At 53.6% G+C, this 57,401-nt stretch carries 56 protein-coding genes (1 of these 56 running past the window's edge); 30 read left to right on the top strand and 26 right to left on the bottom strand.

Annotated elements, in window-relative coordinates:
• The 5 genes from ubiU to KORM41_RS15660 form a co-directional block, all read right to left on the bottom strand.
• On the bottom strand, positions 1–378 hold the 5' end (the start) of the coding sequence (gene ubiU / locus KORM41_RS15680; protein WP_197421199.1) for a ubiquinone anaerobic biosynthesis protein UbiU. The gene continues 597 nt to the left of window position 1, outside the view; the window shows 378 of its 975 coding nt (coding positions 1–378); the start codon lies at positions 376–378; the stop codon falls past the left edge of the window.
• On the bottom strand, positions 375–902 hold the full coding sequence (ubiT, locus tag KORM41_RS15675) for a ubiquinone anaerobic biosynthesis accessory factor UbiT (protein ID WP_068150269.1): 528 nt from the start codon (positions 900–902) through the stop codon (positions 375–377). Before ubiT ends, ubiU begins: the two co-directional genes overlap by 4 nt.
• Before the next feature lie 101 nt (positions 903–1,003).
• Positions 1,004–1,888 (bottom strand): helix-turn-helix transcriptional regulator, encoded by an 885-nt coding sequence (locus tag KORM41_RS15670; protein ID WP_068150267.1) that lies wholly within the window; start codon positions 1,886–1,888, stop codon positions 1,004–1,006.
• A gap of 164 nt (positions 1,889–2,052) precedes the next feature.
• A complete protein-coding gene (locus tag KORM41_RS15665; RefSeq protein ID WP_231727301.1) occupies positions 2,053–3,939 on the bottom strand; it encodes a methyl-accepting chemotaxis protein in 1,887 nt (628 codons plus the stop codon).
• 19 nt (positions 3,940–3,958) lie between these two features.
• The gene (locus tag KORM41_RS15660; protein WP_068150265.1) at positions 3,959–5,236 is read right to left on the bottom strand and encodes a PAS domain-containing sensor histidine kinase; all 1,278 of its coding nucleotides are present in this window, start codon (positions 5,234–5,236) and stop codon (positions 3,959–3,961) included.
• A 141-nt stretch (positions 5,237–5,377) separates the two neighbouring features.
• Here KORM41_RS15660 and KORM41_RS15655 point away from each other — a divergent pair, with 141 nt between their 5' ends.
• Positions 5,378–6,082 (top strand): hypothetical protein, encoded by a 705-nt coding sequence (locus tag KORM41_RS15655; RefSeq protein WP_156432015.1) that lies wholly within the window; start codon positions 5,378–5,380, stop codon positions 6,080–6,082.
• Between the two features lie 484 nt (positions 6,083–6,566).
• Entirely contained in the window at positions 6,567–7,070 is a 504-nt protein-coding gene (locus KORM41_RS15650; RefSeq protein ID WP_068150259.1) for an AAA family ATPase, read from the top strand.
• 48 nt (positions 7,071–7,118) lie between these two features.
• Here KORM41_RS15650 and KORM41_RS15645 read toward each other — a convergent pair whose 3' ends face one another.
• The 3 genes from KORM41_RS15645 to KORM41_RS15635 all read right to left on the bottom strand — a co-directional run bounded on the left by KORM41_RS15645 (position 7,119) and on the right by KORM41_RS15635 (position 8,697).
• Complete coding sequence (locus KORM41_RS15645) at positions 7,119–7,472, bottom strand: response regulator (RefSeq protein ID WP_156432014.1); 354 nt, start codon at positions 7,470–7,472, stop codon at positions 7,119–7,121.
• 113 nt (positions 7,473–7,585) lie between these two features.
• Positions 7,586–8,131: a PAS domain-containing protein gene (locus KORM41_RS15640; protein ID WP_197421197.1), complete on the bottom strand. Its 546-nt coding sequence runs from the start codon at positions 8,129–8,131 to the stop codon at positions 7,586–7,588.
• 140 nt (positions 8,132–8,271) lie between these two features.
• Entirely contained in the window at positions 8,272–8,697 is a 426-nt protein-coding gene (locus KORM41_RS15635; protein WP_068150250.1) for a response regulator, read from the bottom strand.
• A 247-nt stretch (positions 8,698–8,944) separates the two neighbouring features.
• Here KORM41_RS15635 and KORM41_RS15630 point away from each other — a divergent pair, with 247 nt between their 5' ends.
• The 6 genes from KORM41_RS15630 (at position 8,945) to KORM41_RS15605 (ending at position 12,916) form a co-directional block, all read left to right on the top strand.
• The gene (locus tag KORM41_RS15630; protein ID WP_068150248.1) at positions 8,945–9,547 is read left to right on the top strand and encodes a PAS domain-containing protein; all 603 of its coding nucleotides are present in this window, start codon (positions 8,945–8,947) and stop codon (positions 9,545–9,547) included.
• 402 nt (positions 9,548–9,949) lie between these two features.
• Positions 9,950–10,486: a ubiquinol-cytochrome c reductase iron-sulfur subunit gene (gene petA / locus KORM41_RS15625; protein ID WP_068150243.1), complete on the top strand. Its 537-nt coding sequence runs from the start codon at positions 9,950–9,952 to the stop codon at positions 10,484–10,486.
• Positions 10,487–10,515: 29 nt separating this feature from the next.
• Positions 10,516–10,839, top strand: a complete 324-nt coding sequence (locus KORM41_RS15620) for a P-II family nitrogen regulator (RefSeq protein ID WP_068150241.1) — start codon at positions 10,516–10,518, stop codon at positions 10,837–10,839.
• A gap of 48 nt (positions 10,840–10,887) precedes the next feature.
• Positions 10,888–11,526, top strand: coding sequence for a CBS domain-containing protein (locus KORM41_RS15615; RefSeq protein ID WP_068150239.1), 639 nt, complete (start codon positions 10,888–10,890; stop codon positions 11,524–11,526).
• Between the two features lie 66 nt (positions 11,527–11,592).
• A complete protein-coding gene (locus KORM41_RS15610; protein WP_068150236.1) occupies positions 11,593–12,090 on the top strand; it encodes a c-type cytochrome in 498 nt (165 codons plus the stop codon).
• Positions 12,091–12,097: 7 nt separating this feature from the next.
• On the top strand, positions 12,098–12,916 hold the full coding sequence (locus KORM41_RS15605) for a formyltransferase family protein (RefSeq protein ID WP_197421195.1): 819 nt from the start codon (positions 12,098–12,100) through the stop codon (positions 12,914–12,916).
• 98 nt (positions 12,917–13,014) lie between these two features.
• Here the strand turns inward: KORM41_RS15605 and KORM41_RS15600 are convergent, their stop codons facing one another.
• Entirely contained in the window at positions 13,015–13,416 is a 402-nt protein-coding gene (locus tag KORM41_RS15600) for a MerR family transcriptional regulator (RefSeq protein ID WP_068150230.1), read from the bottom strand.
• A 186-nt stretch (positions 13,417–13,602) separates the two neighbouring features.
• Here KORM41_RS15600 and KORM41_RS15595 point away from each other — a divergent pair, with 186 nt between their 5' ends.
• From KORM41_RS15595 to KORM41_RS15570, 6 genes are all read left to right on the top strand, one after another.
• Complete coding sequence (locus tag KORM41_RS15595) at positions 13,603–13,974, top strand: hypothetical protein (protein WP_156432013.1); 372 nt, start codon at positions 13,603–13,605, stop codon at positions 13,972–13,974.
• Between the two features lie 117 nt (positions 13,975–14,091).
• Positions 14,092–15,000 carry a carbohydrate porin gene (locus tag KORM41_RS15590; RefSeq protein WP_068150222.1) on the top strand — a complete coding sequence of 303 codons (909 nt, stop codon included), beginning with the start codon at positions 14,092–14,094 and terminating at the stop codon, positions 14,998–15,000.
• A 3-nt stretch (positions 15,001–15,003) separates the two neighbouring features.
• The gene (locus tag KORM41_RS15585) at positions 15,004–15,426 is read left to right on the top strand and encodes a hypothetical protein (RefSeq protein WP_068150220.1); all 423 of its coding nucleotides are present in this window, start codon (positions 15,004–15,006) and stop codon (positions 15,424–15,426) included.
• Between the two features lie 17 nt (positions 15,427–15,443).
• Positions 15,444–15,737 carry a hypothetical protein gene (locus KORM41_RS15580; RefSeq protein ID WP_068150216.1) on the top strand — a complete coding sequence of 98 codons (294 nt, stop codon included), beginning with the start codon at positions 15,444–15,446 and terminating at the stop codon, positions 15,735–15,737.
• A 10-nt stretch (positions 15,738–15,747) separates the two neighbouring features.
• Positions 15,748–16,092: a c-type cytochrome gene (locus tag KORM41_RS15575; RefSeq protein ID WP_068150211.1), complete on the top strand. Its 345-nt coding sequence runs from the start codon at positions 15,748–15,750 to the stop codon at positions 16,090–16,092.
• A 109-nt stretch (positions 16,093–16,201) separates the two neighbouring features.
• Positions 16,202–18,487 (top strand): TonB-dependent receptor family protein, encoded by a 2,286-nt coding sequence (locus KORM41_RS15570; protein WP_082719987.1) that lies wholly within the window; start codon positions 16,202–16,204, stop codon positions 18,485–18,487.
• A 53-nt stretch (positions 18,488–18,540) separates the two neighbouring features.
• On the opposite strand, the gene KORM41_RS15565 is transcribed toward KORM41_RS15570, so the two are convergent.
• From KORM41_RS15565 to KORM41_RS21930, 7 genes are all read right to left on the bottom strand, one after another.
• Positions 18,541–20,646, bottom strand: coding sequence for a TonB-dependent receptor (locus KORM41_RS15565; RefSeq protein WP_068150204.1), 2,106 nt, complete (start codon positions 20,644–20,646; stop codon positions 18,541–18,543).
• Positions 20,647–21,324: 678 nt separating this feature from the next.
• A complete protein-coding gene (locus KORM41_RS15560; protein WP_068150201.1) occupies positions 21,325–21,681 on the bottom strand; it encodes a copper-binding protein in 357 nt (118 codons plus the stop codon).
• A gap of 33 nt (positions 21,682–21,714) precedes the next feature.
• Positions 21,715–22,701, bottom strand: coding sequence for a DUF2231 domain-containing protein (locus KORM41_RS15555; protein ID WP_068150198.1), 987 nt, complete (start codon positions 22,699–22,701; stop codon positions 21,715–21,717).
• Positions 22,694–25,870 (bottom strand): efflux RND transporter permease subunit, encoded by a 3,177-nt coding sequence (locus KORM41_RS15550; RefSeq protein ID WP_068150194.1) that lies wholly within the window; start codon positions 25,868–25,870, stop codon positions 22,694–22,696. The genes KORM41_RS15555 and KORM41_RS15550 overlap by 8 nt, the downstream gene beginning before the upstream one ends.
• Positions 25,871–25,888: 18 nt before the next feature.
• Complete coding sequence (locus KORM41_RS15545) at positions 25,889–27,388, bottom strand: efflux RND transporter periplasmic adaptor subunit (protein WP_082719986.1); 1,500 nt, start codon at positions 27,386–27,388, stop codon at positions 25,889–25,891.
• Positions 27,381–28,547 (bottom strand): TolC family protein, encoded by a 1,167-nt coding sequence (locus tag KORM41_RS15540; protein ID WP_231727300.1) that lies wholly within the window; start codon positions 28,545–28,547, stop codon positions 27,381–27,383. Before KORM41_RS15540 ends, KORM41_RS15545 begins: the two co-directional genes overlap by 8 nt.
• A gap of 237 nt (positions 28,548–28,784) precedes the next feature.
• Complete coding sequence (locus tag KORM41_RS21930) at positions 28,785–29,072, bottom strand: hypothetical protein (RefSeq protein WP_156432012.1); 288 nt, start codon at positions 29,070–29,072, stop codon at positions 28,785–28,787.
• A gap of 296 nt (positions 29,073–29,368) precedes the next feature.
• On the opposite strand from KORM41_RS21930, the gene KORM41_RS15530 reads away from it, so the two are divergent.
• The 9 genes from KORM41_RS15530 to KORM41_RS15490 are packed head-to-tail and all read left to right on the top strand — an operon-like array spanning position 29,369 to position 41,719.
• Entirely contained in the window at positions 29,369–30,457 is a 1,089-nt protein-coding gene (locus KORM41_RS15530) for an acetate/propionate family kinase (RefSeq protein ID WP_197421193.1), read from the top strand.
• A gap of 34 nt (positions 30,458–30,491) precedes the next feature.
• Entirely contained in the window at positions 30,492–32,960 is a 2,469-nt protein-coding gene (locus KORM41_RS15525) for a phosphoketolase family protein (RefSeq protein WP_068150181.1), read from the top strand.
• Positions 32,960–34,318: an MBL fold metallo-hydrolase RNA specificity domain-containing protein gene (locus tag KORM41_RS15520; protein ID WP_068150346.1), complete on the top strand. Its 1,359-nt coding sequence runs from the start codon at positions 32,960–32,962 to the stop codon at positions 34,316–34,318. Before KORM41_RS15525 ends, KORM41_RS15520 begins: the two co-directional genes overlap by 1 nt.
• Positions 34,315–35,841, top strand: coding sequence for a thymidine phosphorylase family protein (locus tag KORM41_RS15515; RefSeq protein ID WP_068150179.1), 1,527 nt, complete (start codon positions 34,315–34,317; stop codon positions 35,839–35,841). The genes KORM41_RS15520 and KORM41_RS15515 overlap by 4 nt, the downstream gene beginning before the upstream one ends.
• Positions 35,841–36,746, top strand: a complete 906-nt coding sequence (locus KORM41_RS15510; RefSeq protein ID WP_068150176.1) for a ribose-phosphate pyrophosphokinase — start codon at positions 35,841–35,843, stop codon at positions 36,744–36,746. Before KORM41_RS15515 ends, KORM41_RS15510 begins: the two co-directional genes overlap by 1 nt.
• Entirely contained in the window at positions 36,743–37,783 is a 1,041-nt protein-coding gene (locus tag KORM41_RS15505) for an efflux RND transporter periplasmic adaptor subunit (protein ID WP_068150174.1), read from the top strand. Before KORM41_RS15510 ends, KORM41_RS15505 begins: the two co-directional genes overlap by 4 nt.
• A complete protein-coding gene (locus KORM41_RS15500) occupies positions 37,767–39,482 on the top strand; it encodes an ATP-binding cassette domain-containing protein (RefSeq protein ID WP_156432011.1) in 1,716 nt (571 codons plus the stop codon). Before KORM41_RS15505 ends, KORM41_RS15500 begins: the two co-directional genes overlap by 17 nt.
• Positions 39,479–40,600 (top strand): ABC transporter permease, encoded by a 1,122-nt coding sequence (locus KORM41_RS15495; protein ID WP_068150168.1) that lies wholly within the window; start codon positions 39,479–39,481, stop codon positions 40,598–40,600. Before KORM41_RS15500 ends, KORM41_RS15495 begins: the two co-directional genes overlap by 4 nt.
• A 6-nt stretch (positions 40,601–40,606) precedes the next feature.
• A complete protein-coding gene (locus KORM41_RS15490) occupies positions 40,607–41,719 on the top strand; it encodes an ABC transporter permease (protein ID WP_068150166.1) in 1,113 nt (370 codons plus the stop codon).
• A 54-nt stretch (positions 41,720–41,773) separates the two neighbouring features.
• On the opposite strand, the gene KORM41_RS15485 is transcribed toward KORM41_RS15490, so the two are convergent.
• The 3 genes from KORM41_RS15485 to KORM41_RS22515 form a co-directional block, all read right to left on the bottom strand.
• The gene (locus KORM41_RS15485) at positions 41,774–42,136 is read right to left on the bottom strand and encodes a hypothetical protein (protein ID WP_068150163.1); all 363 of its coding nucleotides are present in this window, start codon (positions 42,134–42,136) and stop codon (positions 41,774–41,776) included.
• A gap of 69 nt (positions 42,137–42,205) precedes the next feature.
• Complete coding sequence (locus KORM41_RS15480) at positions 42,206–42,841, bottom strand: methyltransferase family protein (protein WP_068150160.1); 636 nt, start codon at positions 42,839–42,841, stop codon at positions 42,206–42,208.
• Between the two features lie 6 nt (positions 42,842–42,847).
• The gene (locus tag KORM41_RS22515) at positions 42,848–43,060 is read right to left on the bottom strand and encodes a DUF2933 domain-containing protein (protein WP_068150157.1); all 213 of its coding nucleotides are present in this window, start codon (positions 43,058–43,060) and stop codon (positions 42,848–42,850) included.
• Between the two features lie 182 nt (positions 43,061–43,242).
• On the opposite strand from KORM41_RS22515, the gene KORM41_RS15465 reads away from it, so the two are divergent.
• The 6 genes from KORM41_RS15465 (at position 43,243) to KORM41_RS15440 (ending at position 50,041) form a co-directional block, all read left to right on the top strand.
• The gene (locus tag KORM41_RS15465; RefSeq protein ID WP_082719983.1) at positions 43,243–45,720 is read left to right on the top strand and encodes a heavy metal translocating P-type ATPase; all 2,478 of its coding nucleotides are present in this window, start codon (positions 43,243–43,245) and stop codon (positions 45,718–45,720) included.
• A gap of 12 nt (positions 45,721–45,732) precedes the next feature.
• Entirely contained in the window at positions 45,733–46,137 is a 405-nt protein-coding gene (locus tag KORM41_RS15460) for a MerR family DNA-binding protein (RefSeq protein ID WP_068150151.1), read from the top strand.
• Between the two features lie 47 nt (positions 46,138–46,184).
• Complete coding sequence (locus KORM41_RS15455) at positions 46,185–46,919, top strand: PepSY domain-containing protein (RefSeq protein ID WP_068150147.1); 735 nt, start codon at positions 46,185–46,187, stop codon at positions 46,917–46,919.
• A gap of 36 nt (positions 46,920–46,955) precedes the next feature.
• Entirely contained in the window at positions 46,956–47,351 is a 396-nt protein-coding gene (locus KORM41_RS15450; protein ID WP_197421191.1) for a MerR family transcriptional regulator, read from the top strand.
• A 9-nt stretch (positions 47,352–47,360) separates the two neighbouring features.
• Positions 47,361–48,689, top strand: a complete 1,329-nt coding sequence (locus KORM41_RS15445; protein ID WP_068150142.1) for an APC family permease — start codon at positions 47,361–47,363, stop codon at positions 48,687–48,689.
• Positions 48,690–48,802: 113 nt separating this feature from the next.
• Positions 48,803–50,041, top strand: a complete 1,239-nt coding sequence (locus tag KORM41_RS15440) for an APC family permease (RefSeq protein ID WP_231727298.1) — start codon at positions 48,803–48,805, stop codon at positions 50,039–50,041.
• Here the strand turns inward: KORM41_RS15440 and KORM41_RS15435 are convergent.
• The 3 genes from KORM41_RS15435 to KORM41_RS21600 form a co-directional block, all read right to left on the bottom strand.
• A complete protein-coding gene (locus tag KORM41_RS15435) occupies positions 50,038–50,736 on the bottom strand; it encodes a lycopene cyclase domain-containing protein (RefSeq protein ID WP_068150138.1) in 699 nt (232 codons plus the stop codon). The two genes, KORM41_RS15440 and KORM41_RS15435, sit on opposite strands and share 4 nt — an antisense overlap.
• Before the next feature lie 112 nt (positions 50,737–50,848).
• Positions 50,849–51,940 (bottom strand): phospholipase D-like domain-containing protein, encoded by a 1,092-nt coding sequence (locus tag KORM41_RS15430; RefSeq protein WP_231727297.1) that lies wholly within the window; start codon positions 51,938–51,940, stop codon positions 50,849–50,851.
• Positions 51,941–52,119: 179 nt separating this feature from the next.
• Positions 52,120–52,896, bottom strand: a complete 777-nt coding sequence (locus KORM41_RS21600; protein WP_269448986.1) for an alpha/beta fold hydrolase — start codon at positions 52,894–52,896, stop codon at positions 52,120–52,122.
• Positions 52,897–53,244: 348 nt separating this feature from the next.
• Between KORM41_RS21600 and ftsH the strand changes: the two genes are divergently transcribed.
• Positions 53,245–55,056: an ATP-dependent zinc metalloprotease FtsH gene (gene ftsH / locus KORM41_RS15420; protein WP_068150131.1), complete on the top strand. Its 1,812-nt coding sequence runs from the start codon at positions 53,245–53,247 to the stop codon at positions 55,054–55,056.
• 160 nt (positions 55,057–55,216) lie between these two features.
• Here ftsH and KORM41_RS15415 read toward each other — a convergent pair whose 3' ends face one another.
• The 4 genes from KORM41_RS15415 to KORM41_RS15400 all read right to left on the bottom strand — a co-directional run.
• Positions 55,217–56,362: an NAD(P)/FAD-dependent oxidoreductase gene (locus tag KORM41_RS15415; protein ID WP_068150125.1), complete on the bottom strand. Its 1,146-nt coding sequence runs from the start codon at positions 56,360–56,362 to the stop codon at positions 55,217–55,219.
• 99 nt (positions 56,363–56,461) lie between these two features.
• The gene (locus KORM41_RS15410) at positions 56,462–56,812 is read right to left on the bottom strand and encodes a hypothetical protein (protein WP_068150123.1); all 351 of its coding nucleotides are present in this window, start codon (positions 56,810–56,812) and stop codon (positions 56,462–56,464) included.
• A 12-nt stretch (positions 56,813–56,824) separates the two neighbouring features.
• Positions 56,825–57,016 (bottom strand): hypothetical protein, encoded by a 192-nt coding sequence (locus KORM41_RS15405; protein ID WP_068147957.1) that lies wholly within the window; start codon positions 57,014–57,016, stop codon positions 56,825–56,827.
• A 34-nt stretch (positions 57,017–57,050) separates the two neighbouring features.
• Positions 57,051–57,401, bottom strand: a 351-nt coding sequence (locus tag KORM41_RS15400; RefSeq protein WP_068150120.1) for an MbcA/ParS/Xre antitoxin family protein, incomplete at its 5' end; no start/stop codon positions are given.

Genomic DNA, 57,401 nt, shown 5'->3' with positions numbered 1-57,401 from the left:
CGGGTCTGATGCAGATGCTTGAACCGAAAGATGCAGGCGGAGGTTAGGGAAGGTGTGCCTAGCATAGTCCAATAGGCCTATATCTGCCAGGATCAGGGCATCCACGCCCAGTTCTGCTGCGGAATTGATTGCTTCATGCCAAGGTGTCGGGTTTCCCGCCTTCGCATATGTGTTAACGGCGAGGAAAACCTGAGCGCCACGTGCGTGTGCATAGGTAAGCGCTTCAGAAAGCTCTTTCCGCGAAAAGTTCAGGCCGGGAAAATTCCTTGCATTGGTTTCATCGCGGAAACCCATATAAACGGCGTCGGCGCCGGCATCAACTGCCGTTCTTAGCGCCGCAGGTGTGCCCGCAGGGCATACAAGTTCAAGCTTGGTCAAGGTCTGCCTCCCGATTTCAGAGCGCCTGGGTGGGCAGGAGCCAGTGCCTCAAAGATACGCTGTGCAGCTGGAATGATCGGACCTGAGATATTCAGAAGCTCGCGTTTCAGGCTGAAGTCCTCACTGTCCAGAGCGTTCCTTAGTGTTAAAAGGGCTTCTGTATCACCGTCCACTTGCAGGTCGCGGGAAAAGAAAAGGGAATCACCGTCCAGATCACCTTCAAGTAAGGCGAAAAGAACAGACAAAGTTCCTTCAATACCGACATCGCAGGGGGGCGCTTGCCGCACGACTTTCACAGCCACAGCATGGCTGTGTACTGTCAGCAGGAGCGCCACCCCAAGGTCGGTGATCTGGATCGAGAATAGCCTGCCTGCAATTGGCTGCAGCCGCTCAAGTATGTTCGCATGCCTGCGTGACATGCGCTTGACCAGTAAAGACAAAGCCAGGTTGGCCGGGGGAAGGGGCAGGATGCGGATCGACCTTGCGGCAATCGGTGCGGCCTTGCGAAAGAAATCTATATGCATGTCTGATTCCACTGTTGTACTGCAGGCACACTAGTGGGATGTGCTGTGTACGCCTTGACGCAAATCAAACTGACCAGAATTGGACCGCTAAGGCAGTATGATCATAGCTCATGCCCCAAATCAATCGCGACAAACTTGGCAACTAGCTCCTCGCTGGTCCGGCAATGTAGTTTCTTCCGTGCGTTGGCCAAGTGAAATTTTACTGTCTCGTAGCTGATATCTTCCAGATAGCAGATTTCCTTTAGCGTGAAGCCTTCAGTCAAAAGGCGGACGATTTCTCGTTCGCGAATAGTCAGTCTCTTTGATGGGGGGCGGAGCTTCAGTCGCTGTGGAAAGCTCTTTTTCTCCCATGTGAAGGACAGGTCTGTGACACCGCCACCTTCCTGGGGAAAGCTGTCGGAGACAATTTCAGACTTCAGATCTCGAAAGCCCATGAACTCCAGCACCCCCACAATAAAACCCCGATAGTAGTCCGTACTTTTTTCTGTATGGCGGAAACCCTCGAGGTAATTGAGTCTCAGGTCACCTCTTTCTTTGCCAAGGAAGGTGATCTTTGGCTTCTTGTTTTTGGCAAAGCGGGCATTGACGCGTGCAATGTTTCTAAGAATAAGGGATGCACGGGCAAGATTGAGCAGACGCAGTTCGATTATGTTGCGTTTCTTCAACGAAAAGCCGGCCACCCGGCGGCCAACCTCAAAAAGATCTGGTTCGATACTGCAGAGGTTTTCGTAAAACTTCAGGCACAGGTGATTTGGGAACCAGTTTCCTTCTTGCACAAAGAAGGGATAGCCTACCGGGCTGTCATTCATGTGGAATTTTGAACTATTGCCAAGTCCCTCAGGCAAAATGTCCCTAAAAAGCATCTGTAGGCCTTCGGGGCCCCGGGCTTCCAATGCATATTGTGCCCAAAGGGAACTAACAACAGTACTGACATGTTGGTTATAGGCTAGCGCCAGATTTTCAGATGTCTTGGCCTGATCTAGCATTCAGTATCGGTCCATTTTGGCGCCCCCAAGCGTACGACATTATTATCCAGACCTATCGTTTAGAAAGCGTAAACTCATCGGTTGACAAGAAGGAGCCCTCTCTGTCGAACCACCTAGATGGTTGACAGAGAGGGCAGCACACCCTGGGAAGGAGCGCGCAAAGGCTATTCCAGGCGTCGGTACAGGTCGATGCCTTCGTTTGCGAGGTTGTTTGCAGAGTTAATGTTGTGGGACAGATCATTCAGGTTTTCGTTTATCTCCGCAACGGCACCAGCGGCTGTTTGCATGTTTGATGAGATCTCCTGCGTCACAACGCTCTGTTCCTCAATCGCGCCAGCAATACCCGTGACGCTTCCCTGAAGATCGCCCACGGCACCGTTGATCCCAACAAGGCGCTCAACCACTTCGCTTGATACATCCTGCATGCGAGCAATCTCATCTGAGATTTGGCCAGTAGCGGTTGCTACTTGTGTTGCCAGATTTTTAACCTCGCTGGCAACAACCGCGAAACCTCGGCCGGCTTCACCTGCTCGGGCCGATTCAATAGTCGCATTGAGGGCGAGGAGGTTGATTTGGGAGGCAATATCCTCAATCAGAACAACAATCTTGTTCATGGCTTCGGCAGCCTCGCTAAGGGTCTTGGTAGATTTGTCTGCAGCTCGGGTTTCGCCAGACGTTTTGTCGACCGCATTCCGTGCCAGTGCCACGCTTTCGGCAATCTCGCGGAAAGAGGCATTGAGTTCTTCCGCCGCGGACGCGACGGTCTGTACCATTGCTTCGGTTTCAGTTGAGGCAGAGGCCGCCAATCCCGCGCGTTCGTTGGCGGTCCCTACGCTGGAGACGATCTCTTCCAAATTTTTATCAACCTGGGCGCCTACGCGTTCTCTTTCCTTTCGCGCCAACACCATAGAGGTGATATCACTCGCGAATTTTACGACCTTGAAAGGCTTGCCTGAGGGATCGAAGATCGGGTTGTAGGTGGCCTGCAGCCAAATCTCTTTGCCACCATTTCCGACCCGTTGATATTCCCCGGATCGAAACTCGCCGCTTCCAAGTGCAATCCAGAAATTTTTGTATTCGGTTGATCCCTTGTAGGTACCATCCACGAACATTGAATGATGCTTGCCAACAATCTCTTCCAACTCATACCCAACCGCTTCGAGGAAATTTTGGTTCGCAGCAATGATGGTGCCATCCAGTTCGAACTCGATCACCGCCTGAGCCTTGTTCAAGGCTTCAATCTTGCCCTCATAGTCGGCATTTTTCAGCTTCTGGGCGGTTATGTCTGTGGCGAATTTGACGACTTTTATAGGTTTGCCGTCAGCATCCAATATTGGCGTGTAACTGGCCTGCAGCCAGATTTCCTTGCCAGCTTTGCCAACGCGTCGGTATTCGGAGGTTAGGTGCTCACCCGCTCTGAGCTTATCCCAAAACTCTGCATATTTTGGGGATTTGCTATAGGCAGGGTCCACAAAGATGCTGTGATGCTTCCCCTGAATCTCACTAAGCTCGTAGCCCACGGTGGAAAGGAAGTTTTCGTTGGCTGTGATAATAGTGCCGTCCAGCTCGAACTCAATCACCGCCTGGGATTGGTCCATGGCGGCCACTTTCCCGAGAGCATCGATGTTGCGGTCTTGGGTTTCGCTATAATCGGTCGCGAATTTGACAACGCGTTCAAGTTTGCCGTCTGAACCCATTTGAGGCAGATAGACGGCCTGCAGCCATACGACATCACCTGATTTTGTATGGCGCTTGAAGATGCCTGACTGATAGACGCCATGATTGAGCTCATCCCAAAACTCGCGATACTTTGGGCTTGCTGCAAATTTCTTGTCCACAAACTTGCTGTGGTGGGTTCCGACGATCTCTTCAAGGCCATAGCCCATTAGCGAGAGAAATGTAGGGTTAGCATCCACGACAACCCCATTTGGGTCAAAGGAAATCATGGCTTGTGATGCACACATCGTTCCTATGAGGCTTGAGGCATTCAGGCCAGCCGGAAGCTTTGTGGATTGTGAAGATGGAGGTTTTTTCCGAATAATATCAAACATGTTGGTCCTTCCCAGGGATTTAGATATAGAAGATTGTCCGGTTCTTTTTGTCGGCCGGATTGCTGTCGTGCTCGGTTTTTTGGCGGGTTAACGGGTCGATGTCAGGAAGTGAAATGGATACGGTGGTGCCGCGAGCTGGCTTGCTTCTGATGCGTAGCCGACCACCGTGCATCGCGACGATTGTCTTAGCCGTGGCAAGGCCTAGCCCTATCCCGTTCGAAACACCGTGTGGGCTATCTGCAGACAATTCGAAAGGTTTGGTGATCGCTACTAGCCGGTCGCGTGCAATACCTTGACCTGTGTCTTCAATGTTGATGACAGGAATTCCCTTGGCAGTTTTTTCTAGGCTCAAGGTTACGTTGCCGCCGGCGGCTGTGTAGCGGATAGCATTGTCGATGACGTTCGATAGGGCTCTCCACATTCTTGGATAGTCAATGAAACTGTCAGCTCCATCGATGACCTCTAGCCTCAGGTTGATCTTGGCCTCTTCGGCTTTGGGGCCAAATGCTGTTGCAACGGATTCTAGTAGATCCTCAAGAGCAAACGATTGCAGATTGGGGTCCGCATAATCGCTGTTGAGTTCGCTGAATTCCAGTATTTGATTGACCACATGCAGTAATGTCTCACCGCTACCAAGGATGTATTGCCCGTAGTCTCGGGCCATCTCTTCGGAAGGAGGCCCTTGCCAGTTCGCAAGAAGTTGGCTGAAGCCGAGAATAGCGTTTAGCGGCGTCCGAAGCTCATGGCTCGCTTTGGACAGGAAATGCGACCGCGCCGAGATGGCCAACTGGGCTTTCTGCAAGGCAAGGCTGAGTGCCCGTTCCTTTCTTTCAAGCTTGGCTAGCAGCTCGTCGCGTTCGGTCTGATCCCTCAAAACGACGCCGAAGAAGCGTTTCCCGTCTTGGGTCATCGTTGTCAGTGCCCCGGATGTCTTGACAATAGCCCCGTCCTTTGTCTGGCAGGAAATCTGGCGTTGCCGGTTCATGCTTCGGGAAATGCCCTCGACAGCCGCGAATGATACCATCTGCTCTCGGTGACTGGATCTTAGAGTTTCCGGCAGCAATAGGTCGACCGGCTGTCCAAGAAGCTCACTTGAGGAAAAACCGGTCAAGTTGGTTGCTGCAGAATTGATGTAGCAGAAACGGAAGGTGTCATCGCAGATGAAGACTGCGTCTGAGGAAAAATCGAGGAGATTGTCCTTGAGTAATTTCAGGAGGGGAGCAGAGGGTTTGTCGGTTGTGGACGTTGCAAAGGCCTCGTTAGAAGAAGTATCCAGCTCGCGATCAAATAATTTCATACTTACATTGTGACATCGTTAGAAAGTTTTTCTTCCTACCCATTTGGGGAGTATGGAGTTGTTCCTGTGGGTAGGGCTTTTAGGGATTGCTCAACCATTTTGAGCCATAGTTCTGCGATGCGACACCGGACTTTCATATGGATGGCAGTAGCCATGTTGCTGTATGGAGAATTGGTGCCCCGTGATGGGGCCGTCAACGCGGAGCCGACTTGGGACAATGGCGCTTGCCTCAAAATTGCCAGCTATTCAGATGACGGCCTGAACCGATCACTCGACCCAATGTTGAAGGCGCTATATGACCAAGCTGGGCTTTGTCTGCGAATTGTTGATGTGTCACTGTCACGGGCGCACGAATTGATGCAGCGTGATCTTTTGGATGGCCAGGCTGCGAGGACGACCCTTTGGGTCAAGGCGTATGGTACAAAGCTGAATAGCCACAATATCTATCTCGGGAAAATATCGTTGATCGCCGTATGGCTAAAATCCGAAGGTGCAGATGGGTCAGGCTCCTTCGAGGGCAAGGTCGTCGGATTCCGCTCTGGTGCAAAGTGGGCGGAGGCGATGTTGCACCAGTGGCAAGCAACACCACTACCCCTCCCCGGCTTCAAAACCATGCACGATCTGCTGGCAAAGGAACGGGCGGACTTCATTATTCTAGATGCCGGAATGTGGCCGGAAGTGAAGCAATATATGACAGCAAACCTTAAGGCGTCTCCATTGAAGGAGATCAAGGTTTATCATGTTTTGGCACAGCAATTTGGTGTAGAGGCTAAAGCTCTCGAGGCTGCCGTCAAGAGGCTGGGTGGGCAGGCATTTCTTGATCAATATCTGGCCCCGCTGCCATGACGCCTTTCTTGCCAGTTTGTAGAGGGCAAGTCGCTTCTGTGGCTCTATGTCAGATTCTCTCGAGCTTTGACCAATTGCGCGGTATTTTGCATCCTGAACATGTAAATTTTTGTCTTATCAAACTGAAGCGATCGGCAATCCTTAAGCGAAAGATGTGTCCACATCGACGGCACCTATATCTGCGACGCTGAACGCGGCGCATCAAGATGCCTCCTGTTGACAAAAGCAAGAGTATAAGCAGAGCTAGTTCGGAGGAGAATTCTTTCACGGATTCATGCTTTACGTCGAGGTTCCGGTAGGGGAATTAGCCATATGCAGTTTTTCTGCAGCGCTCAAGAGAATTTGTGATTGGATATCGTGCATAGTTGACGGTGTAAATAGAACACGGCACAATATTAACATACTGTTATTGTTAATAATTTTTTGGCGGTCGCAAGAAAGCCGAGCCGTGACGTGCAGATGGCACTAAACTAGGAAGTATACCATGTCCACTCTGGTGATTTTTTCGGGTTTGCCTGGGGTCGGGAAGTCGACGTTAGCAAAAGCTATTTGCCGAGAAACCGGTGCAGCCTATATCCAGATCGATACAATTCAAACAACACTTGGTGAATTGGGAAGTGCGGCAGACCTAAGCGGCGTCTATCAATTCGTTTATCGACTAGCTGAAGATAACCTGGCGTTAGGGCACAATGTCGTGGTTGATTGTTGCAATCCCGTGCAGGCCACCCGAGATGAATGGACACGTTTGGCTGAGGAGCAGGGTGCCAAGCTTCAGAATGTCGAAGTAGTTTGCTCGGACGTAGATGTCCATCGTTCCCGCGTTGAAGGCCAGGCAGACTATGCAGTGGGCGAAGGCGCCCTAACTTGGGAACAGATTCAGGAACAGCAATTCGATGACTGGAATAGGCCTCCTATTCGTGTCGATACCGCTCAGAAAAAGATTCCTGCGAGCGTGTTCGAACTTATGTCAAAGATTGATTGGTCATAGCCGTTCCATGGTACGACGCTTGATCGCTCTAGTAAGGGTCACGCACTGCTATTGCGGATTGAAATCAACGATGCGCCCCGCGAGGGCACTGAGGCTGAAAGGTTCAGCAAAGCATCCTGCGACCCTAAGGCCATATGTTTGCGCTTGCTTTTCAAAAGCGTCACATGAGAAACCTTCTGCAGAAAAGACAAAGAGTGCAGCGTCTGATTGGGTCGCAAATATCTTACCAAGAACTTGCTGAGGATCTGGTTCCAGATGGCCTAAGCGCAAAAAGATCATATCAAGCTTGCCTCCCGAAAGAGCGCTGAAAGCTTTCTGTTCGTTGGTAGCTTCAGTGACTGTTGTGTTGCCCAAGAGAGAGAGGATGTTTGTGAGGAGCGCACGTTCTTCGTCATCGGACACGCATACTAGAACTGAAACGTCAGAAAATGTGTGCCGAGAAGCCATCGTGGGTCACCGCAAGTTGGATTTTGACGTGGGAAGCTAGCGCAAAAGACTTAATCGGAAGTGAATTGTCAATCGTCCATTGATATGAAGGTTACATTTTCAATGCACCGGTCAGAAGGGCCATTTCTCATTAGGTCCTGGAAGTCCTCTTCTATACCTTCATAGGTGAAGTAACCAACTGAAGCTGTTGTCTCTCCCGTGTTAGCTCTAAGGGGCAGGAGAAGTCCGCTACAACGAAGTGTCGTACCGCTGGCCGTTGTTACAACCTCCTCGGTTACGCAGCCCAGCCTGTAATTTTTGAGCGAGATAAAGAGGTCTTTGTATTTCTGTCGAGCCTCGCCAGAGAGGTGGTCGAGAAAATTGTCGGCGATAATGTTTCGGCTCCACATCTGGTCGTGCGCACTGCCAATCAAGAGGATCGAGACAGTATCTTCATCGATCATGTCGAGGATGGTCAAGTAGGGTATCAGAGATGCTATTTGATCTGGTCGCAACGATGTTCGCAGCGGGATATCATTACGGGCCTCCCTATAAAGGGTACGCCAGTACTGCCACAGCAGGCTGTGATGCCCCGCCGGTTGAAATTCAGACTTCTTGATAAACTTGATTTCCATACATGCCCCGGCCACCTTTTGGAGTTTAGGTTGAGCTGTGTCAAGCTTGGAAGCCAAACAGGAAGAGGGGAATGTCCTCATGAAAGCTCACCTGTCCTAACATGTATTTAGCTTGGTACTAACGTTGGGGGCCTTCCAAATTATCTGCGGAAGAATCTGGCTAACCTATCTCGCATGATTGCGGCATCAATGGGCTTGACGATGTAGCCTTTTGCGCCAACCTCCTTCGCCCCTTTGATATGCTCTTGTTCGGTGCTGCCTGTCAGAAACACGACGGGCGTGGACGCTTTGCTGGAATCATATCTGACAGGCGCTGATTTTCTTAATGTCCTGACAAATTCAATGCCATTCATAGGCTTCATGAGAATATCGCAAAGAATTAGGTCGAAGCGCGATTTGTCGAGCTTCCGGAGAGCCTCTGATCCATCAGCCGCACATTCGACGTGCTCAAACCCCAGGTCTTTAAGCAGCCGGTTCAGTAATTCACGAATGATCGGCTCATCATCGATTGCCAAGATTGAATGTCCTGCAAACACATCGCGCTGATGTTTGACGTAACTTTCCATTAAATGATCACCTCTATAGTAGAGCAATGCGATGCTTGGGCATTGGTATCAAAGCTGTCGCAGATGAGTATTTCAATAACAATAGGGCAAGTTCATGAATTTTGTATTGCGATGAGTTGACCGCTCATCACATCGACCTGAGTAGGTGTAGGATTGAAAACAAGAGCGAGCAATAAATGACCGCAATTAAAGCAGAATGTTGCCAGTCGGCCAGTGTCTTGGGGCAGGCAGGAATTGGTGTCAGAATATGAGCAGACGTCAGGCGCGATCAGCTTATTTTCTGTTTCAAGAATTTTTGAGATACTATAAGGCCTTGATGTATAAAGGGGAGAGGCCAGAAAAGGCACGTGTTGACCCTAAGGAGATGGTCAAATTCCTGCCTTGGTTGTCTATTTGGGCATACTCCTCACACGAATTTTTGACGCCAGCTCTAATGGGGACCGCACAAGATGATCTTTTCGGTAGGTCGTTAACGGGCACGGATATTTTGCCGCTTCTTAGTACACAGGCTCGAGAAGACTTGGATTCACTATGTGGGGAACTCACCGCTTCCAAAAGCAATGTGCTTCGATTGCGCCTTCAACTGACAAACCCAGCAGGTGAGAAGACCGATATATGCGGCTTTTATGGCCTCCTAAAACAGGCCGATCCAAGCGTTCAGTTGTTTTTGGGCTGTGCTTCGGCGTGTAGCAAAAACGTTTGTGTGTCATGCGGCTATCTTGAAGAGTGTGCCAATAGTTCAGCTGCCTCAACCAACGAGGCTAAACTGTTTTATCAACCTGAAGACAAACGCCTGGTGGGACCCGTTGAGGCGGTGATGTTTGACTTGGGTCGCCTCGTGGCAGATTGAATATCGCACCGTTAGTGAGTCTATAGTCAGAGGCATTTGTCACTATTGTACCTATAATTAATTGGGTCAGAAAGTGCACTCAGTTGATGGGAGTAGAATAACTGTTTCCTGATCAAAAAGGAGACAGGTCATGAAACCCCTCTTTCAACACGAAAACTCCCATAAGCCCTGACGGGGAACATCTTCCTTGCGAACGGCAGCCGGTCTATACATGGGGTCAGCTTGAGCCATCCATCGAGTGTTTCGGTACGTCTCAAATTCGCCTAAAGTGGCCCTTAGGATCTGCAGGCCTCGGTACAGCCTCTATTCACTCACAGATTTGTGTATCGGAAAATTGAAACAGGGTTTGACCCTCCGGTTGCTGGAAGCCTCATGCTGAAGGAACGATGAAAGGAGGCACAAATGCCAGCGCATGCCGATACACAAGCGTTACCCAGGCGAGACTTTCTTCATGTCGCGTCAGGTGCTCTCATCGCGACGGGTGGCATTGTGGCGACCTGGCCCTTTATCGATAGCATGAATCCGGCGGCCGATACTCTTGCCTTGGCGTCTGTGGATGTCGATCTGTCCGTGATCGCGGTCGGTGAGCGGGTCACGATCAAATGGCGCGGCAAGCCTGTTTTTATTGTCCGACGAACTAAAACGGAGATTGCGGCCGCCCGCCATGACGATGAGGCGGCCCTTGTCGACCGAGAGACGGATGCGAGCCGGATTATCAACCAGCCTTGGCTGGTTGTTATCGGCATTTGTACGCACCTTGGGTGTGTCCCCCTTGGCCAGAAAGAGACCGACTCTCGCGGTGACTATGGCGGCTGGTTCTGCCCGTGCCATGGCTCGCACTATGATACGTCGGGGCGGATCAGGAAAGGGCCGGCACCCAGGAACCTGGACCTCCCGCCCTACCAATTTGTTGCCGCGGACGTTTTGCGGATCGGATGAAGATTTCAACCTCAAGAGAGGAGGAGAAAATGGGTTTTGTTGCTATTACAGCCACCATTCATAAACTGAAATTTGATGACGTGGAGAAGCGGTTGCAGGAGTTGGGGGTGCCGGGGCTGAGTGTTTCAGAAACCAAGGGTTATGGTGCCTACAAGAATTTCTACCAGCACGACTGGATGGGGCCATATGCCCGCTTGCAGCTTTATGTACCGGAAGCGGATGGCGAAAGGATTGCCTGTGCAATCCTCGAAGCGGCCCATACGGGGCTCGACAGCGATGGTATACTTGCCATTACACCCGTCAGCAGACTGTATCGGATTTCTGACAGGGAAGAAGTCTCTGCGGATGAATAACGAGCAGTCGTGGGGACAGATGAGCCCCGTCAAGATACGAGGAAAGCCATGACATTTACGGTCTATTCCCTGGACGGTTTCGAGATTGTTCCGCCCAGCAATCTGTTCAAAAAGCAGGGTGTCGAGAAAGCCGGAGCGATTGCGAAAGTGCAGCCGGTTCGGCGCAAAAAGCCCAAGGCGGAGCGCCGCCCACCAATTGGTAGAGGATCTCCGCTCGACATTTATGCCGCGCGCACCAATCCAGCGGTTCAGTCGGTAGCGATCATGGCGGACCAGGTGATGTCCGGGCCGGTTGTGACAGTGACGCCAGAGGCGACCGTCGCTGAGGCGTTGCAGTTGTTGCAGGAAAATGGATTTAGGCACGTTCCCGTGGTCTCGTCAGCGGGTGGACCACTGGTGGGCATTCTTTCTGAGCGGGACATCTTGCGTTATCTGGCCGACTTGCCTGAAACCGACCAGCCTGAAGGGGCCATGGCTCGGTTGGGCGCGCCGGTCGACCAAGTTATGACGCCCCACATTCTGACGGCCGAGTGCAGCACTGATCTACGATTTATCACGCGGCTTTTTGTTGAAAGGCGCATCGGCGCCATGCCCATTGTCGACGGCCATATCCCTAAAGGCATCATCACCCGCAGCGATATCCTGTCCGCGGTTGTCAGGCACTATGTGTTGGAATTGTGGGCGTGAGCCCAATCAGCGGCCTGCATAAACTTTTCAGGCCAAGCAAATATTCGGATCAAGGGTAGCAGCTATATGGCAGATAAAAATATGAAAGCCTGGATTTTTGGGGGCGCGATGGTCGCCTTACTGGTCATTGGCTGGGCAGTCGTGATGCAAGAGGGCAGCGAGAAGCAGCTCCTTGATATCCAACTATTACCAAACGACCATGAGGTGGTTGCCTTGGGTCGGAAGGTCTATCAGGCCCAGTGTGCGGCATGCCATGGCGTAAACCTGGAGGGGCAGCCAAATTGGCGCGAGCGCAAGCCTAATGGCCGCTTGCCCGCGCCGCCGCATGATGAAACCGGTCATACCTGGCACCATCCAGATGCAGTGCTGTTTGCACTAACCAAATATGGCCCCGCCACAGTAGTTGGGGATGAAAGTTATCAGAGTGATATGCCTGCATATGAAGGCATACTGACGGACAGGGAAATATTGGCGACCCTTTCGTACATCAAAAGCCGTTGGCCGGATCATGTTCGTCAAAGGCACGATTTGATGCAGCCGGATGGTGTTAGGCCTCCGGGATAGCTCCGCCATGAAGCTCGCCTACTTCGGTAATGACATGTTTTCCTCCTGCTTCGATGTTTTTGTCGAACGTGGACATCAAATATGTGCGGTTTATGTCAATCCCATTGAGGGTATTGCGGCGAACATGCTGGCGAAAGCGACGCGTCTGGGTTTGACAGTTCGGACAGGGTTGCCTTTACCTGAAGAGATGAAGGCTTTGGTCGATGAAGGAGTGACCTTATTTTTTAGCGCCGAGTACCAACATAAAATCCCGACACCTTCCGGGCTGAGGTACGGAGTCAACTTGCATACCTCCTTGTTGCCGGAAGGAAGGGGGGCGACGCCTCTTCCGTATTTCACTCACGGTCAGCACCAGCATTCCGGACTAACACTTCACAAACTAACACCCCAATTTGATTGCGGCGATATCATCATAAATACGGCTGTTGGGGTGGAAGAACATGACACTCTCAATAGCTTAATGGTCAAAATGCATCTGCAGGCGCCGGAGCTAGTAGAACAGTTTCTGCGTGATATCGATTTCTATTATACAAATGCGCAACCTCAGATGGGAGGCAGCTATTGGCCTGTGCCCGACATAACCGAGCGATTGCTTGACCCGGATCTGACGACGGTCGAATTGCAGCAGCGTATCAAGCGTTTCGGGCATTTTGGACTGTTTTTGAAATTTGAGGATCGATTTTGGCGCGTCATTCACGCCGAAGCTGTTCCATACGATGCCGAGAAAAGCCCTGGTGAATTGCTTTTCGAGCATAGTGAAATGTTGGCCATATCGAACCGGGATGGGTTCATCTGTATCCCAAAATATTGCCTGGTCGAGCTGTAGCGGAGGGGGGGGTGAATCTGAACCGCAGTGGACGTGGAAGGAGGCTAGCGGAATCCCTGAGCACTCCCGCTAGCCTAACTACTCGGTACTACGTTTTGCTAATGCGGGTCAGCGAGGAAATCCAGAATGGCGCAGTCGGGCTTGTGGTTGCCTTGGCAACGGTTCGTGAGATGCTGCAGCTTCGCTTCCAGATTTTTCAGTCGATCGATTTTCTTTCGGGTTTCCAGCAGTTGCTTTGTTGCAAGCGCCTTAACTTCCGCACTACTCCGCGCGTCGTTGTTAAACAGGTCCAGGAGAGCGCGACTATCATCTATCGAAAAACCGAGTTGTCTGGCGCCTTTAACAATTCTAAGAAGCTGAAGGTCGGACTGCCGATACTGGCGAAACCCATTTTCAGCGCGAAGCGGGTTCACAAGACCAATATCTTCATAGTAGCGGATGGTTTTTTCAGGCAGGCCAATATTTTTTGCGGCCTCACCGATTTTGACAAGGGTACTCATCGCAATACCTCTCTAAAAGTATTGAGTACCTTGAACCCTTTCGCATACAATACATTTGCATCCAGTGAATGAGAAGGATTTTTTTGTCCGTTTGATTTTGGTCAAGGCTGCTATACAGTTTTCACGCTTTTCTCCCTAGTTAGAAAGGTTCGTCTTTTGAGATATTTGGTTTACATGCTCCGACTTATGCTTGTTGCGTCATTGGTTGCGCTGCCTGCATCTGCGCGGATGCTGCCAAATAAGAGCGGTGAAACCAGTTATGACGCCTGTGTTAGTCAATGGGACGGCACATGGTCATTTGAAGCGCTTGATGCTGCTGGAATAGCTGATGAAGTCGAAACAAGTGAAGATGTTTTTTGCGGCCATTTCATGAGCGCAGAAGATTTGCCGACAGATGTCTCTAACCACGATATTGCGCCGACTCCACTTCTGGTATTGGCGCAACCGGCACGGTTGGCAGTGCCTGCACCAAAGGCTTACAAGGTCCAGATTCCCTCAGAGCACATTCCTCATTCGCTTCATCCTGAAGTTGCCCCACATCCCCCGAAAGCTTGCTGATAGCAGCTAGTCGCCTCGGCCCTATCAACCAAACCTTGAACCCGTGTGTCTCGGGTCGAGGAGGCTGGCTAACCATCTAACAGAATCAAGTTTTATCTTAGTTTTCGGAGAGTTGCCATGAGAGCAATTTCTTACTGGGGCATTGCCGCCAGCATGGCCTGTGCTGTGTCCGCGGTCAACCTGGGCACACCTGCTTATGCCCAGCAGGCCGATCAAACCCAACTTATTGAGCGGCTGAGCGCGCTTGAGGCAGAGTTGAGACTTTTAAAGCAACAGCTTGCAGAAACAAAGACGCAAGCCGATCAATCCAAGAAGATTGCAGAGCGAGCTGACAACCGTGCACAAAAAGCCGAGAAAGCAGCCGACCCTGTCCGTCCAAATGCTTGGCACCTGGCAGGTTATGCCGACGTTGGCATTGAATTCACAGACGGTGAGGAGTCTGACACTTTTACGAGTGGTAAGTTTAACCCAGCGTTTCACTTCCAATATAAGGATTTGGTCCTATTCGAATCCGAATTTGAGGTTTCAACCAGTAATACTGGCGAAACGGACATTGAGGTTGAATATAGTCAGCTCGACTTCTTACTGCACGACAATGCGGTTTTGGTCGCTGGCAAATTCCTGAGCCCAGTTGGCCAATTTCAGGAAAGGTTGCACCCCAGTTGGATCAACCGGTCGGTAAATGCACCAGCCGGTTTTGGTCATGGCGGTATCCAGCCAATCAGTGAAGTGGGGCTGATGCTGCGGGGCGGTATCCCCGTGGGCGAGCGCTTGTTCACCTATTCTGTTGCCGTCGGGAACGGCCCACGGGCTGGGCACGGTGGTGTCGAAGTTGAGGGCTTTGGCCGAGATGATAATGGCAACAAAGCCGTTAGTGGACGACTTGCTTTCTTGCCGTTTGACGACTTGGAAATAGGTGGCTCTTTCCTTACGGCTAAGGTTGCACCTGAAGTGGAAGAAGATGGTGATGGTCACGGTGAAGAGCCGATTGTCGATGATCATGATGAGCCAGTGGAAGTTTTCTAGGACTTGAGACAGGGTAGCTATGATCTGTGGGGCTTCGATACAGCCTATACAGGCGGCAACTGGGATATCCGTGCCGAATACCTGAAAGCGGACCTCAAGAATTTCGGCGAAGCTGATGATGATCACGGCGAACCAGAGGCATTGTCCTGGAAAGCATGGTATGCACAGGCGGCTTATCGTTTGTCTGATATCTCAGATTCTCCCTTTATTCAAAGACTTGAGCCTGTAGTTCGCTATGGCGAATTCAAAGTTGCCGGGGACCATGAACTGGAAGAGGAGACCAATGAGAAACGCTTCAACGTGGGTCTCAACTATTGGTTCTCTCCTTCGGTCGTTGTCAAAGGCGGTCTCGAATTTCGCAATTATATCGCAGAAGAACGTGAAGATGATACCCGTCTTCAGTTCCAGTTGTCATACGGCTTCTAGGCATCAGGAGATAAACAATGCTTAAGAAAAGTGATTTCGTTGTCCTTGCTTTCGCGGGCGCCGCTCTGTCCATGGTGGGCTTAGGCGTAGCCTCCGCAGACACACAAAAACCCAAACCCGATCCGATGCAATTTGCTCGCGGGGCCAAGGCATGGGCGAAAACCTGTGCGCGGTGCCACAACATGAAAAGTGCCCAGGACAATTCTGATGAAGAGTGGCATGTGGATGTGACGCACATGCGCGTGAGGGCAAATATTCCTGGCGATGTGGCCCGTGACATCAAAGCCTTTCTTCAGGCCAGCAACAAGTAAGGACCTAATGATGAAAAAACAAACCGCAATATCGTTGATTGTCATTTCGGCCTTCTCTGTTGCTGCGCAAGCCGCACCACGTGACTTGGCCAACGGTAAAGAGAAATATGAAGAGACCTGTATCGCGTGTCATGGTGAGAATGGAAAGCCAACCATTCCCGGGTTGCCGGATTTCACATCGCGAACTGGGCCCCTAAAAAAGGGTAACAGTGCGCTTGTGAAAAGTGTGATGGAAGGTGTTGATCGTCCAGGCGCGGACATGGCAATGCCTCCTCTCGGAGGCAACCCGGACCTGACCGAGGATGATGTTCGCGATATTCTTTCCTACATCCGCAAAACATTCAAAGGCAAATGACGAATATTAGAATTTGAGCCACCCGCCAGCGGCGGGCGGCTCCATCAACAAGAGCGCTGTTTGATCCTTTGATAAGGAAATCTGCCAGCGCTTCTTTTTAGCAAAATTAATGCGAATAACACGCAAAAGCATTCGCAAATTAGCGAAAATGGAACAAAAGATGAAAAGCAAAACTATAAACACAGCACTGCTCGGCTCTGTTTCGACTGCAGCCCTCATTGCTATTTCCGTAAACGCATATGGGGTGGATGAACCCACGATTGAGTTTCTGGATGTAGAGCGTATCCAAGTGATTGGGGAAAGGACAGACCGGTCAAAGGTCCCAGGTTCGGCAACCCGGCTCAGCCAAGAAGATCTCGATACATTCAAATATCAGGATATATTGCGTACGCTGCGTATGGTGCCCGGCGTCAATATTCAGGAAGAAGACGGTTATGGGCTGCGCCCGAATATCGGGCTACGGGGATCAGGTGTTGAACGATCTTCCAAAATTACATTGATGGAAGATGGCGTTTTGATTGCGCCGGCCCCCTATGCTGCACCGGCAGCTTACTATTTCCCTACTGCGGGCCGCATGCAGGCCGTAGAGGTGCGAAAGGGTTCTGCAGCTGTGAAGTTTGGCCCACGTTCTGTCGGTGGCGCGATCAATCTTGTCAGCCGACGCATCCCCGATGAATTCGGCGGCTTTCTTGAGCAGCAACTAGGCAGTGACGCCCTGGCCACTACACACGGCGTAATTGGCGGGTCAGGCAAAAATATCAGCGGAATGGTGGAATTTTTCAGCTCGGGCAATGAAGGCTTTAAAGAACTGCCAGACGGCAGGGACACAGGCTTTGACGTGAAGGATTATTTGGCCAAGTTCAGGGTCAAGACCGGTGCCGATGCCAAGGTTCCTCAATCCATCGAGATTAAGGTGTCGAGAACAGATGGTTCGTCAAACGAGACTTACCTGGGTCTCTCAGACGCTGACTTTACAGCTAATCCCTACATGCGGTATGCCGCGAGCGCACTGGATAATATCGACACGAAACATGAACAAATCCAGCTCACGCATCAGGCTCAGTTTGGGGATGTGGAAGTGGTCACAACCGCCTATCGGAACACATTTGAGCGCGACTGGTTCAAACTTCATGACCTCAAGAACACTACGGATGCATGCGGGAGCAGCAGCGGTTCTTATATTATTGCAAACCCTGACCGGTGTAGCGTTGAGATCAGTTGGTTAAGAGGGGGGGCAGATAGTGCAGACGGTGCTATGCGTATCCGGCACAATGACCGAACATACACGGCTCAGGGTATCCAGTCTCTGTTTGCGATCCCTTTCTCTACGGGTAAGGCAGAGCATGATCTGGAGATCTCACTGCGATATCACGAGGACAATGAAGACAGGCTTCAATACAATGAGCGCTATTCGATGATCGATGGTGGATTGGTCTTTTCTTCAGCTGATAACCTGGGTGATGCAGGAAATCGATTGGTAGAGGCGAAAGCCTGGGCTTTCTTCGCACAGGACACAATCTCGATTGGTGACTGGACAATTGTACCGGGGATGCGCTTTGAAGCGATTACGCTTGATCGGACGGACTGGACCGGAGATGCCGAGCGACAGACTGCGGGCACAAGCAAGCCGCAAGTCAAAATCAGTACATTCGTACCAGGAATCGGCGTGAGCTACAGATACTCTGACAACTTGAATATCGTCGGTGGTTTGTTTCGCGGCTTCAACCCGCCCGGTGCTGGCAACCCGAGCGCACGAGAGGAAAGCAGCCTCAATGTAGAAGGTGGGCTAGTATACGACAGGGGCGGATTTTACGCTGAAGGCATTTTGTTTTATTCTGACTATAGCAATATTCTTGGTGACTGTACGGCGGCGTCCGGTCAAGCGGGGCAATGCGATATTGGCGACCAATTCAACGGCGGTGCTGCCCGCGTATATGGTCTTGAGCTGGTAGGAGGTTACGATATCGATCTTTCAGGCACTTGGACCATGCCTTTGTCCTTCAACTATACCTTTACGGACTCAGAATTTCGGACCAGTTTCTCTGATAGTTTCTGGGGCGAAGTCGAGAAGGGTGATCACTTTCCTTACCTGGCCCGGCATCAGTTGACCTTGGGGATGGGGCTAGCCTCTGATGCGTTCAGCACCACGCTGCAGGCAAACTATGTTTCGGCCACCAGAACGGAGCCTAGTTCTGGCGTTATTGAAGATGAGGAGAAAGTGAAAGGGCGTATGGTTGTCGATTTTGCGTTAAGCTATCAATTGAACGATAGTATTGGCCTGTTTGTGAATGTCGATAACCTGCTGGACCACGTTTATGCTGTTTCCCGGAGGCCTATGGGCCTTTTGCCGGGCAAGCCGCGCACCGTAATCGGTGGCGTGAAGTATAGCTTTTAATCGGGTGAAATGTGGCGGGGATTTCCCCGCCACTCATGTTTCGGAGCCGAGCCTTAGAAGTTCCGCTTCAGCTGGATGCCATATTGGCGAGGTTCGCCAAAAACGGTAACGGGCAGGCTACTGTCGGCGGCCCCTGCGACGTTGCGTCCTGTTGTGATATATGTGGCATAACGGTTATTGGTCAGATTCTGGCCGTATAGCGATACTTCCCACAGTTCGTCTGCCGTGGTGTAGGCAATGCGCGCGTTCAGAAGCGAATAGGTATCCGCCCGGTACTGCGGTAGGTTGTTCCGCTTGAAATCGACATTGTCACGCCAAGCAAAGTCTCCGCGCAAGGTTATATAGCCCTTGTCGCCAATATCGTACGTATATTGGGCACCGAACGAATACGCCCACTTCGGCGAGTTGGAGATGCGATTGCCAGAGAAGTCCTCCCCGCCTTCGAAGAAGACATCATATTTGGCGTCCAGGTAGGCAATGGTTGCATTGACATCGAAGTCATCGGCAACGCGCGCCACAAACTCGCCCTCAATGCCTTTGATGGTGGCCTGACCGGCATTGGATGTGGTGGCTACGCCGCCAATATATTCAACCACCTGAAGGTTGGTGTAATCATACTGGAATACACCGACATTTGCTCGCATGCGTTTGTTGAACAGAGTGGATTTCACGCCCGCTTCATAACTCCAGAGATATTCAGGATCGAATGAACTGGCGTCCCCAAGCTGGAAACCGCCGGATTTGAAACCACGAGTTGCCGAAATATATGCCATCACGTCGTCATTGATGTCGTAATCAATGGCAAAGCGTGGTGTCCAAGCCTTCCAATCGTCGGTAGGCGAGCCGCTATCTACTTCCGTGCCGTTCACTGCCGTGGAATAGTTGTAGCTTTTTTTCTCGTAGCTGTAACGCAGGCCCACGGTGGCGCGCAGTCGGTCTGTCACGCTGTAGGTGCTCTGGCCGAACAGGGCATAGGCATTGGTGACGTTACGTTCTGGAATATTGATCTTCGGGTCCTCGAACAGGATATCAATGCCGCCGTCACCGTCTTCATTCAGGAAAAAGGCACCCACGATCCATTCAAGGCGCTCAGGGTTGTTGTTGGAAAGCTGGAGTTCCTGCGTGAAGGAGCGCGAGTTTTCCTGGAAGCCGATATCGAAGATGGTCAGGTCTGTTGCGTCGGCGTCAATAACCTGATCTATCTCACTTTCCCGGTAGGACGTGATCGACTTGAAGCTATAGTCTTCGCCGCTCCAGATGGCAGTAGCCGACACTCCCCAGATGTCGGCATTGCTTACCGGCTTGGTGTCGAACGCTACTTCATCCCTGTTGGTGGGGATCGTGGCTCCAGCGTCTGCGAATTCGTCTGGATAGAAGGTGCGGACGGCAGGGTAGCCCGTTTCCCTTTCCTTGCTGAAGTCACCGCGCAGGATCATCTCGAAATTTTCAGTAAAATCAATGGCCACCGTAGCACGGCCCGCGAACGTGTCCTGATCCTGATATTTGTCACCGGAATTAATGTCGGTGTAGATGCCATCCCTGTCATTCTTCAGCAAAGTTAGGCGTGCGCGAATATTGTCGCTCAGCGGACCTGAAACGGTACCGCTGAATGTGCGCTTGTTGTAATTTCCCAATGTAACTCCGAAGGTACCCTCGAAGGTCTCGCTTGGAGCTTTCGAGATCACATTGAGCGTACCGCCCGCGGAGTTGCGACCGAACAGCACCCCTTGCGGACCGCGCAGCAGTTCCAGCCGTTCTACGTCGAACATATCCTGATAGCCGGTGGTTGGGCGTGGCTGGTAGATGCCGTCGAAATGTACGGTTGAGCTTGGGTCTGTCGCGACCCCAAATGCTGATGTGCCGATGCCGCGGATATTCACGATCGCCATGGAATCGTTGGTGACCGTGACGCCAGGGACGAAGAACTGGAAGTCTTCAATGGTGCGTATACCGATTTTCTCAAGCATCTCTCCCGTCATTGCTGTCATCGCGATAGGAGTATCCTGAAGACTGGACTCCCGCTTTTGTGCGGTAACGATTACTTCTTCAAGAAACATCTCATTCTTGTCGCTGTCATCGGAAATGGCAGCGCTAGAAAGCAGGGCGACGGCACATGTCGTGCACGTCAGAGTGTATTTTGATTTTGATTGATACGTCATAATTTCCTCCACGGGGCAAAAGTGCCCGTTGACCAATTCACACAGCCCCCTCGGGCGTGTGGTTTTGAATTTCGAACTTTGGGAAAAGTCGCGTCAGCTTGTGCATGCGGCGCTATATAGGCAGCATGCGGCTGGTCCGCGCCTTACACTTTGGGAGGATGGTAAAGTGGGGGAGTTTCAATACCCGAAAGGTTGGACACCGTATGGGCACAGTGCGTTAGTTGACCGATATAATAATGGGCGTGCATTGTGCTGAAGGTGAGGCCTGCGTCACAGACAAGGCCGCCGGCCGCGCAGCAACCGTCAAGAGTGCCATGGATATGAGTCCAATCATCCGGCGCAGTTTCAGCAATATGAAGCCCAATGAACATATCAAGCTCTGCCGTGTTGGTATTCCTTAGTGTTTCGGAATCCACATCTTCAAGAGCTAGGAATATGCTATGGCCCTGAACAAGGTCTGCAAGGCTTCCGCCCTTATGAAGGGGCTCTCCTGAGGAAAGCGCAAGAGCAGGTGCGCTGATCCACACGAGAATGTTGACCAGAAGGAAAATGTGACTGAACGTTTTCGCTATCAGCTTAATCTCCCCTATTCAATTGTTCCTAAGGTAGCATCACAACCAGATGGGTCAAGAATAGAGGCCCCAGGCACTGAGAGGAAACTGCCCGGGGCCTCCCGCCCTAGTGACCGTGGACCATCACCTTTGTGATCATGTAGATACTATCTTCTCCACGGCCGAGGGAAACCATGACTTCCTGACCTGTCTCTAGAATATCTAAGTCAACGTCGTTGGCGACTTTCATATCCATAGTCATCGCGGGCCAGTTGAGCTCTTTGATGGCACCATGGGTGACGTTGATTGTACGCTTGTCAGCGTCGATTCTATTCACCTTGGCATGCACCATTACCTGCTTTTCGGCGGCGTGCTTGCGTTGATGGCTTTTGTGTTCATGACTATCACCACCCGCATGGACCGAGAGTGAGCTCAGTCCGATAATTGTGAGGGCGGTCAGGGGGGCTTTCAAAATTTTTCTCATGACTTTTCCTTTATTTGAATTGCCAAATTGTCACTATTTTTTTATGGGACGGGAGGACCAATGGGCGTGTGATACCTTCCATTCTCCGTCCACCTTCACAAGGCCAAGAGTTTCGACGCTGTAAAAATCGTAGCGCTTATCGTTGTTCATGAATGAAAGTGTCGCTGACGTGGTGACGACTGCTAGATTGGCTTTCTCTTGAACATCTTGTTTGAGGAGCTTGCGTTGTGCTGCCTCAAGCATGGGCATCTCTGGCTTCAAGTGATGTTCCAGGTAGTTTTCGAGTGACGCTTCCCGCACGCCGTTCTCGAAGATGACTGCGTCTGCGGCAAAACTTGCGGCCACACTCTCGAAATTGCCGCTGTATAGGGCTTCTTGAAAGTGCTGGGCATAGTCCTGCGCCGACATGCCTGAATGTGAATGACCATCTATAACCGCGGGCGCTGTTGGTTCATGTCGGTCGCTCTCAACTCCCGCAGCAGCGTGATCGTGGTCCTCGTCGTGACCAGCGGCTTCCTCTTGGTGATCGCTGTCATGGCTGTGTGATGCATCGCCGCCATGGTCGTGGCCTTCGCCGCTGGCGTCAGGCAGGCGCATGACGCCAAGGCCATGGCGGTATACAAGCTCTGCGCCCAAATAACCGGTCACGCCCACAAGGCCTGTAAGCGCCAGACTGGCCGCGATGACAGCGGCCGAGATGGTCTTCGACTTGTAGACCCAAACCGCAACCAAAATGATTGTGGCCGCCGTCCCGAGCGCCCAGGCCCGATGAACCTTCATCACCTTGTGGGCAATATCGTCGTGCGCGACGCTGTTGAAAGCCTGAATGCCTGCCAGCACAGTCAAAACGGTGATAGCCGCGCCGAGCCACAGGGTCCATTTCCCGGCAGTTTCAAATATTGTGACATGCTTCTTCTGTACGACTTTTGACAATATAAGAAACAGTGTCGAGCTCACGGTCAAACCCACCGTGAAATGGACCAGCAACGGGTGCCAGTTGGGAATGATTAGATCAGTCATTTTCGTCTCCCGATACAGGGTTGATATGGTTGGATGCCTGGATGGTTAGCTGTTTCACTTCACGCCCTTTCCACAGCAGATACATGGCTGGGATCACCAGGAGCGTGAGGATGGTGGCGCTGACCATGCCGCCCACCATTGGGGCCGCAATCCGGCGCATAACCTCAGACCCCGTGCCAGAGCCAAGCATGATCGGTAGAAGGCCAGCGATGATAACGGCGACCGTCATCATGATTGGCCGAACCCGCATCAATGCTCCCTGGACAACAGCATTTGTGAGATCGGCAGTGACCACAGGGCGGCCCTCAGTTTCAGCCTCGGATTTGACCTTCTCCCAAGCCTGATTGAGATAGACTATCATCAAGACGCCAATCTCAACGGCGACGCCTGCAAGGGCGATGAAGCCCACACCAACGGCCACGGAGAGGTTGTATCCAAGTAGGTACAGCAGCCAGATGCCACCAACGAGCGACAGCGGTAGTGTCCCCATGATGATCAGCACCGACGTGAGGTTCTGGAAGTTGATAAACAGCAGAAGCAGGATGATAATCAGCGTGACAGGAACGACGACGCTCAGTTTCGCCTTTGCCCGTTCCATATATTCATACTGACCGGACCAGGCGATCGAATAGCCCGCAGGCAAGTCAACCTGTTCCCGAACCACCCTTTGCGCTTCCTTGACGTAGGACCCGATATCAACGCCGGATATGTCGACATAGATCCAGCCGTTAAGCCGCGCGTTTTCGGACCTGATCACGCCGGGGCCGCCTGAGACATTGATGTCGGCCACCTGCCCAAGCGGGATGTGTTCGCCCTTGGGTGTAACGATGGGCAGAGACCGAAGTCGGTCAAGTGAATCCCGGTATTCCCGTGGGTAGCGCAGGTTGACTGGGTATCGCTCCAGCCCTTCAACGCTTTCCGTCACAGACATGCCACCGATGGCGGTACGGATTACTTCTTGGACATCCGCGATATTGAGGCCATACCGGGCGGCCTTCACACGGTCGATCTCGGCGTTGACATAGCGTCCGCCCGTAACGCGCTCGGCATAAACGGATGCGGTGCCAGGTACATTTTTCATCACCGCCTCAATGCGTTGGCCAACTTCGCTGATTACATTCAGGTCAGGCCCGGCCACCTTAATCCCCACAGGGGTTTTGATGCCTGTTGCCAGCATGTCGATCCGGTTCTTGATCGGCATAATCCAGACATTCGTGAGGCTTGGGACTTGAACAAGGCTATTCAGTTCGGCCTTCAGTTTTTCAGTGGTCATCCCTTCGCGCCACTCGCTTCTGGGCTTCAGCTTGATCGTGGTCTCGATCATGGTGAGCGGTGCGGGGTCCGTGGCGGTTTCAGCGCGTCCCGCCTTGCCATACACAGCCTCCACTTCGGGGATCGATTTGATCAGCTTGTTGGTTTGCTGGACGACTTGGGCAACCTTGCCCGCAGAGACGGCGGGGAAGGCGCTGGGCATATATAGAAGGTCACCTTCATCAAGGTCCGGCATGAATTCTCCGCCGATACGGCTGAGCGGATACCAGGCGCTGATCATGATGATCAGGGTAACCAGTACCATGCTTTTCGGAAACTTCAGGACCATGCCAATGAAGGGCCGATAGGCTGCGATCAGCCCGCGGTTGATGGGGTTTTTATGTTCGGGCAAGATTTTGCCGCGGATGAAATAGCCCATCAGAACCGGCACCAATGTGACAGACAAGGCAGATGCAGCAGCCATCGCGTAGGTCTTGGTAAAAGCCAGCGGATGAAAAAGCCGCCCCTCTTGCGCTTCGAGCGCGAAGATCGGCACGAAGCTTAGGGTTATGATAAGAAGCGAAAAGAAGAGGGGCGGCCCCACCTCGACGGCGGTCTTGGTGACAATCTCCCAGCGGTTCGCGCTGGTGACTGTCTCGTCTTCCATGTGCTTGTGAAAATTTTCGATCATGACGATCGTGGCGTCCACCATGGCGCCGATGGCAATTGCGATGCCTCCAAGCGACATGATGTTGGCATTGATACCTTGCGCATTCATCACAATGATCGCGGCCAGAATGCCAACCGGGAGGCTGAGCACGACAACAAGCGCTGACCGCAGGTGGAAAAGGAATACAGCGCAAACAAGGGCTACCACGATGAATTCTTCGATGAGCTTTTCGTTCAGCGTTTCTACGGCGCGCTCAATCAGTGAGGAACGGTCGTAGGTTTCAACAACCTCCACGCCTTCGGGCAAGCTGGCCTTGAGGAGTTCCAGCTTCTCCTTCACCCGGTCAATGGTGGCCAAAGCGTTTTCGCCCCATCGCATGATGATGACACCACCAACGGCCTCGCCTTCACCGTTCAGTTCACCAATACCCCGGCGAAGTTCCGGCCCCATGCGGATGTCGGCTATTTCCTTGAGCAGGATCGGTGTGCCGTTCGCTGTATGGCCAACGGGGATGGATTCCAGATCCTTCAGGTCGTCAATATAGCCGGAAGCGCGAACCATATATTCCGCCTCGGCCATCTCGATCACCCGACCACCAGTTTCCTGATTGCCGCGCTGGATCGCCCGTTTGACCATTTGGAGCGGGATGTCGTAAGCGCGCAAGCGGTTCGGATTCACCACCACCTGATATTGCTTGACCATGCCGCCAATGGTGGCGACTTCGGATACACCTTCCACGGTCTGAAGCTCGAACTTCAGAAACCAGTCCTGAAGGCTCCGGAGTTCTGCAAGGTCATGTTTTCCGCTGCGATCGACAAGCGCATATTGATAGACCCAGCCAACACCGGTTGCGTCGGGCCCGAGCGCGGTTCTGGCACCCTCGGGCAACGTGGGGGCAACCTGGCTGAGATATTCAAGAACACGCGACCGTGCCCAGTAAAGATCGGTGCCGTCTTCGAAGATGATATAAACATAGCTGTCGTTGAAGAAACTGTAGCCGCGAACGGTTACAGCACCTGGGACAGACAGCATCGCAGTTGTCAGAGGATAGGTAACCTGGTCTTCAATCACCTGAGGGGCCTGGCCCGCATAGGTGGTTTTGACGATTACCTGTACATCGGAAAGGTCTGGGATGGCGTCAAGTGGTGTCTTCGACAGCGAATAGGCACCCCAACCGGCGAAAAGAAGAGTCAGGATCACAACCAGAAAACGGTTCTGAACCGACCAGCGAATAAGATTGGCTATCATGGGTTCAAACTCCGTCTTCTACATTTTCATGGCTGAGACGATGATGAAGGGTCCATCCTCGCCTTGCTGAAGTTGGAAGTGCATCCGGTCACCTGGTTCGAAAAGGGAAAGATCCACCTCTGGCGCCACGGTGAAATCCATGGTCATTTCCGGCCAGCCCAATGACTGGATCGGATCATGAGTCAGGTTGATCGTGCTGCCCGCAATCGAATTGACCGTCCCCATGCCGTGATGGATTTGAACCTCTTCAGGTGAAGGCGACGTGTCGTCATTCGGCATGGCCATGTCCGCCATAGGGGCACCGGCGTCAAGCATGCGCAGGAATGCGCTGTTGATGCTGGCTTCGCTATCGATCAGGAACTGTCCGGAGGTCACAACACGCTCGCCTGCTTCAAGGCCAGCCTTGATGCCGACTCTGTCGCCGCTCTCATGGCCTGCGATCACTTCAGCGGGCCGGAAACGCCCGTCTCCGAGGGCCAGGATAACCCGGTCTGTCTTACCTGTGCGGATCAGGGCTTCACGCGGAATGGAAAGAACGCCGGATTCTGGTGCCGCCATAATGCTGATCTCGCCATACATGTTGGGCTTCAGACGGCCATCTTTGTTGGGGAACGCAAGCCGCACTTGTACGGTCCTGCTTTTAGGGTCAACCATCGGGTAGACATAGTTAACCGTTCCGTCCCAGGTCTCTCCTGGCAGGAATGGCAGTTGCATTGTTGCCTTCTGGCCTTCTGCGACCCAATCGCTTTGACCTTCGAAAACATCAACCATCACCCACACTGTTGACAGGTCGGCCAGTGAAAAGACGGTCTTGGCGGGCTGGATGTACATGCCTTCGCCAATGCCCAAGTCTACAATGACCCCGTCCTGAGGGGCGCGAACCTCAACAAGCTGTTTGACAGTGCCGCTTTTCCTAATGTCCGAGATTTGGCCGTCTGTCATGCCCAGGGCTCGCAGGCGTTCCTGCGAGGCACGGGTCAGGCCCTCCTGCTTCAGGCGTATTGCCTGCAGGAATTCCGTCTGGGCATTCACCAGTTCAGGTGAATACAGTTCGAAAATCAGTTCGCCTTTCCTGACTTCCTCACCAACGGCCTTCCGGTACAGTTTTTCAACCCAGCCAGCCGTCCGAACATGGACATGGGCCGTCTTGTCTTCGTCCATGTCGATATAGCCCACGGTTTCGATCTCTCGGGTCATATCGGCAACGGTGGCTGCAGCTGTCCGGACACCAAGATTGTTGACGACCGCGGCACTGATTTTCAGCGCGTTGGCGTCATCCCCACCACCGGCTTCATCGGCATAGACGGGGATCAGGTCCATCCCCATCGGTGACTTACCTGGTTGGTCGCGGCGATAGTTGGCGTCCATTGGCGCAACCCAATACAGGATTTCGCGTTCGCCGGATTTGGCAGAACCAGCAGTTTCACTGGCGCCTGGGACTGTCAGTTGACTGCCCGCATAGCCAAGGGCAATCCCTACTGCAAGCGTGGCCGTAGTAATCATTAATGTCTTACGCATCGTCTTCCCCCTCGAGGAATAATAGTTGAGCCTGGGCCTTCATGCGTTCGCTCTGGAGCTTGAGCAGATTAAGCTCCGCATCCAGTTCAGCGAGCCGGGCCCGAACAAGTTCTGCAAAGTCGGTGACCCCATTTTGATAAGATGTCAGGGACGCCTCGGACGTTTCCTTTGCCCGCTTGATAACAACGGATTGGAACAAGCCCACGCGTTTCTGCAGCCGCTGCCAGTCGGCATAGCTGCTGTCGAGCATCTTTTTCAGGTCAAGAAGGACGGTGTCATGCCCCAACTGGGCGGCCTGCCGGTCTTTCTTGGCGGCAGATAGGCGCTTGTCCTGGCGTTTCTGGGTAAATAAGGGCACATCCATCACGACACCGACGGTAGCTAGGTCGGCCCTGTCGGCCCCACGTGCGCCATAACCCACGTTCACCGACCAGCCGGGCTTATATTGCTCCCGAGCCACGCCAACGTCTTTGTCCGCTACCGCCACATTGGCTTCCTGCACACGGGCCGCAGGGTGTTGGCTGAGGCGTTCCGTCAGTGGTGCAATATCGGAAGGATGACGCATTGGGGGTAGGGACGCGGTGACTTGTTTGGTGGCCGCGTCTTGCCCTATACGGCGGGCAAGTCGGGCACGTACCATTGCGTCTTGGCGGTCAATTTCTACCAGCCGGTCATCCAGCAGGCTTAATTCCAGCTCCGCACGGAACACGTCCTGACTGGTTTCCCGACCCGTCGCATAGATGGCTTCAATGACTTCGATCAGTTCGGCGATGGCCGTTCTGCTGGCCAGGACCTTTTCCCGGGCAGCAGTCCAATAATAGAGATCAAGCCAGTTTTGCCGTGTGTCGAGCACAATCTCGCGGCGGCGTAGGTCCAGTCTGGCCTGTTCCATTCCTGCCAATGCCTGCCGTTTCTGGCGATTGAATTTGAGCGTATCACCCTTTGGAAAGCTCTGGCTCAATCCCAGCTGAAGCTGAGTCATCGGTTCTTGGGTATAGCTGAAGCTATTTGTCGGCCAATTGGCGAATGTGGCCCGGAATTTTGGATCGGGCAACTGCGAGTCAGCCACAGCGCGGTCCTGTTGGGCGCTCGCGCGAACGCCGGGCTCCAGAAGATAGGGGTCGTCGGAATTGAGCGCCAGCCTAACGGCCTCTTTCATCGTAAGGGCGGGTTGGTGCTCATCTTGTTGCATAGTGGTGCGTGGAGTAGCTGGCGCTACCTCTATGGGGACAGCATTTTCAGATGCCAATCCCGGAACGGCCATCATAATAGTCGCGATAGCGACTAGGGACGTCTGTCGGTACATGTCTAAACCTCAACTGACAAAGGACAGGAATGGTTGGCTGGTAGAGCAAGTATACCAGCATAAGGCGCAGATTGGCGGACCAATGCTACCTTAGGAAAAAGTCAGGAGGCGTGGAGGGGGGGTGACGATGGAGTGTGTTACGGAAAGGCCAACTTGGGGCGTCAGCTCATAAAGTGGTGCCGCACCATAGTAGTCGTCCTGTTTGCCCAAAGGGTCGGGCAGCGCGACAATATTGGCGAAACCAGCACAGCATGCGATGCTGCAGGGAGCTTTGGAAGAGCTGCGGTCATGGTCGCCATGAGCATTATATTGCCCCATGCTTTTGACATGCTGGCTATGGATGAGCGTGCCGTCCATATAGGTCGTTGAAAAAGACATTTCTGTTTCTGGACAACAGGCATGCGCAGCAACCTTCGCCATCACCGGAGCGCTGGCGAGAGAGACAAACAGGAGCGCAGCCAATAGGGCGCCATATATGTGTCTGACGAATCGCATGCCCAGAAGCATATCCCTGTACCATAGTTCAGGGTCAAGGGGCTTTTCACAGTTCACATCGAGTTGATCGTGGCGTGTGTCGTTAATCCAATTTCCTGTTTGACCTTCCAGTTTGTGGAAGGTTTAGCCTGCTCAGGAATCGAGGCGGTATGTGTTGCCTGAAGCGAAAGGTGCGATCAATGTTTCTTACCGTCAACATAGGCAGTTCCAGTTTGCGGCTTGGCTGGCATGATGGGGAGGCTGGGTCCGCCACGACGGCGCCCTTCGACGGTAAAGGCGGCGCGACTGTTCTGTCCCGACATATAGGTCAATTCATTGAGGCCCAGGGCAATGCGACCCCCACAGCAGTTTGTCACCGAATTGTCCACGCCGGTGCGGCCTATGGTGAAAGCTGTTTCATTGACGATAAAGTCGTTGCAGCCATCAAGGCCAACAGCCCGCTGGCTCCTCTGCACAACCCCTTGGCGCTTGAGCTGATCGAAGCCTGTCGGGCGCTGTTTGGGGCGGCTGTGCCGCAGGTGGCAGTGTTTGATAGCGCCTTCTCTCACAATATGCCGGACTATGCCGCGCTTTATGCCATTCCGGCCCGCCTGGGCATCCGGCGTTTGGGGTTTCACGGTATCGCGCACCACTTGATGTGGCAGGCAGCCGTCAAACGCAATCCTCAGGCCCGTCGCGTGATCAGTCTGCAGCTTGGTTCGGGGGCTTCCGCCTGCGCGGTCAGGGACGGGCGCGCTGTTGACACGTCCATGGGCTTCACGCCCCTTGAAGGCCTGATGATGAACAGCCGATGCGGTGATATTGATCCTGGTGTCCTTTTGTATCTGCAGCAGGAGAAAGGCCTGTCGGTAAGCGAGATTGAGGATCTTCTAAACCGCCGATCCGGCCTGCATGGAGTTTCGGGGGGTAACACGAGCTTAAAAGACCTTCTCTTGCTTGACGATGATCAATCAAAACTTGCGGTTGATATGTACTGTTACCGTATCCGGAAATATGTCGGGGCTTATGTTGCGGCGCTCGGGGGACTAGATGCCATCGTTATTGGTGGCGGTATTGGCGAGCACCTCCCTGAAATCAGACGGCGCTGTTTCGATGGACTGGCATTTCTGGGCGTCGAGATGGATGACTGTCGCAACGCAAGCTGTGACGGATCGGGAGGTGTGATTTCTGCCCCCCAAAGCAACGTGACTGTTGAAGTCGTGGTGCTCGACGAAAACAGATTTATGGCAGACGAAGCTGCCCGGCTGTTTGCCCAACCAGCCAGGTGATCGACTGGGTGACCGAAAGGAATGGAGTGTAATCATGTTAGCGCAATTTCCCGCCCACGAACGACACAGGATTCGGGCCCGTGCCGAAGCCTTCCGCGCCAACAACGAGGCATTCGCCACATGGGCGGCGGGCTATGGCGTTATCCGCCACGACGACCTGACCCAGGTGCGTGCCCACGACATGGTGATGATGTTGGTGGAAAATGGAAGTTTGCAAAGTGCAGCCGAGGGATATGCGCGGCTGAAGGCTGCGGACAAGGTGGCAAGCGCGGCCATGTGGATGGTTGCGCATATGACCTACGCCGGTCGCGTCTATACGGACGGTCGTACGATGGAGGCGAGCGATTTCAAAGCGGAACCCCAAGGCCACACTGGCGGTTCGCTCAATATGGCGATCGGTTATGTGGGCTATTTGCTTGCAAATGCGCTCAGCGGTGAAACCAGGTCCTGGCTGATGGGCCAGGGGCACTGTGTGGCGGCGATCGATGCGACCAATCTGATCACCAACAATATGTCCCCCGAGCAGGCTAGGCGATACGACTGGACGGATGACGGGGCGACACGGTTCGTGCAGGATTTCTACTCCTATGCTGTTGGGTATGACGGGTACCCACTGTCGCCGCTTGGCAGCCATGTCAATCCGCAGACTGGAGGCGGCATGATCGAAGGCGGCTATCTGGGGTTTGCAGAACTACTGTATCCCCACATGCCTTTGCCCGGCGAAAAGCTGGTGGCATTCCTGAGCGACGGCGCATTCGAAGAGCAAAGGGGCAGCGACTGGGCGGCCCGGTGGTGGCGCGCCGAAGACAGTGGGCTGGTTGCCCCGATCATGATCGCCAACGGTCGCCGGATTGACCAACGGTCAACCATGGCCCAAAGCGGCGGTGTTGACTGGTTCCGCGATCATCTTCGCCTGAATGGATTTGACCCCATCGATCTGGATGGGCGGGACCCGGCGGCCTTTGCGTGGGCCATTTTTGAAATCGAGGCTCGGTTGTCAGCTTGTGCGAGCGCCTGTAAAAAAGGCACTGGACAGTATCCTGTGCCGCTTCATTATGGCATCGCGGAAACGGAAAAGGGTTTCGGTTTTCCAGGTGCGGGCACCAATGCGGCTCATAATCTGCCACTGGTCGAAAATCCCCATGCCAACGACGCAGCGAGGGCGGCCTTCAATGAAGGGGCAAAGGCGCTCTTTGTGCCCAAGGACGCCTTGGCAGAGGCGGTTCAGTTATTGAACCAGCATGAAGCGCAGGGTCGCCCAATGGAGCGAGACCATCCACTGGTATCGCGCAAGCTGCCGGACACTGTTCTGCCGGAGCCGACGTGGAAGAATGTTGGCGATGAGCAGACCTGCTCCCCCATGGCTGGCATTGATGAGTATTTTTGCAGTATGGTTCGGTCCAACCCCGGGCTGCGGCCACGCGTGGGCAACCCCGATGAGATGCGCAGCAACAAGCTGAATGCGACGCTTGATCTTCTCAAGCACAGGGTTACGGCTCCGGAGGAGGGTGTGGCAGAAGCCGTTGATGGTGCTGTCGTGACGGCCCTCAATGAAGAAGCCGTTGTATGTGCGGCGCTTGGGAACAAGGGCGGCCTGAACCTCGTCTGCTCGTATGAAGCCTTTGCCGTCAAGATGCTGGGTGCGCTCAGGCAGGAAATCATCTTCGCGCGGCACCGAAGGGTTGCGGGGCAGGAACCTGGTTGGCTTGGTGTGCCGATCTTGTTGACATCCCACACTTGGGAAAACGGCAAGAACGAACAATCGCACCAGGACCCAACTTTGTGTGAAGCCCTGTTGGGTGAGATGTCGGACGTGTCCCGCGTCTTGTTCCCTGCTGATTGGAACAGCGCCCAAACCAGCCTTCGGGCGGTTTATGAAAGCAAGGGAACCATCTGGTCCCTCGTGACACCCAAAAGGCCGCAACCGAACTTCTTTACGCCAGAGCAGGCGCAGCAACTGGTTGCCGAAGGGGCAGTCAGGCTGAAGGGACAAGGTGGGCCTGATGAAAAGGTTATTCTGGTCGCCTGCGGTGCCTATCAATTGGCGGAAGCATTGAAGGCCTCCGGGCGACTTGATGAACGCGGTATCGCCCATGGTCTGGTGTATCTGTTGGAACCCGGCAGATTCCGAGAGCCACGCGACGAACGCGAAGCGGCGATGGTGGCAGCAGACAGTATTCGTGGTGAGCTGTTTCCAGACGCAGCAGACATTCGGGTGATGCTCACGCACATGCGGGCCGCCCCGTTTCTGGGAACGACCCGACCGCTTGATACGGGACCGGGAAAGACATTTGTTCTTGGGTATGCCAACCGTGGCGGCACGCTTGATGAAAATGGCATGCTGTTCGCGAACGGCTGCACATGGGCCCACGCACTTGAGAAGGTCGCGAAGGGGTTACAGGTCGATCCAGCCCAATTTCTGAGTGAAGGTGAAATTGCAGCGATCCACGGGAAGGCGGACCCAGAGCCACTATGGCGCAACAGTAAAGGAGATATCCAATGATGAAACTGGCATTCATAGGGGCGGCGGGCACCGTTACAGGGTCCAAATATCTCCTGTCCGGGGCGGACTCTAAAATCATGGTGGATTGTGGCCTTTTCCAGGGGCTCAAGGACTTGCGCCTGAAGAACTGGGCACCGCTTGAGGTCGCGCCTTCGACCATCGACGCGGTTTTGCTGACCCACGCGCACCTTGACCATTCCGGCTATCTGCCGCTGTTGGCGAAAGAGGGTTTCAAGGGCCCCATCTATTGCACTGGTGCAACGGCCGAGTTGTGCGACATCCTGCTGCGCGATAGCGCCTACCTGCAGGAAAAGGATGCCGAGTTCGCGAACCGTTATGGTTTCTCCAAACACAAGCCGGCACGCCCGCTTTACACAAGCGAGGATGCAGAGAAGGCGATTGGCCTCTTGCGGCCGCAAGCGTTTGATCACCCGATGCATGTGCAGAACGGCATTGAAGCAACTTTCCGGACAGCGGGACATATTCTGGGAGCCTCTACCATCACGCTGCAGATGGAAGGGCGTACCATTGTTTTCTCAGGCGATCTGGGGCGCATGACAGACCCTGTAATGCCGCGCCCGGCGCAGATAGACCATGCCGACTATCTGATGGTGGAATCCACATACGGGAACCGCAAGCATGAGTCATTGGATGTGGAAGCAAGGCTTGCGGATATTATTTCCAGCACGGCGGCGCGGGGTGGTTCGGTGATCGTACCAGCTTTTGCTGTTGGGCGGACCCAGTCGCTCCTCTATCACATTTCGCGGCTGAAGAAGGCGGGCCGGATACCGGACCTGCCAGTGTTCCTTGATAGCCCGATGGCGATCAATGCCAGCCATATCTATTGCGAAAACCGGGCGGTACACCGCCTTTCCGATGCTGAATGTAAAACAGCCTGCTCGGTCGCCAAATATACCCGCAAGGTCGAAGAATCGAAGAAGCTGACATATCTCGCGATGCCTGCGATCATCATCTCCGCGAGCGGCATGGCAACAGGGGGGCGGATTTTGCACCATCTCAAGCATTATGCGGCGGACAGGCGGAACACCATCCTGTTCACCGGGTTTCAGGCGGCGGGTACGCGCGGTCGGGCAATGGTTGAAGGCGCACGTCAGATCAAGATCCATGGGTCCTACATTCCGGTCAATGCGCAGGTTGAAAATCTTGATGCCTTGTCTGCGCACGCAGACAGTGACGAAATCCTTGAATGGCTTTCCGGCTTCAAGCATCCGCCCAAAACAACCTTTGTCACCCACGGCGAACCTGAGGCGTCGGCCGCGCTTGCCACCAGAATAAGGGATGAGCTCGGCTGGCACTGTGAAATCCCGGAACTGGGGCAAGAGGTTGAGCTGTCATGACCACCTCGGGGGAAGAAGGGGCGTGCCATCTGGGTATCCGGCTCAAGCGGCTTGGCATCAACAGCCGCTCTGATCATATCATCTATATGCGCGAAGACTGTGCCGTTTGTCGGGCCGAGGGCTTCAGCGCACAGGCGCGAGTCCGTGTGGACCTGGGCGACAGGTTCATCATCGCAACGGTTCATCATGTTAGCACCGACCTGTTGTCCGACGGCGAGGCAAGTCTGTCTGAGCGGGCCTGGGCGTTGCTCGGCGCGAGCGAAGGGGATTGCATCTCACTGTCCCACCCGGCGCTTTTGGAATCGCTCAGGAAAGTTAGGGGCAAAATTTATGGCCGCGCCTTTGAGGGCGATGACCTGTCTATCATCGTTCGTGACCTGACCGAAGGACGCTATTCCGATGTGGAAACCGCCGCCTTCATCACGGCATGCTCCGCCCGCGATCTGGATGGGGCAGAACGTATTGCCTTGACCAAAGCCATGGTTGACGTGGGCGACAGGCTTGAATGGCCGCGCACGCCAGTGGTGGACAAGCATTGTATCGGCGGCCTGCCCGGGAACCGGACCACGCCGATCGTTGTTGCCATTGTGGCGGCGAACGGCCTCCTGATGCCCAAGACATCGTCGCGCGCCATCACCTCGCCCGCTGGTACGGCGGATACGATGGAGGTGCTGACCAAGGTTGATCTTGACCTTGCGGCCATCCGGCGGGTGGTGGAAAGCGAAGGCGCCTGCCTCGCTTGGGGTGGGGCGGTGCGTCTCAGCCCAGCTGACGACCTGCTGATCCGTATCGAACGCGCGCTTGATATCGATAGCGACGGCCAACTTGTTGCCTCGGTGCTGTCGAAAAAGATCGCCGCCGGGGCCACCCATCTTGTCCTTGATATCCCTTATGGGCCGACGGCCAAGGTGCGGTCCCTTGAGGCTGCGGAGAAACTGAAGGCCAGCCTTCTGGGTGTCGCGGCGGCCTTTGGCCTGAAAGCGCAAGCAGTCCTGAGTGATGGGACAGAACCAGTGGGGCGTGGTATCGGCCCAGCCCTTGAGGCGCGGGATGTGCTGTCTGTTCTCAGGTGCGAACAGGACGCGCCAGAGGACCTGCGAGACCGCGCCATCACCCTTGCCGGATGCCTGCTTGAAATGGCGGGCTGTGTGGACGCGGGCGCGGGTGCAGCCTGCGCCACTGCCACCCTGGACGACGGCCGCGCCTTCAAGAAGTTTGAAGCCATCTGCATGGCCCAGGGTGGCTTGGCTGAGCCGCCTGTCGTAAAGCATCGGCGGGCGGTTGAGGCGGCAAAAGGCGGACGGGTAGTGCGTATCGACAACCGCCGCATCGCCCAGGTGGCAAAGCTGCTGGGCGCCCCCGATGCCAAAGCCGCAGGCGTGCTGATGAGAGTGTGTGTGGGCGACAGTGTAGAAGCTGGCGCACTGCTCTATGAGATGCATGCAGAAACCACGGGTGAGCTTGCGTACGCGCTGGCCTATGTGGACCAAAACCCAGATATTATTGCCGTGGAGGTCAACTGATGGGGTTTATCTATTATGCCTTGCCAGGCGCGGAAACATTGGCAAAAGATTTGGCCCACAGGGCGCAGGCCAAGGTTGGCAGCCTGGAAGTGCACCAGTTCCCTGATGGTGAAATATATGTGCGGGCCCATACGCCGTGTCGGGACCAAAGGGTGGTACTGGTCGCGGATCTTGCGCGGCCTGATCGTTCGGCTTTGCCGCTGCTCTTCGCTGCTGATCTTATGCATGATCTTGGCGCTGAAGATGTGGGGCTGGTGGCGCCCTATCTGGCTTATATGCGCCAGGACAAACGGTTCCATGAGGGTGAAGCGATTACCTCCGCTTCCTTCGCCAAACTGGTCAATAACGCGCTGGACTGGATGATTACGGTCGATCCGCATTTGCACCGGCGCAAGAGCCTCTCTGAGATTTATTCCATTCCAGCCAGTGCGCTTCATGCGGCACCGGTTATCGGTGACTGGATAGCCCATAATGTGCCGGACGCCCTTCTTGTGGGGCCTGATGGTGAAAGCGAACAGTGGGTGAAGGCCGTGGCCGAGGTCGCCGACATGCCTTTCATCGTGCTTACGAAAGTCAGGCATGGAGACCGCGATGTGGAGGTCAGTGTGCCGCACGCAGACCGGTGGCACGACAGAACGCCGGTGCTGGTAGATGATATCATTTCCACGGCACGGACAATGATCGAAACGATCTCCCATTTGAAGAATGCTGGAATGAAACCGCCGGTATGCATTGGTGTGCATGCCATCTTCGCGGGTGACGGGTATGAGGTACTGAAGAATAGTGGGGCGAGCAGGATCGTTACCTGCAACGCTGTGCCGCATTCGACAAACGCAATTGACCTGACCGGTTTGATCGCCAGTGGAATGCAGGCGCTTCTTAGCACCAAACAGGGCGTATCATGAACCAGACAATTCGATATATCGCAATAGGTGCGGTTGTAGCTGCCCTTGCCGCGGCGGCGTGGGTTTGGCAGCAAGATGACAGTGTCTGCACGGCTGGTGGTGTTCCAGCGACCTGTGTTCCCGAACAGATCATACTTTATGGCAACGTGGATGTGCGGCAGGTCAATCTAGGCTTCAAGGTTTCCGGTCGTGTGGACCAATTGCAGGTCGAAGAAGGGGACCGGGTGATGCCCGGCCAGAAACTGGCAACCCTTGAAAAGCCCGATTTTGTTGATGACGTCGCGCTGGCGCAGGCCCGGTTTGATGCCAGTGCGGCTGCCCTCAATCAGCTTGAAAACGGCGCCCGGCCGCAAGAAATTGCCCAGGCCGAGGCCCTAGTTGAGGAACGGCGGGCCACGGTTCAGAATGCAAGACGCACCGTGAAGCGGCGGGCTGAGCTCGCGGAAGAAGGCTTTACCGCACATCAGGCGCACGAAGATGCCGAAGCCGCGCTGCTGGAAGCCGAGGCCCGCCTTCAGTCGGCCATCGAGACGCTCAATCTTGTGAAAGCTGGGCCGAGGGATGAGGAAATCGAGCGCGCCCGGGCTGCCCACGGGGCGGACGCGGCGGCGCTGTCGCTCGCCCAGCGTCGGCTGGCAGACACGGACCTTTTTGCTCCCAACGAAGGCACCATCCTGACCCGCGTGCGGGAGCCCGGCGCCATCATTCAGGCGGGGGAGCCCATCCTGAACCTGAGCCTGAAGTCGCCGGTCTGGGTTCGTACCTATGTGGAAGAACCGCAGCTTGGGTTTGTCACGCCCGGTATGAAAGCAACCGTGCAGACGGATTCCGGGGGCACATTTGAAGGCCAGGTCGGTTTCATCTCACCGGTTGCGGAATTCACACCGAAGACAGTGGAAACCAGAGAGTTGCGTACGCGCCTTGTCTATCGTGTACGGGTGATTGTAGACAGTGATGACGACGGTTTGCGGCAGGGTATGCCGGTGACCGTGGTTCTTGTGCCGAAAGGGGCAGTGGCCGGTGCAGCCGCTGATTGACATACAGGCGGTCAGCAAAAGCTTTGGCAGCTGTCGCGCGGCGATCACAGATGTATCCGCCAGCCTGATGCCCGGCGAGATAACGGGTATTGTTGGCCCCGACGGCGCGGGCAAAACCACCTTGCTTCGGATGATGGCAGGGCTTCTTAATCCCGATGAAGGGCGCATTCTGGTTGATGGCAAGGATAGCCGCGACGGCGGCGGGGGGCGTGATCATCTGGCCTATATGCCGCAGCATTTCGGCCTGTATGAAGACCTGACGGTCATGGAAAACCTGCAACTTTATGCAGATTTGCGGTCACTGCCCAAAGCGGAAAGACCGGCGCGCTCTGAAACGCTTTTGCATTTTACCGGGCTTGGCCCGTTCACGGCACGGCTCGCCGGGCGGCTTTCAGGCGGGATGAAGCAGAAGCTTGGCCTCGCGTGTGCGCTCATCCGAACACCCAAAATCCTGCTGCTGGATGAGCCAAGCGTGGGCGTGGATCCGATCTCGCGGCGGGAACTATGGGCGATGACGCAGCAGCTGGCGGGCCAGGGTATGGCGGTCGTGTGGAGTACCGCCTATCTGGATGAGGCGGCGCGCTGTTCGTCCGTACTGTTGCTGGAAAGCGGCCGGGTTTTATATAGCGGGCCGCCTGCTGTGGCGACTGACCGCATGGCAGGCCAAACCTATGCTGTGCGCGGCCTTGTGTCGGGTCAGCGCAGGACGTTGGCCAAGATCATGCAGCAGGACGGCGTGCTTGACGCGACGATCGAAGGGCACGAGGTTCGCTTCCTTATGGGGGTGGGGGCTGAGAGGCCGACACCGCGCTCTCTGGGCATTGAAGATGACGTCGATATCGTGCCTGTTGAGCCGAGATTTGAAGATGCCTTCATCGCCTTGCTCGGTGGCGCGCGTCTCAGTGCCTCGCCTTTCGCGGATATGGCTGAAGTGGCGCGGAACGGTAGCGATTTCTCGATCCGGGCCGATGGGCTGACGCGCAGGTTTGGCGAATTTGTGGCGGCGGACAGGGTCAGCTTCTCCGTCGGTCGGGGTGAGATTTTTGGCTTGATCGGGCCGAACGGCGCGGGGAAATCCACCACCTTCAAAATGCTGTGTGGGCTTTTGAAGCCCAGCGCGGGCAATGCTTCGGTCGCAGGGCTGGACCTCCGGAAGGCGCCGAGCATGGTGCGTGGCCGAATTGGCTATATGGCGCAAGGGTTTGCCCTCTATGGCGACCTGAGCGTGTTTCAGAACCTGATCTTCTTTGCGGGCATCTATGGGCTGAAGGGAAAAAGCGCCCGTCATGCGATAGACCGCGTAAGCGATATTTTTGGGCTTATGGCCCACCACGGGAGCCGAGCGGGCGAGCTGTCCCTTGGGTTCAAACGCCGCTTGGCGCTCGCCTGCGCAGTGATGCACGAGCCGGATATCCTGTTCCTTGATGAACCGACATCCGGGGTGGATCCGAAGACACGGCGCGAGTTTTGGGGCCATATCAACGCCATGGTCAGCCGGGGTGTCACTATCATTGTGACCACCCACTTTCTGCACGAAGCCGAATATTGTGATCAGGTGGCCCTGATCAACAAAGGCCGGATCATCGCCTCAGGCGCCCCCGATGTCCTGAAATCTGAGGTGCGTGCGCCCGATGTGCCCAACCCCACGCTGGAGGACGCTTTTGTTGCCCTGGTGGCGAAACAGGAGGCGGCGGCATGAGGTTCAATACGGGACGCATATGTGGCCTGGCCCGCAAGGAAAGCCGGCAGATATTAAGAGACCCCAGCAGCCTGATCATTGCCGTCTTTCTGCCGCTGACCCTGCTGTTCCTGTTCGGGTACGGCGTTACGTTCGACCCGCGCCACTATGATATTGGCCTTGTGGTTGAACAGCCCACGCCCGAGACCGGCAGCTTTACGGCCTCGCTGGTGACGTCCAGTTACTTCCGTGTGGAAACTGGCCGCGATGTGCGTGACCTGGAAAGCAAACTGGTGTCGGGCGATCTGAAGGGTATTGTGGTGTTACGCGCTGATTTCTCCCGCCGCGCCTTCCGCCGGGATACTGCACCCATTCAGGTTCTTGTTGACGGGACGGACGCCAATACGGCCGAGCTGATCCGTGGCTATGTTCAGGTTCTGTGGGCCTCCTGGCTTGGTCAGGAACTATCCAGCAACGGCATCGACTATGCGCCGCCCGTAAGCCTTGTATCCCGCCTGTGGTACAATCCGGAAGCCTCCAGCAAAAATTATCTGGTGCCCGGGTCCGTGGCGATCATCATGACCATGATCGGCGCGTTGCTGACCGCCCTTGTGGTGGCGCGGGAATGGGAACGCGGCACGATGGAGGCGCTGTTGACCACGCCTATCGGCCGGTGGGAACTGCTTCTTGGGAAACTTGCGCCCTACTTTCTGTTGGGCATGGCGTCCATGGTCCTGTCGGTTGGCGTGGCCATCTGGCTTTTTGACGTGCCGTTTCGTGGGTCCTTTTGGCTGTTGGGGCTGACATCCGCGGTGTTCATGTGGACGTCGCTTGGCATGGGGCTGTTGATCTCGACTATCTCACGAAGCCAGCTGATCGCGGCCCAGATTTCCATCCTGTCAGCCTTCCTTCCGGCCTTTTACTTTTCGAACTTTGTGTTTGAGATCGACAGCATGCCTGCGCCGCTTCAGTGGGTCAGCTATATCGTACCGGCCAAATATTTTGTCTCAACACTGCAGACGCTGTTCCTGGCGGGGGACGCGGGCGGTGTGATCGTGACTGATACGTTGGTGCTGGCGCTGATCGGGCTGGTGTTTTTCATGGCGGCAGTCAGGAAAACCCGAACGGATTTGGAGTAGGCACCCATGTGGACCCGGCTTTATGCGCTGATCAAAAAGGAACTGTGGGCCAATATCCAGGACCGGCAAACCCGTTTTCTGCTGCTCGTGGCGCCGCCGTTCCTGTTGCTCATCTATGCTTTCGCGTTGACGCAGGAAGTTAAGAATGTGTCGCTTGCGGTTTTCAATCAGGATCAGGGCATTGAATCCCGCGAACTGGTGTCGCGTTTTGTCGGGGCACCGACCTTCACGAAGATTACCTACCTGGAAAGCGACAGCGACATCGGTGAGGTTATCGAGAACCAGGCGGCATTGATGGTCCTTCACATCCAGCCCGACTTTTCCAAACGGCTCGCACGGGGCGAGACAGCAAATGTGCAGATCATTCTGGATGGCCGTCGGTCGAACGTTGCACAGATTTTGGCGGGCTATGCTGGGGAAATTGTTGCCGCTTTCAATGCGGAGGTGGAGGCACGAACGCCCAGGAACGGGAACCCGCCCAGCGAGATTGTCTCCCGAACCTACTTCAACCCGAATTTCGACACCATCTGGTCGGGGACGCCGGGGCTGTTTGCGGGGCTTATTGCCACAGTGGGCTTTATGGTGTCGGCTTTTTCGGTCGCGCGGGAGCGCGAGCTGGGCAGTTTCGAGCAGTTGCTGGTATCGCCGCTGCGGCCGTTTGAGATTTTGGTTGGGAAGACCATTCCCGCGCTGATCATCGCCATGACAAGCGCGCTTGCGATGTTGATCCTGAGTATCCTCGTTTTGGGCGTGCCGTTCGAAGGTTCGGTGCTTCTGCTTTTTGCCGCCATGACGCTTTATCTCGCGGCCATCATCGGTATCGGGCTGTTCATCTCATCGCTCGCCTCCACGCAGCAGCAGGCAATCATCGGCATTTTCATGTATATGGTACCTGCCGTTCTGTTGTCCGGCTATGCGACGCCTGTGGAAAACATGCCCGACTGGCTGCAAACCGTGGCGCAAACCAATCCGGTGACGCATTTTATTGCGATCTGCCGGGGTGTTTTCCTGAAAGCGGTGCCGGCAGGTGATGTGGTCGGCCATATGTGGCCGATGCTGGCTATCGCCTTTGTCACCTTGTCGGCCGGTGCCTGGATGTTCCGGCGCAAGCTCTCCTGATGCCAATGCGGTGTGCCAAGGCGACACACCGCATAAAGGAGAGGGATCAGCCGATCAGTGGTTATGATCGTGCTGTTTTTTCTTCTCGCCTTCCTGTTTCATGCCGTCTTTGTCCATGCCCTTTTTCATCCCTTTATCCATGGGCATCATCGACATGCACTCATCCATTTGCATCATCATGTTGCTGCGGATTTTGGCTGGGTCGGTCTCATGATCCATTTCCATTTTCTCGGTCATGCAGGCCTTCATATGCTTGCGCATCATATCCCGCATCATCATGCCGTCTTTCATCATCATATGCCCCGCCCTGTCTTTGTGATCATCCTTGTGATCATCGTCGTAGGCATAGACGGGCATCGTGAGCGACAAGCCGATAGCGGCAATTGCCAATGTGGTAACGATGGATTTGCTTTTCATGAAAACCTCCTGAGAATTGATTGTGATCTGTTTGGAAATTCCAAGTGTTGGGATTAATGCGGCAGAGGATCAGGCGCCTGTCAGGTTTGGGACAAAGCGTGGTGTGTGCTCGGCGTACCGTGTGAAGGTGTCGCCGAAATCCTTTTCCGCCTGGTGTTCTTCCGTGATCGACAGCCGCCAATAGACAACAAGCAGGATAGGGAACATCGCGAGCGTCAGGATGGTGGGCCACTGCAGGAGGAACCCGAACATGATCAGGACAAATGCAACATATTGTGGGTGGCGCATGCGGGCATACGGCCCGCTTGTCGCAAGTGTTCCTGTCTTTTGCGCCCGGTACAGAACGTTCCAAGCGGCTGCCAGAAGCCAGAAGCCGCCGCCAATGAAGGCCATACTCAGTATATGGAATGGCCCGAAGTGGGGATTGGCTTTCCAGCCGAACATCATCTCCAGCAGGTGGCCGGAATCGTGCGCGAACCAGTCCACATCAGGAAATTGGCTTTGCAGCCATCCGGACAGGAAATAGATGGTCAGCGGCACGCCGTACATCTCGGTGAAGAGAGCAACAATGAATGCGCTGAAAACGCCGAAGGAACGCCAGTCAGTTGTCGTCTTTGGTTTTGTAAAGCTGAAAGCAAAGAAAATGAAAATGGCCGAATTCAGGATCACGAGGCTCCAGAGACCATAGGATGAAGAATGATCCATGGTGTCTTACTCCTCATCCTTGTGGTCATGGTGGGAATGGCCTCCATGCATGAACAGATGCATTCCTACGCAAAGTAGCAACAACAGCAGTAACGGCGCATTGCCACCGAGTGTTATATGAGCCCTATGTTCATAAACTAACATCAGACCAGCGATCGCTAGGAACACGATGAACACGAAACCGATCCTTGTTTGAAAGAAGCCTGGAGAATTTTTCATGGTCGCCCTCCGAAAGGTTTGGCACGAGCTTAGGGCTTCCAGTTACAGGAAGGTCAAGGCAGGAAATCTTCAGGCGCATTATATTTTCAGAGGGTCAAAAAAAAGCAGAAACCCTATTGACCTTGCCCTTACTAGAAGCTTTAGGCTTCCGGCGAATCTACAGTTGATCAGGAGTTTCGCCTATGTGTGAGCACCACGACCATCATCACCATGCCAGCAATGGCAAGTCGGCAGTCCATGACCCCGTTTGTGGCATGTCCGTCGATCCGGAGAAAAGTGAACGCAAGGTAAGCCACGCCGGGCACGACTATTATTTCTGCAGCGACCACTGCAAAGCCAAGTTCGAAGCAGACCCTGATACATATGCAACAGCCAAAGACCCGGTTTGCGGCATGAATGTCGACCGGGGCGCGGCGACCCATATCCAGAAGCATGAGGGCAATAGCTATTATTTCTGTTCGGAAAAGTGCGAGCAGAAGTTCGTAGCCGATCCTGCCCAATATATTGACGACAGACCGGCCCAAGAACCGATGCCGGAAGGCACGATATACACCTGCCCGATGCATCCTGAAATCCAACAGGTGGGGCCGGGGACCTGCCCCATCTGCGGTATGGCTCTCGAGCCAATGGGTGTGCCCACGGGAGACGAAGGCCCAAATCCGGAGCTGGTGGATTTTAAGCGCCGTTTCTGGTTTGGGGCAGTTTTCACGGTACCGCTTCTGGTGCTATCCATGGGCCCCTATGTCGGCCTTGGTGGCGTTCGTGAAATCTTTGGCGAACGTCTGACGCTGTGGATTGAGTTAGCTCTTGGTACCCCCGTGATATTGTGGGCCGGTTGGCCTTTCTTTGTTCGTGGCGTTCAATCAGTTGTTACCGGTAACCTCAACATGTTCACGCTGATCGGATTGGGGACCGGTGCAGCCTATCTTTTCAGCGTTGTCGCGGTGATGGCGCCCGGCATTTTCCCGGACGGGTTCCGCGATCCGGAAGGCCATGTGGGTGTCTATTTCGAAGCGGGTGCTGTGATCGTGACGCTTGTACTCCTTGGCCAGGTAATGGAACTGGGCGCGCGGGAACGCACCGGTGCTGCCATCAAGGCACTTCTTGACCTGGCGGCCAAGACGGCGCGGGTGATCCGTGAAGACGGGCGGGAAGAAGAAATTCCACTTGAAGATGTTGTGGTTGGTGACCGCCTGCGCGTGCGACCGGGCGACAAGATCCCGGTGGATGGTATCGTGCAGGAAGGGCGGTCGTCAGTGGATGAATCGATGATTTCCGGGGAGCCGGTACCGGTTGAAAAGGTGGAGGGTGACAAGCTCACAGGTGCCACAATCAATGGCACAGGCAGCCTGATCATGACGGCGGAACGGGTGGGCAAGGACACCATGCTTTCCCAGATCGTCGAGATGGTGGCAAATGCGCAAAGGAGCCGGGCGCCGATCCAGAAACTGGCAGACTCTGTCGCGGGCAAGTTTGTGCCGGTGGTAATCCTTATTGCCGTGCTCGCCTTTATCGCATGGGCTGTTTGGGGTCCAGCACCCTCGTTGTCATATGGCTTGGTCGCGGCTGTCGCTGTACTCATCATCGCATGTCCATGTGCGCTCGGCTTGGCAACACCGATGTCAATTATGACAGCTACCGGCCGGGGCGCGCAGGCGGGTGTGTTGATCAAGAATGCAGAAGCGCTTGAGCGCTTCGCCAAGGTTGATACTCTGATTGTCGACAAGACTGGTACGCTGACCGTGGGCAAGCCCAAGTTGGTAGCTGTACTGCCACAGGAAGGATATGGCGAAGACGATGTACTTCGCTTTGCAGCAAGCCTTGAGCGCGGGTCCGAGCACCCGTTGGCGGAAGCTATTGTCTCCGGCGCGGAAGAGCGTGGCCTGAAGCTTGTGTCTGCCAACGATTTTGAAGCGGTGACAGGCAAGGGCGTGAAAGGCGTGATCGACGGCACTTCAGTCGCACTCGGTAATGCCAAACTGCTGGACGATATGGGGATCGATGGAGGGGCCCTGTCCGATACCGCCAATGCTCGTCGCGATGAGGGTGAAACCGTCATGTTCGTGGTGATGGACGGTGCGGTCGCCGGGCTGGTATCGGTCGCCGACCCTGTGAAAGAGACCACGCCCGATGCCTTGAAGGCACTGCATGCGGAAGGCCTTAAGGTGATCATGGCAACGGGTGATAATGTACGCACGGGCCGGGCCGTTGCCGCAAGGCTCGGGATCGACGATATCCGCGCGGACGTGTTGCCCGAGGACAAGGCACGGATCATTCGGGAGCTGCAGGAAAAAGGCCACCGTGTCGCCATGGCGGGTGACGGTGTCAATGATGCGCCGGCGCTCGCGCAGGCCGATGTGGGCATCGCCATGGGCACCGGTGCCGATGTAGCGATTGAAAGCGCGGGCTTCACCCTTGTGAAAGGGGACCTGACCGGGATTGTCAGGGCACGGCGGCTGGCGCGCGCCACCATGCGTAATATCAGGCAGAACCTGTTTTTTGCACTTGTCTATAACGCCGCTGGTGTGCCGATTGCGGCAGGTGTCCTTTATCCCTGGTTCGGTATCCTCATCTCGCCCATGTTTGCGGCCGCGGCCATGAGCCTGAGTTCTGTTTCGGTGATCAGCAATTCGCTACGCCTTAAGTCGATCCGGCTCTAGGAGTGAAATGACATGGCACAGCTTACAATTGGGAAACTAGCCGATGCGACCGGCGTTGGCATTGAAACAATACGGTATTATGAGAGGTGCCATGTCCTCCCCACGCCTGAGCGAACCAGCGCCGGATACCGGGTGTATGGCTTGGAAAATGTCAGGCAGCTTAAGTTTGTGAAGGAAGCGCAGTCCCTGGGTTTTACACTCAAGGAAATCAGAGAGCTGTTGGAACTGTCTGCAAGTCCTGAGGCTGATTGCGCAACTGTGAACAAGATAGCAAGAGCCAAGATTGCACAGATAGATGGCAAATTGGCTCTTCTCAGCAAGATCAAACAGAATTTGGAAGTGTTGGCTGAGTATTGCCCTGGCAATGAACAGCCGCTCCAGGACTGTAGCATCATAAATCATTTGTACGGTGACTAACCATTACCAGTTTTCATACTAAAGCTCGTTTTGAGCAGGAATAAACTTTGAAAAAGCAGCAACTTCATAAATTTCTAGCAAAAACCCATAAGTGGATCGGCCTGGTTCTTGGTCTTCAGGTTCTGGCCTGGACGGTGGGTGGCGTCGTCATGAGCTGGATACCTATCGATACAGTGAGGGGTACGCATAATGTCGAAGAGCATGCACCTGTAGCGCTGCCAAATGTCGAGGGACTGTTGCCTTTGGGGGACCTTGCCAGCCAAGAAAAAGGTCAAATTCAGCAAGCAACATATATGACCTTATTGGGGCACCCGGTCGTCCGGTTAGTGCATCTGGGTGGTGAAGTGACACTGGTGGATGCTGGATCCGGCGAGCTGCTGTCACCCATTGATGAGCAGGTGGCACGCCAGATCGCCGATGCTGATTTCAAACCGGATGTGCCGATAGCGTCCAGCACGCTTCTGGATGCGCATACGATAGACTATCGCGGGCCGCTTCCAGTGTGGCAGGTCACGTTTGCCGATGAAGACACCACATCAATTTATGTGTCGCCCGCCGAGGGGCGTGTGCTTGCCAGGCGTTCGGCCACTTGGCGCCTGTATGACTTTTTCTGGATGCTACACATCATGGATTATGACGAACGCGAAAATTTCAACAATCCGTTGATCATGACTTTTGCGTTCAGTGCAGCGCTGTTCACACTGTCGGGTTTGGGCCTCGTGTTTTTCCGTTTCTACCGGCGGGATTTCAACTGGCTCCTCGGACGGAGGAAGCGGCTTTAGGTGCTTGTCAGGCGGCGGCTGGAAAGGATGCTGGCTTTGGAAAAGACAATGAAGATATCGGATTTTTCGGCCTTCTCAGGTGTGCCGAGTGAAACTATCCGATACTATGAAAGGCGCGGGCTTCTTCCGGCACCTGCGAGAAAGCCCTCCAACTACCGGATGTATAGCAAGGAAGATGCCGCACGGGTTCGTTTCTTGCACCATCTTCAATCTTTGGGGTTGTCGCTTCGTCAATTGGTTTCGTTGCTTTCGCTCTGTGATGAACAGGAGCCATTGAGTGTGGATGATAAATCTTTTGTCGATGCGATACTTGAGGAGCTTGACGCTCGGCGAGCTTTGTCAGATCGCTTGGAAACAGTGCTGAGAGAGTTAAAAGCTGGCCAGAGGTGTCCGGATATTGCCGAGAAAATGTTCGGGGGCGGACTGCAATAGGGGAGAAAAATGAAGCCGACTTATGAAAAGGGAAGCCTGTCACTGATCGCAACCGTGGCCATGGGAACTGGCGTCATGATTGGCGCAGGCATTTTTGCGCTCACTGGACAGGTTGCAGAATACGCGGGGCCATGGTTTCCGCTTGCGTTCCTTCTGGCTGCAATCGTAAGCGGCTTCAGCGCCTACAGTTATATTGTTGTATCGCGTAAGTATCCGTCGGCTGGTGGCATCGCGATGATCCTGCACAAGGCCTATGGGCCTGCCACCATCACGGGTGCCGCAGCGCTCCTGATGGCGTTTTCCATGATCATTAACGAAAGCCTGGTGGCTCGGACATTTGCGACATATCTGTTGCGGTTGATTGACACTGACAAGGGCGAAATCCTGGTTCCGACTATTGCTGTGGGGCTGATCGTCGCGGCCTTTCTGGTCAATATCTCCGGGAACAAAATTATCGGCCGGATATCCCTGGCTTCTGCAGTTATCAAAGTAGGCGGGATTTTAATTTTTGCCCTGTTGGCCCTGTGGGCGGCGGATTTCAGCTTTGCGTCAAAGCTGAGTGGAGAACCTGCTAACCGGTCCCTGCCGGACTTTCTGGCTGCTACGGCCCTTGCCATCCTGGCCTACAAAGGGTTCACGACGATCACGAACAGCGGTGACGAGGTGAAGGAGCCGAAGAAAAACGTGGGCCGCTCCATCGTCCTGTCATTGTTGATATGCCTTGCCGTTTATCTTGCAGTCAGCTTTGCCGTTGGCTCAACATTGTCTGTCGCCGAAATCGTCAAAGCGAAAGACTATTCATTGGCTGAAGCCGCGCGCCCCGCGATAGGGGACGACGGTGTTGTATTCACAGTGATCATTGCCTTGATCGCAACCGCATCCGGTCTGCTTGCAAGCACATTTGCCGTGTCGCGCATGCTGGCGATGCTTACAGACATGAAGCTGATTCCCCACAGCCATTTCGGAATGCCGGGTGGGATTCAGAAACACACACTGGTCTATACGGTGGTATTGGCAAGCCTGCTGGCGGCCTTCTTTGATCTGAGCCGGATCGCGTCAATGGGAGCCATATTCTACCTCCTGATGGACATAATCATTCACTGGGGCGTGTTTAGACACCTGCGTCGCGATGTCTCAGCGGCGATATGGGTTCTGATTGTGGCAATGGTTCTGGATGCGCTTATGTTGGGGGCCTTTATCTTTATCAAAGGGTCCACTGACCCCTTCATCATTATCGTCTCCGCGAGCAGCATTGCTGCTGTATTTGCTTTCGAAAGATTTTACCTGCGCAACCTTCGAGGAGCAGGTGATGTGGGCCATGAACACCACCATCATTAGCGGCCCCTCGAAGGTGAAAAGCTAGTTCAGGGTTTTTAAGGCTCAGACCTTCAGGACTTGTATGTGGAGGAGGTGCATTGCAAAATACGCAATCAGTAGGAACCACAGCACCGATGTCAACCAATAGCTCCTCTATGCTGTTGTTGAACGAGTCTGTGTTGCTGGTTGCTGTTCTTGCTTTCGCAATACTCCAGAACAAGCACCTGCGACAGTCCTCATTTTGGCGCGCGACAGTGACGCCCCTTGCCTCCATTATAGGGAGTGGATTTCTAATCATCGCACCTTTAATGGCTGAGGTTGCTGGAGAGTTGGCGCCATTGGCAATGGCCAGTATATTGCTTGTTGCTTACGGCATTGGTGCTGTCATCCGATTCAATATCAACTATTGTGAAAGACACGCGGGAAGTTACCAGCCGTTGATTGTGCGGCGATTGGAACATGCCTCCGGTATAACCCTCTCGATCGCCTATGTTATTTCGATCGCGTTTTATTTGCGTTTGATGTCGGCCTTTCTGTTTAGTGCTTTCGAAGATACGGCCCCCTTTCTGGAGGCTTCCTTTACGACGATTGTTTTGGCAGCAATCGGTGGCCTGGGTTGGCGCTACGGCTTGACCGCTCTCGAACGCATGGAAACGCTCGCAGTTTCCGTTAAGCTTGCAATCATTGTGGCGTTGTTAGCAGGCTTGCTACATCACAACCTGGTCGAGGGTTTTTCCTTTGTTGGAGTGCGAGCAGCCCATCTTTCCTTTTTGGATCAATTGAGAATGTTGGCTGGTATGCTGCTGGTCGTACAAGGGTTTGAGACGTCGCGTTATCTAGCAAGCGAATATAGCGCGGATAAGCGGATTGCCAGCATGAAGTTAGCTCAGCGTCTTTCAGCGGTTATATATCTGTTCTTTATCATTCTGATTCTGCCTTTGATCCATCATTTGGAACAGGGCAATCCAGATGAAACAGCGATAATTGACCTGTCGGCTTTTGCAGCCCCAATTCTACCTGCACTTTTGGCCTTGGCAGCAATCATGAGCCAGTTTAGCGCAGCGGTTGCTGATACAGTCGGTGCCGGGGGATTGCTCGAACAGGAGAGCGATCAAAGGCTTTCGAGCCGTACCGCTTATTTAGGTATTGTAGGAAGTGCAATCATACTCATTTGGGTCACGGATATCTTTGCTATCATTGCATTCGCGTCGCGCGCGTTTGCCCTATATTACCTTCTGCAAACACTATTGGGAATTTGGGTGATTTGTCAGGGTAGCGTTGCAAGTATAAAAGAAGGCTTGCGCCTTATGTGTTTTGTAACGATGGCGGGTATATTGACGTTCGCGGTTCTGTTTGCCTTGCCTGCAGGCTAAGTACGGATGGACCTGTACCATCCGAGATGCTCGTACAGACCGCCCCACATAAAGCCGAAGGTTACAGCAAACAACAGCTCTTCCACTGGCACTCCGACAATGGTCCAACCGCTGATGGCGTTATTATTCCAATATAGAGAAACCAGGTCTGGGTGTGACCAGCTCATAGCGGCGAAAAACAGGAAATAGAGGCCCCCAAAAATACTGGCGCTCCAAATCATTCTCTTAAAAAGGTCTGGCCGACACAAAACAGTAGCCAAGCCACCCACAGCCATTGAGATAGAAGCAATATAAATTGCGTTCAGTTCCGAGAAGATAAACATAGGTATAAAGGCTAATATTGGTGACGCCAGTGCTAACTTGTGAAAGCGATGGCGTTTCTGACGTTTGGTGCATTCTGGCATAAGCTCCATGTCGGTACGTTGTCCAATGCCGTATAGTGCGCTTGCAAGTCCTCCAACCGAAAAGGAGAAAATTAGGCTTTCTACATCGAGACCTGTTCGGGCCGCCAAATCAAAAAGGGTAGGTGGGAACCAATATTCTGGATAAAAGAGCGGCTCGGTTAACCCAAGTGGCATGGTACTTACGCTGACGAAGAGCATTTTCTTCTTTTCTGTCCGGTTGGCAACAAAAACACCTCCCCAGATTGCGAGTAACAGAAGGCTCCATGTTAGATATGTATAATGCATGGTCATCACGGCATTCTCCCTCTCCAGTTTAGCTAACGTCCTCTGCCAGCACCCCTTCTTGGTTCAGGGGGGAGACTGTGAACAGCCTATATGTGAAGTTCGCAGATTTATTTTTTGTTTACAGCCAACGCCTGAACATTGCAGCCATATGTTCAAGAATGTTGGAAAGTCTGGATCTTGTGTTCCAATTCCTCAACAGGATTTTTTCGGACACGTTTAGGTCCGACAAAAATTGTTCTCGGAGGCCTTTTGCCAACATGTGATTATTGGTTGCCAATGTCAGTTCGTAATTAAGAAAGAAGCTGCGATAGTCTAGGTTTGCTGTGCCTATCGCAGACCATGTATCATCTACAACCACTGTTTTGGCATGCAGTACTCTTGGCAGGTATTCATAAATTTGAACGCCCGCCTTTATCAGGGAAGCATAGAAATGGCGCGCGGCCCACTGTGCTATTCGTACGTCACTTATTCTCGGAACCAACAGCCTGACATCAACGCCGCGCCGGGCTGCCTGTTTCATGTGTTTTAATAGGCGGTGGTCAGGCACAAAATATGGTGTTGTTATATAGATACATGATTCTGCGGCCAGAAATGATGCCATGTAGGTGCATCTGAGGCGGTGCCGACAGGAACGGGTTGGGTTGTGCAGCAAGACTGTTTCTGTGTTCTGCAAATCATTGGTGTGAACCCTACAGCCGCGCCAGAATGCGTCAAAGATTTGGGACGCTGCGTGAGTTACGGGCCCTTCAAACCGGATATGCGTGTCTCGCCAGCATGAATCCCCATAGGATTTGCGGGAGTTTTCCTTGTGAATGTTGAAGCCCCCTAGAAATGCAATTTTGTTGTCGATAACCAGCAGTTTACGGTGATTCCTTCGGTTATAGCGCCAGGGCCTTCGCCAATTCCAACGGTGAAACCATTGCACCTGTACCCCGCCGTTGCGTAAATATTTTTCCAAGTGACGGGAGGCTGCAAACATTGATCCAACCGCATCAAGGTGCAATCGAATGCTGACCCCCTGCTGAGCTCGCTGAACCAAGGCCTTGGCGAATTGATTGCCAACCACATCATCAGCAAAAATATAGCTCTCAAAGTCGATGGTGTTCTCTGCGGTCGCGATTGTCGACAACATTGAGCTATACAATTCATCACCGTCGACAAAAAGATCAAACTTTTCCATGTAGGATTGCTGCATCGGATCGAGTTCCATGCGACAAGAAATAGACAATTTCCTTAACCTAAACCTATTTGGACTGTGATCAACGGGAATCCGTTGAAAGGCCGACTTGGTTATCTTGTTCCATCGTTAAATAATAAGATAAGCTTGTGGATAATAGAGAAGGCAGCTAGAGGCTACCGCCCGATAGGTGAACCGTATCGCGCATGCCGTTATGGTGCTCTCCGGCGGTCGCAGAAATCTTTGATTGCTTCTAGGCAGGCTTGCGTATTCAAAAGCCAGGGATGATGTCGAGCACCGTCTATCTGCCGAATTTGCCAATTTTCCATCTTTCCAACAAGAGCCGCTGTTTCCGCGTAGGGCGCGGTGTCATCATCGATGGCGTGGATACAAAGGACGTCGATATTGGGGGAAATCTCTTGGGCGTCATTAGTCAAATCTCGACGATAGAGAATGTTCCATAGTGATGTGATGGACGACATCGCGTTGTGCTTCACGAGGTCCTCTGCAACTTCACGCGGATAGTCAGTTAAGATGAGGGGCAGCAGGCGGCCTATTACGTGACGAGTAAACATGCACACTAATGCGGCTATCACCATGTTCGTAAATATCCAGCCACCAGGCATGTGCCGAAACCACTTTGACGCGCGCTTTTTGTCGTGAAAACAGGGTAAGCTGATAAGGACGAGAGATCTGACCTGTTCTGGATACCGCGAAGCATAGATGAGCGCTAATGCGGCTCCAAGCGAATGGCCTATCAATGTGATAGGCCCCAATGGTGCAAGCGAATTGTGGAGGGTAGCTATGTGACGGTCTACCGTATAACGGCACCAAGGTCGAGGAGAGTCCCCAAATCCTAACAAATCTACAAAAATTGCTGACCGACCAAGTGGTGCTCTATCTAGCATACAGGTCCAGTAACGGGTTGTACCACCGAGCCCATGTAAAAATACAAGAGGTTCGTCCGCGGAAGCTTTTTGCGGTGACATATCACCAAGAAACGTGAGTGATAGCGTCTCAGACATTGTTTTGTTCATGGGCAGCAGTTCAGGGCGTTTGTGTTTTGAAAGATTATGTCGCAATGCAATATTTCCACAAGCATGATCCGGGGGCAGATCAATATACTTCCTGCGTCAGTGAAGCAGCGACCACAAATTCTATCAGCTTGCGATGATTGCCTATAATCGTATGAAATATCGATTGAGTAACAACGGTAGCTGTTGACATAAATCAAAGAGGCACCTGTATCGTGGCAATAGTATCTTGATGCTTAGCTCGAGTGCTCTGTCAATATAACGGGTGAGGTAAGTCTCAAGCCGGCTATATGGAGCGTAAGGATGGACCAGAAAACACGGATCTACTTTTGGTATGTCGTTTTGGCGGTGTTTGGCATTCTTCTTCTTCAAGATGTTATTGCTCAGAAGCCTCACGTCACCACGGTCGCATATAGCGAATTCGAGGACTATCTCAGAAGTGATCAATTGAGCGAGGTGGTGATAACCTCGCAATACGTTCAAGGCACGCTGAAAGGCGGCAACGGCGAGCAACCGCAACATGTCATAGCTGTTAGAGTTGACCCAGCCTTAGCGGAACAGCTTTCTAAATATAACGTTAAGGTTGCTGGCGTTGTGGAAGACACCTTTTTAAGTGACCTAATGTCCTGGTTGCTACCGACGCTATTTTTTGTCGCCATCTGGATGTTTTTAATCCGTCGGATGGCGGAAAAGCAGGGCCTTGGCGGAGGAGCAATGTCGATTGGGAAAAGCAAGGCCAAGGTATATTTGGAAACGGACACCAAGGTTACATTCGAAGATGTCGCTGGTGTCGATGAAGCCAAGGCTGAGCTGGAGGAAATAGTCAATTTCTTGAAGGAGCCAAAAGGATATGGTCGATTGGGCGCCCGCATGCCAAAGGGTATTTTGCTGGTCGGCCCTCCAGGAACTGGAAAAACACTTTTTGCCAGAGCCGTGGCGGGAGAAGCGGGGGTGCCGTTCTTCTCAATTAATGGTTCCGAATTTGTCGAAATGTTTGTTGGCGTTGGCGCGGCACGAGTACGGGATCTTTTCGAGCAAGCTCGCAAACAAGCCCCAGCAATTATATTCATCGATGAATTAGACGCGTTGGGCCGTGCCCGTGGAGCGTATCCTGGATTGGGTGGGCATGATGAAAAAGAGCAAACGCTCAATCAGTTGTTGTCTGAACTCGACGGCTTCGACCCAAGGGATGGCTTGGTTTTGCTCGCAGCTACGAACCGCCCGGAAATTTTGGATCAGGCACTGCTACGTGCCGGTCGGTTTGACCGGCAGGTTCTGGTAGATCGCCCCGATAAGGGTGGGCGCCTGGCTATTTTGCAGGTTCATATTCGAAAAGCCAAAGTGGCAGACGATGTTGATCTGGCTCAAATTGCCGCTTTGACTCCAGGCTTTAGTGGCGCGGACATTGAAAATCTTGTGAACGAAGCAGCCCTTTTAGCGACACGCCGCGGTGCCGACGCTGTTACCTTGGAAGATTTCAATCAAGCGATCGAGCGCATCGTTGCTGGTCTGGAAAAAAAGAATCGACTGTTGAATCCCCATGAACGGAATGTTGTGGCATTTCACGAAATGGGGCATGCCCTTGTCGCTATGTCTCTGCCCGGGACAGACGAAGTTCACAAGGTATCGATTATCCCGCGTGGTGTTGGTGCGCTGGGGTATACTATCCAGCGACCGACAGAGGATCGTTTTCTAATGAGTCGAACCGAGCTCCAAAATAAGATGGCGGTTCTATTGGGGGGGCGTGCAGCTGAAGCTCTCATTTTTGATGAAGTCTCAACCGGTGCCGCTGATGACCTGGCGAAGGCGACTGATATCGCTCGTGCTATGGTTACCCGTTTTGGTATGGTCGAGGCTCTTGGGCAAATAGCCTATGAAGTTGAGCCGCAACAATTTCTTAGCCCCGCGCCAGAACGTGTGCGGCACTATAGTGAAGAAACAGCGAGTAAGATTGATAGCGCCGTGCATGATTTAATTGATAAGGCTTTTGATGCAGCAACAAATATTCTCCGAGAAAAACGAGATATTCTCAATGCAGCTGCCGCGGGTCTATTGGAAAAGGAAACACTAAGTGGTAAAGAATTGGGGCAATATCTTCATCGGCACTCTAAGTAGGTTCTCTGAGCCAAACCTAATGTGGCAAGGTTGTTGCGAGCCCACTTGTCAGGATATTCACGGGCATAGTTAACATAGTAAAATATCCTCTGTGCAAAGCATCCAAAGCCCCAGGGTAGTCCTGCAGTAGCTGCGATTTGCGCTGAGATGGCTTGATGTCTTATCCATCGTGTTGGCTTGGGTGGCCGGTGATGCCATGCTCACACCAAACACATGTACAATCTATATGATCACAGCTTTTGTCGCGCAGAGGATGCCTGTAGCGCAACAACGCGATGGGCTGTAATAGCTTTGTTACCCACCATGGTTGATACAATGCAGACAGTGCTTCGCGGGCGTCGCCAGTGGCTATATGGTTTGCGATAGCATATCTGTGACCATATCGCCCCGCGACATTGAAGATAAATCGATTGCAAACAGATGTTCTGAGCTGCGGGAGCAGTTCACGTCTCCAGAGCCGCGTATAGCTCGTACCTTCAATGATGCTGCGAGCTGCCAATATGCCAGATCGTATAGCATAGCCCATTCCGAAGCCCGCAAGAGCATCTTGAAACCCGGCCTGTTCGCCAATGACCAAATTGTCGCCCTGGGTGGCAGTCTCCGGTAACCGGAAATTCGCGTAGCCCCCGAATTGTCGCGGATTGGTCATTTGGAGGCCAGCTTTTTTTTCAAAGAATGCGACGGTACGATCAACAAACTTCTGGTGGCTTTTGAAGCCTGTGAACATGCAGCTTGCCACTGTGCCGCGCCCCTGCCAAACAAGTAGATATGAATAGCCAAGGGGGGCCAATTCTTTGTTGAAACAAATCCAGCTTCCATTTTGCATGGTCGTTTCAAATATGTAGCCTGTGGCAATCGCGTCAGCAGTACGTGGACCGATAGCTAGCACCGCAGGGCTATCGACCTCTTCAATCGGATGGCCAAACTGTATTTCCACATCTAAATCCAGGGCTTGTTGTAGTAGGCCCCGGTCAAGGGTTCCGGCCATTTGCCCCCGGCGGACGAGATAATATAGTGGTGCATTACTATTGATGTCGTAGGCATGACCCCAAGCATCAAAGGCTGTACCATGCCGGACCGGAAGGACATCAAAGTTGATTTTCATTCCTGCGAGCTCAAGCTCCCGCAATATGTCGTCTTTTGCGGTCCAGTTCTCTAGCCCTTGAAAGTCATCATGGAATCGGCCGCCAACTCCCGGCCTTCTATCATAAATTTTAGCTTTGAAGCCTGCGCGAGCCAATACTATGGCGCAAGCCAAACCCGATGGGCCTGCGCCAACAATTTGGATTGCCTTTTGTGTCGTCACAATGCCGCTCCACCATATCCTGCATTCTGAACAGTACGAATTCGGGTATTGTATACTAGCATTGCAACTGTGACTGATTTATCTAACATTGAAGATGCTTCATTCTTTCTTAGTTTCAGCCTGAATAAGGATTTCAGTGATGCCCTCATCCACAAAGTCTTTGATTTCCCTAGGGTGCATCAATCGGAGCACTGCCTCAAAGTGAGACCACGGCAGCTCGATATGGTCCAGCGGACCTTTCACTTGGTAGAGACTATTGGCGGTGCGCACATTATCGCCATCAACCTCTAGGACAGGCGATGACCGGAAGGCGTCGCCAGAGCGGAAGCGCTGGAGCTTATCTTCCACAACAGTACCACATAGCAAACGGAGATTTTTGTGGTGCTCAGGAGCATCCGTGAAGGAAACGAGGCATGCGTCTTCGATGACGCCATCATATATTTTGTTCATGTCTTGCCTCCCTCAGAACCAGTTTGTGGCTTCAGAGATCAATCCTGCTAGCACGAGCAGAATGTGATAACCGCCTTTGGCAGCTTGTTCAAAGAGCCACGCAATGAACTCTTTGTGACAGGTGGTGAGATATTCTGCGGTCACTGTCTTTAGGGGCTGTGTACCGGCGATTTTAGGCGTAGCAGTAGCGTGAGAAGCAGTCATCGGTGCCTCCTTTGGCGGGTCGTGGATAGGGCGGTTAATGAAGGTGGGTGGTGTTGAGCGGGTAGTGAACCTGCTGACAAAGAACCCTGCTCACATCTTGAATGCCTTCCAGGCCATGGCCGAGCATATGATGGAGGGGGCTTTGATCCTGAAAAGCAGGATTGTTCGACTTGAGCCACCGGACGGCTGAAGTGGCTGACGTGCCCATTAGCTTTAGCTGTCGGTTTACATCGATGACGCAGGCAAGGCGAAGATAGGTCTCCTTGCTCAGTTCGGTGAAAACCCGCTGTTGCCACAACTGAAAGATATATGTGTCTTTGAGGCCGGTCAGTGTGAATTGCTCGCTGTCAGACAATGCCCAACCGCGCATGATTGTGAAGGAAAG

The organism is Kordiimonas lipolytica, from assembly GCF_001550065.1.
This window is presented reverse-complemented; position numbering and strand designations above follow the sequence as displayed.

Excerpts from the sequence above, each read along its gene's own strand:
- KORM41_RS15495 (WP_068150168.1), top strand. The coding sequence starts at position 39,479 with ATGAGGTTCAATACGGGACGCATATGTGGCCTGGCCCGCAAGGAAAGC.
- KORM41_RS15445 (WP_068150142.1), top strand. The coding sequence starts at position 47,361 with ATGAAGCCGACTTATGAAAAGGGAAGCCTGTCACTGATCGCAACCGTG.
- petA (WP_068150243.1), top strand. The coding sequence starts at position 9,950 with ATGCCAGCGCATGCCGATACACAAGCGTTACCCAGGCGAGACTTTCTT.
- KORM41_RS15615 (WP_068150239.1), top strand. The coding sequence starts at position 10,888 with ATGACATTTACGGTCTATTCCCTGGACGGTTTCGAGATTGTTCCGCCC.
- KORM41_RS15655 (WP_156432015.1), top strand. The coding sequence starts at position 5,378 with ATGGCAGTAGCCATGTTGCTGTATGGAGAATTGGTGCCCCGTGATGGG.
- KORM41_RS15525 (WP_068150181.1), top strand. The coding sequence starts at position 30,492 with ATGTTAGCGCAATTTCCCGCCCACGAACGACACAGGATTCGGGCCCGT.
- KORM41_RS15405 (WP_068147957.1), bottom strand. The coding sequence starts at position 57,016 with ATGACTGCTTCTCACGCTACTGCTACGCCTAAAATCGCCGGTACACAG.
- KORM41_RS15650 (WP_068150259.1), top strand. The coding sequence starts at position 6,567 with ATGTCCACTCTGGTGATTTTTTCGGGTTTGCCTGGGGTCGGGAAGTCG.
- KORM41_RS15590 (WP_068150222.1), top strand. The coding sequence starts at position 14,092 with ATGAGAGCAATTTCTTACTGGGGCATTGCCGCCAGCATGGCCTGTGCT.
- KORM41_RS15595 (WP_156432013.1), top strand. The coding sequence starts at position 13,603 with ATGCTTGTTGCGTCATTGGTTGCGCTGCCTGCATCTGCGCGGATGCTG.
- KORM41_RS15605 (WP_197421195.1), top strand. The coding sequence starts at position 12,098 with ATGAAGCTCGCCTACTTCGGTAATGACATGTTTTCCTCCTGCTTCGAT.
- ftsH (WP_068150131.1), top strand. The coding sequence starts at position 53,245 with ATGGACCAGAAAACACGGATCTACTTTTGGTATGTCGTTTTGGCGGTG.
- KORM41_RS15565 (WP_068150204.1), bottom strand. The coding sequence starts at position 20,646 with ATGACGTATCAATCAAAATCAAAATACACTCTGACGTGCACGACATGT.
- KORM41_RS15635 (WP_068150250.1), bottom strand. The coding sequence starts at position 8,697 with ATGGAAAGTTACGTCAAACATCAGCGCGATGTGTTTGCAGGACATTCA.
- KORM41_RS15555 (WP_068150198.1), bottom strand. The coding sequence starts at position 22,701 with ATGACTGATCTAATCATTCCCAACTGGCACCCGTTGCTGGTCCATTTC.
- KORM41_RS15515 (WP_068150179.1), top strand. The coding sequence starts at position 34,315 with ATGACCACCTCGGGGGAAGAAGGGGCGTGCCATCTGGGTATCCGGCTC.
- KORM41_RS15545 (WP_082719986.1), bottom strand. The coding sequence starts at position 27,388 with ATGCGTAAGACATTAATGATTACTACGGCCACGCTTGCAGTAGGGATT.
- KORM41_RS15530 (WP_197421193.1), top strand. The coding sequence starts at position 29,369 with ATGTTTCTTACCGTCAACATAGGCAGTTCCAGTTTGCGGCTTGGCTGG.
- KORM41_RS15630 (WP_068150248.1), top strand. The coding sequence starts at position 8,945 with ATGAGCAGACGTCAGGCGCGATCAGCTTATTTTCTGTTTCAAGAATTT.
- KORM41_RS15465 (WP_082719983.1), top strand. The coding sequence starts at position 43,243 with ATGTGTGAGCACCACGACCATCATCACCATGCCAGCAATGGCAAGTCG.
- KORM41_RS15520 (WP_068150346.1), top strand. The coding sequence starts at position 32,960 with ATGAAACTGGCATTCATAGGGGCGGCGGGCACCGTTACAGGGTCCAAA.
- KORM41_RS15540 (WP_231727300.1), bottom strand. The coding sequence starts at position 28,547 with ATGAAAGAGGCCGTTAGGCTGGCGCTCAATTCCGACGACCCCTATCTT.
- KORM41_RS15660 (WP_068150265.1), bottom strand. The coding sequence starts at position 5,236 with ATGAAATTATTTGATCGCGAGCTGGATACTTCTTCTAACGAGGCCTTT.
- KORM41_RS15410 (WP_068150123.1), bottom strand. The coding sequence starts at position 56,812 with ATGAACAAAATATATGATGGCGTCATCGAAGACGCATGCCTCGTTTCC.
- KORM41_RS15570 (WP_082719987.1), top strand. The coding sequence starts at position 16,202 with ATGCGAATAACACGCAAAAGCATTCGCAAATTAGCGAAAATGGAACAA.
- KORM41_RS15430 (WP_231727297.1), bottom strand. The coding sequence starts at position 51,940 with ATGGAACTCGATCCGATGCAGCAATCCTACATGGAAAAGTTTGATCTT.
- KORM41_RS15580 (WP_068150216.1), top strand. The coding sequence starts at position 15,444 with ATGCTTAAGAAAAGTGATTTCGTTGTCCTTGCTTTCGCGGGCGCCGCT.
- KORM41_RS15640 (WP_197421197.1), bottom strand. The coding sequence starts at position 8,131 with ATGGAAATCAAGTTTATCAAGAAGTCTGAATTTCAACCGGCGGGGCAT.
- KORM41_RS15490 (WP_068150166.1), top strand. The coding sequence starts at position 40,607 with ATGTGGACCCGGCTTTATGCGCTGATCAAAAAGGAACTGTGGGCCAAT.
- KORM41_RS15480 (WP_068150160.1), bottom strand. The coding sequence starts at position 42,841 with ATGGATCATTCTTCATCCTATGGTCTCTGGAGCCTCGTGATCCTGAAT.
- KORM41_RS15485 (WP_068150163.1), bottom strand. The coding sequence starts at position 42,136 with ATGAAAAGCAAATCCATCGTTACCACATTGGCAATTGCCGCTATCGGC.
- KORM41_RS15440 (WP_231727298.1), top strand. The coding sequence starts at position 48,803 with ATGTCAACCAATAGCTCCTCTATGCTGTTGTTGAACGAGTCTGTGTTG.
- KORM41_RS15575 (WP_068150211.1), top strand. The coding sequence starts at position 15,748 with ATGAAAAAACAAACCGCAATATCGTTGATTGTCATTTCGGCCTTCTCT.
- KORM41_RS21600 (WP_269448986.1), bottom strand. The coding sequence starts at position 52,896 with ATGTCACCGCAAAAAGCTTCCGCGGACGAACCTCTTGTATTTTTACAT.
- KORM41_RS15600 (WP_068150230.1), bottom strand. The coding sequence starts at position 13,416 with ATGAGTACCCTTGTCAAAATCGGTGAGGCCGCAAAAAATATTGGCCTG.
- KORM41_RS15435 (WP_068150138.1), bottom strand. The coding sequence starts at position 50,736 with ATGACCATGCATTATACATATCTAACATGGAGCCTTCTGTTACTCGCA.
- KORM41_RS15670 (WP_068150267.1), bottom strand. The coding sequence starts at position 1,888 with ATGCTAGATCAGGCCAAGACATCTGAAAATCTGGCGCTAGCCTATAAC.
- KORM41_RS22515 (WP_068150157.1), bottom strand. The coding sequence starts at position 43,060 with ATGAAAAATTCTCCAGGCTTCTTTCAAACAAGGATCGGTTTCGTGTTC.
- KORM41_RS15510 (WP_068150176.1), top strand. The coding sequence starts at position 35,841 with ATGGGGTTTATCTATTATGCCTTGCCAGGCGCGGAAACATTGGCAAAA.
- KORM41_RS21930 (WP_156432012.1), bottom strand. The coding sequence starts at position 29,072 with ATGTCTTTTTCAACGACCTATATGGACGGCACGCTCATCCATAGCCAG.
- KORM41_RS15460 (WP_068150151.1), top strand. The coding sequence starts at position 45,733 with ATGGCACAGCTTACAATTGGGAAACTAGCCGATGCGACCGGCGTTGGC.
- KORM41_RS15620 (WP_068150241.1), top strand. The coding sequence starts at position 10,516 with ATGGGTTTTGTTGCTATTACAGCCACCATTCATAAACTGAAATTTGAT.
- KORM41_RS15610 (WP_068150236.1), top strand. The coding sequence starts at position 11,593 with ATGGCAGATAAAAATATGAAAGCCTGGATTTTTGGGGGCGCGATGGTC.
- KORM41_RS15560 (WP_068150201.1), bottom strand. The coding sequence starts at position 21,681 with ATGAGAAAAATTTTGAAAGCCCCCCTGACCGCCCTCACAATTATCGGA.
- KORM41_RS15550 (WP_068150194.1), bottom strand. The coding sequence starts at position 25,870 with ATGATAGCCAATCTTATTCGCTGGTCGGTTCAGAACCGTTTTCTGGTT.
- ubiT (WP_068150269.1), bottom strand. The coding sequence starts at position 902 with ATGCATATAGATTTCTTTCGCAAGGCCGCACCGATTGCCGCAAGGTCG.
- KORM41_RS15505 (WP_068150174.1), top strand. The coding sequence starts at position 36,743 with ATGAACCAGACAATTCGATATATCGCAATAGGTGCGGTTGTAGCTGCC.
- KORM41_RS15665 (WP_231727301.1), bottom strand. The coding sequence starts at position 3,939 with ATGTTTGATATTATTCGGAAAAAACCTCCATCTTCACAATCCACAAAG.